The 57,671-nt window shown below is 62.4% G+C and carries 43 protein-coding genes and 2 pseudogenes (2 of these 45 only partly in view); 15 read left to right on the forward strand and 30 right to left on the reverse strand.

Going from position 1 to position 57,671, the window contains the following annotated elements:
* Window positions 1-450, forward strand: partial view of a histidine phosphatase family protein gene (locus I5961_RS18250; RefSeq protein WP_085698923.1) — the 3' portion only. It extends 225 nt beyond the left edge of the window; the window shows 450 of its 675 coding nt (coding positions 226-675); the start codon falls outside the window, past its left edge; the stop codon is at window positions 448-450.
* Window positions 451-476: 26 nt separating this feature from the next.
* On the opposite strand, the gene mnmH is transcribed toward I5961_RS18250, so the two are convergent.
* The 10 genes from mnmH to I5961_RS18300 form a co-directional block, all read right to left on the reverse strand.
* Window positions 477-1,580, reverse strand: a complete 1,104-nt coding sequence (gene mnmH / locus I5961_RS18255) for a tRNA 2-selenouridine(34) synthase MnmH (protein WP_085703305.1) — start codon at window positions 1,578-1,580, stop codon at window positions 477-479.
* The gene (selD, locus tag I5961_RS18260; RefSeq protein ID WP_227232966.1) at window positions 1,580-2,614 is read right to left on the reverse strand and encodes a selenide, water dikinase SelD; all 1,035 of its coding nucleotides are present in this window, start codon (window positions 2,612-2,614) and stop codon (window positions 1,580-1,582) included. Before selD ends, mnmH begins: the two co-directional genes overlap by 1 nt.
* Window positions 2,615-2,701: 87 nt before the next feature.
* Window positions 2,702-3,325 carry a hypothetical protein gene (locus tag I5961_RS18265; protein ID WP_227232967.1) on the reverse strand — a complete coding sequence of 208 codons (624 nt, stop codon included), beginning with the start codon at window positions 3,323-3,325 and terminating at the stop codon, window positions 2,702-2,704.
* 469 nt (window positions 3,326-3,794) lie between these two features.
* A complete protein-coding gene (locus I5961_RS18270) occupies window positions 3,795-4,040 on the reverse strand; it encodes a hypothetical protein (protein ID WP_139834847.1) in 246 nt (81 codons plus the stop codon).
* Window positions 4,037-5,167 carry a hypothetical protein gene (locus I5961_RS18275; RefSeq protein WP_227232968.1) on the reverse strand — a complete coding sequence of 377 codons (1,131 nt, stop codon included), beginning with the start codon at window positions 5,165-5,167 and terminating at the stop codon, window positions 4,037-4,039. The genes I5961_RS18270 and I5961_RS18275 overlap by 4 nt, the downstream gene beginning before the upstream one ends.
* 54 nt (window positions 5,168-5,221) lie before the next feature.
* Window positions 5,222-8,017, reverse strand: a complete 2,796-nt coding sequence (locus tag I5961_RS18280; protein WP_227232969.1) for a hypothetical protein — start codon at window positions 8,015-8,017, stop codon at window positions 5,222-5,224.
* Window positions 7,957-8,709 carry a toxin VasX gene (locus I5961_RS18285; RefSeq protein WP_227232970.1) on the reverse strand — a complete coding sequence of 251 codons (753 nt, stop codon included), beginning with the start codon at window positions 8,707-8,709 and terminating at the stop codon, window positions 7,957-7,959. The genes I5961_RS18280 and I5961_RS18285 overlap by 61 nt, the downstream gene beginning before the upstream one ends.
* Window positions 8,706-9,572, reverse strand: coding sequence for a DUF4123 domain-containing protein (locus tag I5961_RS18290; RefSeq protein WP_227232971.1), 867 nt, complete (start codon window positions 9,570-9,572; stop codon window positions 8,706-8,708). Before I5961_RS18290 ends, I5961_RS18285 begins: the two co-directional genes overlap by 4 nt.
* Window positions 9,569-11,572 (reverse strand): type VI secretion system tip protein TssI/VgrG, encoded by a 2,004-nt coding sequence (gene tssI, locus I5961_RS18295; protein ID WP_227232972.1) that lies wholly within the window; start codon window positions 11,570-11,572, stop codon window positions 9,569-9,571. Before tssI ends, I5961_RS18290 begins: the two co-directional genes overlap by 4 nt.
* A gap of 231 nt (window positions 11,573-11,803) precedes the next feature.
* A complete protein-coding gene (locus I5961_RS18300) occupies window positions 11,804-22,330 on the reverse strand; it encodes an autotransporter-associated beta strand repeat-containing protein (RefSeq protein WP_227232973.1) in 10,527 nt (3,508 codons plus the stop codon).
* Between the two features lie 314 nt (window positions 22,331-22,644).
* Here I5961_RS18300 and I5961_RS18305 point away from each other — a divergent pair, with 314 nt between their 5' ends.
* Window positions 22,645-23,604 (forward strand): nucleoside-specific channel-forming protein Tsx, encoded by a 960-nt coding sequence (locus I5961_RS18305; protein ID WP_227232974.1) that lies wholly within the window; start codon window positions 22,645-22,647, stop codon window positions 23,602-23,604.
* A 14-nt stretch (window positions 23,605-23,618) separates the two neighbouring features.
* On the forward strand, window positions 23,619-24,641 hold the full coding sequence (locus I5961_RS18310) for a purine-nucleoside phosphorylase (protein WP_227232975.1): 1,023 nt from the start codon (window positions 23,619-23,621) through the stop codon (window positions 24,639-24,641).
* A gap of 70 nt (window positions 24,642-24,711) precedes the next feature.
* On the opposite strand, the gene I5961_RS18315 is transcribed toward I5961_RS18310, so the two are convergent.
* The 3 genes from I5961_RS18315 to I5961_RS18325 all read right to left on the reverse strand — a co-directional run bounded on the left by I5961_RS18315 (window position 24,712) and on the right by I5961_RS18325 (window position 26,742).
* Entirely contained in the window at window positions 24,712-25,668 is a 957-nt protein-coding gene (locus I5961_RS18315; protein WP_227232976.1) for a quinone oxidoreductase family protein, read from the reverse strand.
* Between the two features lie 31 nt (window positions 25,669-25,699).
* A complete protein-coding gene (locus I5961_RS18320) occupies window positions 25,700-25,873 on the reverse strand; it encodes a DUF1427 family protein (RefSeq protein ID WP_007958996.1) in 174 nt (57 codons plus the stop codon).
* Between the two features lie 89 nt (window positions 25,874-25,962).
* Complete coding sequence (locus I5961_RS18325; protein WP_170929772.1) at window positions 25,963-26,742, reverse strand: AraC family transcriptional regulator; 780 nt, start codon at window positions 26,740-26,742, stop codon at window positions 25,963-25,965.
* Between the two features lie 146 nt (window positions 26,743-26,888).
* On the opposite strand from I5961_RS18325, the gene I5961_RS18330 reads away from it, so the two are divergent.
* Together I5961_RS18330 and I5961_RS18335 are read left to right on the forward strand one after the other, a co-directional pair.
* A complete protein-coding gene (locus tag I5961_RS18330; RefSeq protein ID WP_065259393.1) occupies window positions 26,889-27,116 on the forward strand; it encodes a DUF6555 family protein in 228 nt (75 codons plus the stop codon).
* Window positions 27,117-27,154: 38 nt separating this feature from the next.
* On the forward strand, window positions 27,155-27,427 hold the full coding sequence (locus I5961_RS18335; RefSeq protein ID WP_085700426.1) for a hypothetical protein: 273 nt from the start codon (window positions 27,155-27,157) through the stop codon (window positions 27,425-27,427).
* Between the two features lie 23 nt (window positions 27,428-27,450).
* Here the strand turns inward: I5961_RS18335 and I5961_RS18340 are convergent, their stop codons facing one another.
* The 3 genes from I5961_RS18340 to I5961_RS18350 form a co-directional block, all read right to left on the reverse strand.
* A complete protein-coding gene (locus I5961_RS18340; RefSeq protein ID WP_085700427.1) occupies window positions 27,451-27,618 on the reverse strand; it encodes a metallothionein in 168 nt (55 codons plus the stop codon).
* A gap of 69 nt (window positions 27,619-27,687) precedes the next feature.
* Window positions 27,688-28,143 carry a DMT family transporter gene (locus I5961_RS18345; protein ID WP_227232977.1) on the reverse strand — a complete coding sequence of 152 codons (456 nt, stop codon included), beginning with the start codon at window positions 28,141-28,143 and terminating at the stop codon, window positions 27,688-27,690.
* Between the two features lie 3 nt (window positions 28,144-28,146).
* Window positions 28,147-28,635, reverse strand: coding sequence for a DMT family transporter (locus tag I5961_RS18350; RefSeq protein WP_085705228.1), 489 nt, complete (start codon window positions 28,633-28,635; stop codon window positions 28,147-28,149).
* A gap of 110 nt (window positions 28,636-28,745) precedes the next feature.
* Between I5961_RS18350 and I5961_RS18355 the strand changes: the two genes are divergently transcribed.
* Window positions 28,746-29,681 (forward strand): LysR family transcriptional regulator, encoded by a 936-nt coding sequence (locus I5961_RS18355; RefSeq protein WP_227232978.1) that lies wholly within the window; start codon window positions 28,746-28,748, stop codon window positions 29,679-29,681.
* Between the two features lie 21 nt (window positions 29,682-29,702).
* On the opposite strand, the gene I5961_RS28840 is transcribed toward I5961_RS18355, so the two are convergent.
* From I5961_RS28840 to I5961_RS18365, 3 genes and pseudogenes are all read right to left on the reverse strand, one after another.
* Entirely contained in the window at window positions 29,703-30,524 is an 822-nt protein-coding gene (locus I5961_RS28840) for a methyl-accepting chemotaxis protein (protein WP_371855536.1), read from the reverse strand.
* Window positions 30,525-30,608: 84 nt separating this feature from the next.
* Window positions 30,609-31,385, reverse strand: a pseudogene (locus I5961_RS28845) (cache domain-containing protein); the annotation flags it as partial.
* Between the two features lie 241 nt (window positions 31,386-31,626).
* Window positions 31,627-32,943, reverse strand: a complete 1,317-nt coding sequence (locus I5961_RS18365) for a Na+/H+ antiporter family protein (RefSeq protein WP_085700431.1) — start codon at window positions 32,941-32,943, stop codon at window positions 31,627-31,629.
* A gap of 1,457 nt (window positions 32,944-34,400) precedes the next feature.
* Between I5961_RS18365 and I5961_RS28850 the strand changes: the two are divergent.
* Together I5961_RS28850 and I5961_RS28855 are read left to right on the forward strand one after the other, a co-directional pair.
* Window positions 34,401-34,547, forward strand: a pseudogene (locus tag I5961_RS28850) (HAMP domain-containing protein); the annotation flags it as partial.
* A gap of 102 nt (window positions 34,548-34,649) precedes the next feature.
* Window positions 34,650-35,405, forward strand: a complete 756-nt coding sequence (locus I5961_RS28855; protein WP_371807414.1) for a methyl-accepting chemotaxis protein — start codon at window positions 34,650-34,652, stop codon at window positions 35,403-35,405.
* 39 nt (window positions 35,406-35,444) lie between these two features.
* Here the strand turns inward: I5961_RS28855 and I5961_RS18375 are convergent, their stop codons facing one another.
* Genes I5961_RS18375 through I5961_RS18390 form a run of 4 tightly spaced genes read right to left on the reverse strand, consistent with a single transcriptional unit; the run spans window position 35,445 to window position 38,064 of the window.
* Entirely contained in the window at window positions 35,445-36,758 is a 1,314-nt protein-coding gene (locus tag I5961_RS18375) for an ATP-binding protein (protein WP_227232979.1), read from the reverse strand.
* The gene (locus I5961_RS18380; RefSeq protein ID WP_085700434.1) at window positions 36,755-37,423 is read right to left on the reverse strand and encodes a response regulator transcription factor; all 669 of its coding nucleotides are present in this window, start codon (window positions 37,421-37,423) and stop codon (window positions 36,755-36,757) included. Before I5961_RS18380 ends, I5961_RS18375 begins: the two co-directional genes overlap by 4 nt.
* A gap of 3 nt (window positions 37,424-37,426) precedes the next feature.
* On the reverse strand, window positions 37,427-37,753 hold the full coding sequence (locus I5961_RS18385; protein ID WP_085700435.1) for a PepSY domain-containing protein: 327 nt from the start codon (window positions 37,751-37,753) through the stop codon (window positions 37,427-37,429).
* The gene (locus I5961_RS18390; RefSeq protein ID WP_085700436.1) at window positions 37,753-38,064 is read right to left on the reverse strand and encodes a PepSY domain-containing protein; all 312 of its coding nucleotides are present in this window, start codon (window positions 38,062-38,064) and stop codon (window positions 37,753-37,755) included. Before I5961_RS18390 ends, I5961_RS18385 begins: the two co-directional genes overlap by 1 nt.
* 149 nt (window positions 38,065-38,213) lie before the next feature.
* Between I5961_RS18390 and I5961_RS18395 the strand changes: the two genes are divergently transcribed.
* The 6 genes from I5961_RS18395 to I5961_RS18420 all read left to right on the forward strand — a co-directional run bounded on the left by I5961_RS18395 (window position 38,214) and on the right by I5961_RS18420 (window position 45,163).
* Window positions 38,214-39,293 carry a patatin-like phospholipase family protein gene (locus I5961_RS18395; protein ID WP_227232980.1) on the forward strand — a complete coding sequence of 360 codons (1,080 nt, stop codon included), beginning with the start codon at window positions 38,214-38,216 and terminating at the stop codon, window positions 39,291-39,293.
* A gap of 86 nt (window positions 39,294-39,379) precedes the next feature.
* Window positions 39,380-39,736 carry a 6-carboxytetrahydropterin synthase QueD gene (queD, locus tag I5961_RS18400; protein WP_085577504.1) on the forward strand — a complete coding sequence of 119 codons (357 nt, stop codon included), beginning with the start codon at window positions 39,380-39,382 and terminating at the stop codon, window positions 39,734-39,736.
* A gap of 210 nt (window positions 39,737-39,946) precedes the next feature.
* Window positions 39,947-40,759, forward strand: a complete 813-nt coding sequence (locus tag I5961_RS18405) for an alpha/beta fold hydrolase (protein WP_227232981.1) — start codon at window positions 39,947-39,949, stop codon at window positions 40,757-40,759.
* A 174-nt stretch (window positions 40,760-40,933) separates the two neighbouring features.
* A complete protein-coding gene (gene codB / locus I5961_RS18410; RefSeq protein ID WP_085700439.1) occupies window positions 40,934-42,205 on the forward strand; it encodes a cytosine permease in 1,272 nt (423 codons plus the stop codon).
* Window positions 42,206-42,218: 13 nt separating this feature from the next.
* Window positions 42,219-43,460 (forward strand): cytosine deaminase, encoded by a 1,242-nt coding sequence (gene codA / locus I5961_RS18415; protein ID WP_085705199.1) that lies wholly within the window; start codon window positions 42,219-42,221, stop codon window positions 43,458-43,460.
* 131 nt (window positions 43,461-43,591) lie between these two features.
* A complete protein-coding gene (locus I5961_RS18420) occupies window positions 43,592-45,163 on the forward strand; it encodes a glucan 1,4-alpha-maltotetraohydrolase domain-containing protein (protein WP_227232982.1) in 1,572 nt (523 codons plus the stop codon).
* Between the two features lie 14 nt (window positions 45,164-45,177).
* Here the strand turns inward: I5961_RS18420 and I5961_RS18425 are convergent, their stop codons facing one another.
* Window positions 45,178-46,170 carry a diaminopimelate epimerase gene (locus I5961_RS18425; protein WP_227232983.1) on the reverse strand — a complete coding sequence of 331 codons (993 nt, stop codon included), beginning with the start codon at window positions 46,168-46,170 and terminating at the stop codon, window positions 45,178-45,180.
* Window positions 46,171-46,365: 195 nt separating this feature from the next.
* Here I5961_RS18425 and I5961_RS18430 point away from each other — a divergent pair, with 195 nt between their 5' ends.
* Window positions 46,366-47,517 carry an MFS transporter gene (locus I5961_RS18430; RefSeq protein WP_227232984.1) on the forward strand — a complete coding sequence of 384 codons (1,152 nt, stop codon included), beginning with the start codon at window positions 46,366-46,368 and terminating at the stop codon, window positions 47,515-47,517.
* Between the two features lie 65 nt (window positions 47,518-47,582).
* Here the strand turns inward: I5961_RS18430 and I5961_RS18435 are convergent, their stop codons facing one another.
* From I5961_RS18435 to I5961_RS18460, 6 genes are all read right to left on the reverse strand, one after another.
* On the reverse strand, window positions 47,583-50,006 hold the full coding sequence (locus tag I5961_RS18435) for a TonB-dependent siderophore receptor (RefSeq protein WP_085700444.1): 2,424 nt from the start codon (window positions 50,004-50,006) through the stop codon (window positions 47,583-47,585).
* Between the two features lie 98 nt (window positions 50,007-50,104).
* A complete protein-coding gene (locus I5961_RS18440; protein ID WP_227232985.1) occupies window positions 50,105-51,088 on the reverse strand; it encodes a FecR family protein in 984 nt (327 codons plus the stop codon).
* A 40-nt stretch (window positions 51,089-51,128) separates the two neighbouring features.
* Window positions 51,129-51,629 (reverse strand): sigma-70 family RNA polymerase sigma factor, encoded by a 501-nt coding sequence (locus tag I5961_RS18445; RefSeq protein WP_011335117.1) that lies wholly within the window; start codon window positions 51,627-51,629, stop codon window positions 51,129-51,131.
* A 108-nt stretch (window positions 51,630-51,737) separates the two neighbouring features.
* Entirely contained in the window at window positions 51,738-52,451 is a 714-nt protein-coding gene (locus tag I5961_RS18450) for a class I SAM-dependent methyltransferase (RefSeq protein ID WP_227232986.1), read from the reverse strand.
* 111 nt (window positions 52,452-52,562) lie between these two features.
* Entirely contained in the window at window positions 52,563-57,032 is a 4,470-nt protein-coding gene (locus tag I5961_RS18455) for a hemagglutinin repeat-containing protein (RefSeq protein ID WP_227232987.1), read from the reverse strand.
* A gap of 94 nt (window positions 57,033-57,126) precedes the next feature.
* Window positions 57,127-57,671, reverse strand: partial view of a ShlB/FhaC/HecB family hemolysin secretion/activation protein gene (locus I5961_RS18460; protein ID WP_413541581.1) — the 3' end only. Its footprint extends 1,183 nt past the window's final position; only the last 545 of its 1,728 coding nucleotides appear in the window; its start codon lies off the right edge, out of view; its stop codon occupies window positions 57,127-57,129.

Genomic DNA, 57,671 nt, shown 5'->3' on the forward strand with positions numbered 1-57,671 from the left:
TCGACCCTGCTGCCGGAAAAATTCGGCAAGGCCGACTATGTGTTCGCCGCCAACCCGACGCGCAATGTCGAGGAAGGCGAACTGGACAACTCCTACAGCTACATCCGCCCGCTGATGACCATCAGCCCCGCCGCGATCAAACTCGGCCTGCCGGTGAACATCGAATTTTCGGCCAACGATACCAGTGACCTCGCCCGCGAGTTGACCAACGACAAGTACCACAACTCGACCATCTACACCGCGTGGTCACACGGCTACCTTCCTGAATTGATCAACAAGGTTGCCGGCAACGCGGTAGGCGGAAAACAGAAAATCACCGATGACTGGGAATCCAGCGATTACGACTCGCTGTATGTGCTGACGCTGACCTGGCACAACGGCAAGGCCAGCCTGCAGAGCCACAGCTACAAACAGGGGCTGGATAACGGCCAGGAAAGCTGTCCGACGTGAGCAGTTGGCAGCCGGGTCGGAGCCCTTCAGGGGTTCCGGCTCATCCGCTGACTCAGATATTCGACGACCGCTCCGCGCTCCCCCACAAACTCGATCCGGCCGCCCTTCTTCTCACGCTGAAATACATACATCGGATCGTAATACTCGCGCAGCAACCCCTCGATCCAGCCCCGATGCAAATCCACCGCACCACTGCGGCCCTGCTCTGCCAGCGCTTCTTCCATCAGGAGCAACATCCGCCGATGCCGCTCGCCGCCCAGGCGCTTCTGCACATTGTCCAGGCTGGCCAGCAATCGCTCGGAAAACAGCGCAAAGCCTTCGTCCCCATGCACAGCGCAGAACTCGGCGGACAAATCCACCACATAGTCACGCAGGATCCGCTCGACACGGTTTTCAAAACTGTCCTCCAGCCAGACCATCGGGTATTGCTGCATGCCCTGATACAGCGGCAACGGCAACGCGCAGCTGCCGACCACCCGGCTTTCATCCTCAAGTACAAACTGATCAATGCCGGCGGCACGTTTTTTCAGAAAGTCGATGGCCAGCCGGTTCTCGAAATCGATGTTTGACGGCTGGCCGGTGGCGCGTTTGCCAAAGCTGGAGCCACGATGATTGGCATGCCCTTCAAGGTCGATGCCGTTGCGCAGTTGCACCAGCACTTCGGTCTTGCCCGTGCCGGTCATGCCGCCCAGCAACACGAAATCACACTGGGCCGTTGCCTGTTCAAGGGTGTCGATCAGGAAGCCGCGCATCGCCTTGTAACCACCACCGATTCGCGGGTAGTCAATGCCGGCCTCGTCCTTGAGCCAACGCTGCACGATCTGCGAACGCAGGCCGCCACGAAAGCAATACAGATAACCCTCCGGATGCGCCCGGGCAAAATCCGCCCATGCCTGAATACGTTCGGCCTTGACCGACCCGGACACCAATTGATGGCCCAGCTCGATGGCGGCTTGCTGACCGTGATGCTTGTAGCAAGTGCCGATTCTCTGCCGCTCGATGTCGTTCATCAGCGGCAGATTGACCGCACCGGGGAACGCGCCCTTGTGAAACTCGACCGGCGCACGGGCATCCATCAGTGGCCGGTCGTTGAGGAAGATGTCGCGGTAGTCGGTGAAGTCGGCGGCCATCAATTCACCTCGACCGCGTGGCTCTGTCGCCCGATCAATTCACCGATCGGCTCAAGCGCGAGGCCGAGTTCGGCAGCGACGGCGAGGAATTCTGCATTGCCTTCGGGGGTGACGGCCACCAGCAGACCGCCGCTGGTCTGCGGATCGCACAGCACCCGTTTGTGCAATTCCTGCACCCGTCCGACCCGGCTCGAATAACTGTCGAAATTGCGCAGAGTGCCGCCGGGCACACAGCCCTGTTCGAGGTAGTACTCGATGCTCGAAAGACGCGGCACCCGATCATAAAAAACCCGCGCTGTCAGGTGACTGCCGTCGGCCATCTCCACCAGATGCCCGAGCAGCCCGAACCCGGTGACGTCAGTCATGGCGGTGACCCCGGCCAGTTTGCCGAAACGGCTGCCGGGCTTGTTCAGCGTACACATCCAGTCCCGGGCCACGCCGATGTCGTCGGGGCGCAGCTTGCCCTTCTTTTCGGCGGTGGTGAGGATGCCGATGCCTAATGGTTTGGTCAGGTACAGCAGGCAACCGGCGGTGGCGGTGTCGTTGCGTTTCATGAAGCGCTTTTCCACCAGCCCCGTGACGGCCAGCCCGAAAATCGGCTCCGGCGCATCGATCGAATGCCCGCCGGCCAACGCAATCCCCGCCGCATCGCACACCGCGCGTCCGCCGCGAATCACGTCTCGCGCGACTTCCGGCGCCAGCACGTTGACCGGCCAGCCGAGGATCGCAATCGCCATCAGCGGATCGCCGCCCATGGCGTAGATGTCGCTGATCGCATTGGTGGCAGCGATGCGGCCGAAATCGAACGGGTCATCGACGATCGGCATGAAGAAATCCGTGGTCGAAACCACCCCGCGCTCGGCATCGATTTCATACACCGCCGCATCATCGCGCGACGCGTTGCCGACCCACAGTTTCGGATCAAGGTTCTGCGCCCCGCTGCCGGCCAGAATCACCTCCAGCGCCTTGGGCGAAATCTTGCAGCCACAACCGGCGCCGTGGCTGTATTGGGTCAGACGGATGGGTTCTGTCATGGGGAGTCTCCGGAAGGCAGTGGGGCGAATACTAGCAGAGAGGGTGGGAAGCACGTCTCGCCAAACTGTCCCTCACTGCTTCCGAGGCTATCGCTGCACCTCGGCAAAGATCTCGGTGATCGGCCGATGCGGCTGGCGCTTTTGCAGTTGGCGTACTTGCTCACTCAGCCGCAGCAGCTCTTCACTCGGTTTGGCCCACTGCTCTTTCGGCAGAGGCTCCGACCATTGGCGCATGGCCTCGGGCAGTGCTTGCTTGCCGATCCTTTCGAGACGGCGCACTTCCCATTCGACGAGGCGGTTGGGAATCGTCCACAAGGTCATGACGTGATAGAGGTACCAGAAGAAACCCGACAGCCGCGAACGAGAGCCGTCGCGGATCTGCTGATGCATGCGCGCTCGGGCGTTGCGGAAGGTGTGCAGGCCTTCGTGGGGTGGGTCGTCGGGGCCTTGCAGGTCTTGCAGATCCTGGATCGATTTGAGGTCGTGGATTTCGTATTCCATGTAGCCGCGAATGGCTTCCCAATGGCTGATGGCGAGGGGCAGGCCAGCGCATTGGAATTCGAGGCTGGTGAGGGTTTCGCCTTCGTAGAAGCCGATTCCCATGCCGTATTGGCGGTGAATCCCGTATTGGGTAGCGCCCTGGGCTTCGATGATCCAGGCGGAGAGGGATTCCCAGGGGACGAAGACCGGTTCGGTGGCGCCTTCGGGCATGAAGCAAACTTCGCGGCGTTGGCGGTTGAAACGGGTTGGGATGATTGAGGCGCGTTTTTTGTGGTTGTGGTGCCAGACTCCCAAGGTTATTGGGAGCATGAGAGGGCCTGTGAACATTATGTTTTCCCATGCCTCTTCAAAGATTGCGGCCATCGAATCCCATATGGCTTCCTGTCCATATCCAAAAATGACCCCAAGAAATCCTGTAATCAGCGGGAAGAGAAATAAAACCGTACAGGTCACGCTGAATGGTCCACCTAAAGTCATTTGCCACATAAATACTTGCGGTGATCCCAAACCAAAATCCAGGAAACCATCATTCATCTCCCCGACATGAGGTCCATAAGCAGGTATAGAGGTTGGCAATGGCAACGGTGCGAGATAAGTGACCTTACCGCTCGGAAATGGCTCGACATCTCCTGCTTTTCGAGGTGTCTCAATTTGCGAGATAACTACAGGTTCAATGTGATTATTCAGCATGATCGGCCTGCTCCAGAAATTGGGTTTCAACCAGTAGAACCGGTGGTTTCTCGTTCACCAGTTGCGGAGCAACCACCGCAAAATGCCCCTCTCCCCTTGGGTCGATATGAATGACACGGGTGCGCGATGTCCATTCACCTTTGTCGTTCAAGTTCTGAATACAAACGGCCAACTCCAGTGTTTCCCTCGCTGGCGTGAATTCGGCCCCCGTTCGCTGTTTGGGAAAACAATTCATGCGCGGCGCTTACCCGTAGATGCCGTGCGCTGCACCTCGGCAAAGATCTCGGTGATCGGCCGATGCGGCTGGCGCTTTTGCAGTTGACGTACCTGCTCGCTCAGCCGCAGCAACTCTTCACTCGGTTTGGCCCACTGCTCTTTCGGCAGAGGCTCCGACCATTGGCGCATGGCCTCGGGCAGCGCTTGCTTGCCGATCCGTTCGAGGCGGCGCACTTCCCATTCGACGAGTCGATTGGGAATCGTCCACAGGGTCATGACGTGATAGAGGTACCAGAAGAAACCCGACAGCCGAGAACGTGAACCGTCGTGGATCTGCTGGTGCATGCGCGCTCGGGCGTTGCGGAAGGTGTGCAGGCCTTCGTGAGGCGGGTCGTCGGGGCCTTGCAAGTCTTGCAGGTCCTGGATCGATTTGAGGTCGTGGATTTCGTATTCCATGTAGCCGCGAATGGCCTCCCAATGGCTGATCGCGAGGGGCAGGCCGGCGCATTGGAATTCGAGGCTGGTGAGGGTTTCGCCGTGGTAGAAGCCGATGCCCATGCCGTACTGGCGGTGAATGCCGTATTGGGTGGCGCCTTGGGCCTCGATGATCCAGGCGGAGAGGGATTCCCAAGGGACAAAGACTGGTTCGGTGGCGCCTTCGGGCATGAAGCAAACTTCGCGGCGTTGGCGGTTGAAGCGGGTTGGGATGATTGAGGCGCGTTTTTTGTGGTTGTGGTGCCAGACAGCTAGACCAATGAGCAGTCCCCAGAAAAGGGCAAGAAATGCTTTTCCATAGGCTTCGTGAAAAATCCCGTTTATGGCATGAGTTATGTCCTCCCATCCCATGCCAAATAAAAAAAACAGGAAGCCACCTATTAAGGGAAATAGAAAGGCAATCATGCATGCAACGCTGAAAGGGCCTCCCAAAATGACTTGCCATGAAAATACCTGTGGAGATCCGAGGCCAAAGTCCATGTATGCGTCATTCAGGCTCCCGATATGAGGTCCATAGGGAGGCATTGGTGTTGGCAAAGGTAGCGGTGCGAGATAGGTGACCTTACCGCCCGGAATCGGCTCAACTTCTCCTGCTTTTCGAGGTGTCTCGACTTGCGGAATAACTCCCGGCTCGACGTGATTATTCAGCATGAGCGGCCTGCTCCAGAAATTGGGTTTCAACTAGCAAAATCGGTGGTTTCTCTTTCACCAGTTGCGGAGTAACCACCGCAAAATGTCCCTCCCCCGTGGATCGATATGAATGACACGGGTGCGAGATATCCACTCACCTTTGTCGTTCAAGTTCTGAACACAAACGGCCAACTCCAGCGTTTCCTTGGCCGGCGTAAATTCGAAATCGGGGTCTACCGGATACTGGAGGCAAAGGACCAAGCCCTCCGCTGATGATTTGACGATGCGCAGACTTCGGAGGACTTCTTCGCTGATGGCTTCTTTACTCTCGCGCGGCGCTCCACGACTGTGAAGGGGCATCGAAATACGGTGAGCGCCGATGCCCAATAGGTGAGTAGCTTTCCCACCTAGAGGCGGCAATAGATCACCCAATGTCAGTCTGGGTAACACGAGGTGGATATCGCTGGGTCTAGCTTTGAACAGCAGGTTCTTCAACCAGGAATCATAAGGATTGGGTCCCAGTTGGGCGTAAGGCGCGTGGATCAGAAAAGCCAGATAACTTTGGTAATCCTGCAGAGAGTAGTCACCCCGTGTTTCGGCATCCCTCCCCCAAGGCGTGATTTTTAGCCACTTGTCATGGGCACTGAGGTTGTAACGGTTGAACAACCAGGTGCCGCTCAGTTCCAGCACGGTGAATAGGGCGCCCGCTAGATTGAAGCGGAAAAACACGGTGGAAAGACGTGTGCCAGCGGCGGCCCAGGCGGCGGTACGTGCTGCACTGTTCGGAGCACTCAAAACAGTGAATGTTGCGTGAACCGTATTGGAGAGCCCATATGCATTAATTGTCACTAGGCCGCCCGCACCCAATGTTGCAAGTGCCGCAGTGTTTTGCGCAGGACGATCCCCTCTTCTCGTTGCCTCCTGCAGCTTCCTCTGTTGGGCATTCAAGCTTGTTGCTGACGAAATGAGGCCTAAGAGGTAAGTGGGTGCGCCTAGCCCAATATGTAATTTCCCCATCTGCACGAACACATTCTGCAGAGCATGCCGCTGGAGATTTGCAACAAGCCCAGCACTTCGAGCTTTCAACGCCATATCACCCAAACTTTGTGCCGCCGTGAACCCAGCAGCACCAGTGGCCATCAAGGCATTCAAAACCGGCCCCCAACTCCGTTCGTTCCTGGACTGCTTTTTCAACTCCTTTGCTGCCCCCACCAAATTCACCACCTGCACCAAAACCACCACCAACCCCATCCCTTCCGTCTTCACCAGACTCCCCGCCGACACCCCGCCCAATCCCGCCCGGATATTCCCCAACAACCCGCGCAGTTCCTGCTGCTGCGCCGGCGGAAACACCACCGTCACCCCTGCCCTTGCAGGCGTCGCGCCGTACAACCGGGCCGAGCGATCCGGCAGTTCTTCAATCGGGCTCAGTGCCCCTGCCAGTTGCGCTTCGATCCGGGTCAACTGCGCCCGCACCCGCACAATTTCTTCCTGCAACTCCATCGCCCGTGGAGTCTTGTGCCCCTGGCGATTCTTGTTGTGGGTGATCTGATTGCGCTCACGGTTGAGGGTCATGAGGTATTCGCGTTCGCGCAGAACTTCCTTGATCGCCGTTTGCAACGCGGACTGCTCGGCCGGGCTGGCGACGGTGAAGGTCACCCCGCTGGTTTTCGCCGCGTCGAACAGGCGCAGGCGCAGGGCTTTGGGCAGGCGCTGGAACAGTTCGTCGAGGTCGGGGATTTTCTCGCCCGACAGGTCGAAGCCTTCCAGCACACGGTTCAGGCCCAGGTTCAGTGCCGGGCTGTAAGTGTCCTGCACCGCCGCCGCGACGACGCGGGTGTGTTCGGGCATGTCGTCGAGGGCCGGCAGTTGCGGTTGTTCGATCATTTTCAGTTTGGCCAGCCAGTCCGGCAGGTTGTTGAACGTGGCCATGAGCGCGTTGAACAGTGTCGAGTATTGCCCGCTCTGCTCCGTTTGCAGGCGCAGCGGCAAGGTGTAGAAGACAGTTCGGGTCAGTTCCGGGTGTTCCTCCAGATAACCGAGCACTTTTTCGCTCGCTTCATCGCTGCGGCACAGGTCCTTGAGGCAGGCGTATTCGGCGCTGAGGGCTTGATGGAGTTGCGCCGCCACTTGCGCGTCGTAGTACCAGGCCGAACGATGGAAGCGTCCGGCGACCAGCAGTTGCGTGCGGTCGGCGGTGATGCGTTCGAGCAGGCGGTTCCAGCGACCGAGGTCGTCACGCAGCAGGTTCAGTCGCTCGTCCATCGCCGGGCGGTCGATCAGGTCGTTGATCCCGCGTTTACCGCTGAGCAGCGGGCCGTCGAGCACGTCCTTGATGCGCCGATCCTGATCCTTGCCGAGGCGGATCAGCGTCTCCAGATGCTGTTCGACAAATTCCTCGGGGGCGACGGCTTCGAAGTACTGGCGGGTATAAAAACGCCGATCCACCTCAGCCGCAGGGGTCAGACGATTCTGTCCCATGCCGTCATCAAAACTCTGAGCGCGCAGTTTTTGCAGTTCGGGCGGCGCCGGCCCATCGGCCTGGACCTCCCCACCCTTGTTCAGGTAATCGAGCAATGCCTTGCGCGTATTCTCGCGATCCGGCTCGGGCAACTGTTCCAGATCGGCAAACAGGGCTTTGGCCTGCGGCTGTTCGCTGGCCTTGGCCAATCCGTCGACATCGGCGCCGCTCAGTTGGCTCAGCGACTCGATGTAACTGGCGAGCAGATAATCGCGCGCGTTGTTGCCGGTGTTGCTCCACTCATCGACCCAGCCGACCACGGTGTCCTGGTACTCGGCCAGATCGCGCATCACCCCCAGATCGTCGTTGACCAGCAGAAACAGCGTGTCGTCCTGATAGGGCCCGCGCACCCGGCCGAGGAATTCGCCGATGTGCGCCTCGCGAAAGCGCCGGGGTTGCTCCCACAGATAAGGTTCACGCTCGTGCTCGGGGCGTCGCTGACCTGCACGGTGGGCATCCGCGTCGCGTCCGCATCGGCAACCGGCCCGGCCCCCGCCGCCACTTCCGCCAGCCACTGCCGGGTCTGCTCGACGGTGAGCAAATGCTCGCCACCGGTCAGGCAATCCACCGGTGCAAGATCGACCGCCTGCATGAAATGGTTGCGCTCTTCGCGGCTGTCCAGCACCTGATGGCATTTGCCCGCCGTCCACTGCACCTCGGCAAAGGTCACGTACAACGTACTTTGCCGGGGAAAGATCAGCGCCGGACGCTCTTCAATCGCTGCGCGCTGATCCTCGCTGACCTGTTTGCCCTGATGCAGCAGCGCCGTGACGATACCGTCGAGCATTCGGTATTCGTACAACTCGCCGCTGAGGCTGTCGATGATGTACAGCCAGCCATCACGCAGACGACGGATGCCCAGCGGGCGCGCGGTCAAGGTGTACGGCAATTTCAATTCGGTGCCCGGATCGAACGATCTTTCCACCAGGCCGTAGCTCAACGGCAACAGTTGCACATGGGTTTGTTGCAGCGGGCAAGCTGCGGGCGCAACGATGGGGGCTTTCGAGGCGGCGGCAGCGTCGAGAATGGCGGGATGGGTCATGGGCGTTGCCTTTGACTGGCCCAACGCTGCGCCACATCAACGGCCAGCGCGACACGCTCGCCCGGTGATTGCAGCGATGGCGTATGGAGCAAGTGGTGGATTTGCGGGTGTTGGGCGATATCGCGGCTGTCGAGCAATGCCAACAGGTTGGCAAAGTTGAACAGCTCGGATCGGCTGCTCAGGCCAAGCGCGCTGGCCTGGGTTTCCATTTGCTGCAGCGTTGGCCAGCGCTGGGTCAGGGTTTCGCCGACATGAAATCGGGAAAAGTGCTTCAACAGATGCGTATCCAGATCCAGCAACGCTCGGCGCCGATCAACCTGATCCAGCGCCGCGTTCTGTTCAGGGTTCAGGCAATAAGGAACAGGAAGCTCCGGACATTCAGCCTGCCGAGGCCGATGGATGTGCCAGGCATCGTTGACGCAGTCCGCCGTCACCACACAGGTCAAAGGCCCGAACAAACGCTGATCGCCACTGGCATACAGCGCATGCACCACCCCGGCATCGGCCAGCCGCAACAGCGCCGGTTGCCCGGCCGGCAATTCGACACTCAGCAGTTTGCGCAAATGCTCGCCAACGCTGTGCATCGGCGCGCAGCTGAACAACAGCACGCCCCACTCTTGCGCCGCGTGTTGCAGGAAGAACCGTGCCAATGGCTCGTCAGCCCGCTCGATGGCCACGAGCAGAGGCGACAGATCGCGCAGTGCCGCGAAGGGTGGCTGGTCATACAGAGCCAATGTGCTGACCGAAGGGCTGATCTGCCTCAACCGCGTTGGCAGATCACTGATCGTCGCCCCGTCCAGCAGCAAAAAAGCCTGTTGTCGGGTCCATGGCAAATCGTCAGGCAAATCAGTCAAAAGGCTCACGCGCTGGCAGCCTCGCAGATCAGGCAACGCGAGGCGCGCGCAGACACCAGGGCGTGGCGTTGCCGAATCGGATCAAATGCCACTTTCAACAACGGCAACGCCCCAGGCACCAACGGTTCCGCCGCCATTCCCGGCGCAGGTGCGCCGCCCTGCAGAATCGGCACGCTGCTGCAAATGCCTTCGGGCCCCAGCGTCAACCAATGCCCGCCGGCCTTGATCGTCACATGGGTGCCGCCGTCGATGACCACTTGCTGACCGGCCCCGAGGTGGATTTGCTGGCCGGCGCTGAGCCGTTGGCTGGCGACACGAACGTGGCGGTCGCCATGCACCCACAGGTGATCTTCCTGTTTGAGTTCAGTCAGGCGATTGCCATGGGTCAGATGGTGTTCGTCGCTGTGCAGCTCATGACTGGCAATGCCGCCAACGACCACGGTGCGTTGATTGTCGACCTGGACTCGCTGGTCATTGAGCACAAGCTGGACAAAGTCACGTTGCGCGCGGATGGCGATCTCTTCGGCGCCTTTTTTGTCCTCGATGCGCAGCTCGTTGTAACCGCCACCACCGGGGGTGCTCTGGCTGCGCCAGATACTGCGAGTCTGCTCTGCCGGCAGATCCAGCGGCACTGGCGTCACGGCGTTGGGCAGGCAACCCAGGACGAACGGTTTGTCCGGGTCCCCCTCGGTGAACCCGACCAGCACTTCCATGCCGACGCGCGGAATCTGCACGCTGCCGTATTGGTCATGAGCCCAACCTGTAGCTACGCGTAACCAGCAACTGGATTGTTCGTTGAGTTGGCCTTCGCGATCCCACAGCAGTTGGACTTTCACCCGACCATAGGCATCGCAGTAAATCTCTTCGCCGGGCGGCCCGGTCACCACGGCATGTTGGTTGCCGTTGATTCGGGGTTTACGGTGCTCGAGGGCGGGGCGAAAAATGACGTCCCAGGGCGTCGCAACGAAGTGGTTGCGATAGCCCTGAGTGAAGTCGTCTTCGGTAGCGAGGTCGGTCGTTGACTCTTCCAGCACTTGCGGTTGCCGGCCAAGATGATCAACGCTGGTCAGCAGCCATAATCCGTTGTAATCGTCGCGTGGGTGTTCCCTCATGTCGACGAAACTGCCACTGCGCAGCAGGCTCTGATCGCTGCGCCCCCGGGCTTGACGGTAATCGGCGCGATGCCGCTCAAGGGCACGCTGACTGAGATGTTTACCCCGGTCACGATGAGTGAACTGACCCGGAAAGCGGTAATCCTCAAGCACTGGAAGCCGTGCCTCTTTGGCTTCGGCGTCCAGTTGCACGGTTGGCTTTTCGAAGTGGTAATCACGGCGGCTGACGTGTGTGGTGCGGGTTTCCAGGCGGACGTTGAAGCGGTCTATGACCGCCGCTTCGGCAACCATGCCGCTGCCTTGTGCATAGGCCGTCGGTGCAGCCGGCGCAGGGAAGGCGCTTTGATCATCACCGAATACCAACAGGTGCCCATCGCGACTGTGCTGAAAATGAAAGTGCAGTCCTTCTTCTTCACACAAGCGCTGGATGAAGAACAAATCCGTCTCGTCAAATTGCACGCAATACAAGCGAGGCCGGTAATCGGCGCTGAGCTGGAAGCGCCAGGCATCCGGCTGCATGCCATGGTCACTCAACACACGAGCGATGATTTGCGGCACGCTCTGATGCTGGAAAATGCGTTGGTTATGACGATGGGCGAGATAGGCCAGATGAGGCACCAGAACAATCTGGTAGCGGGTCAGGCGTGTGCCAGAGTCACCTTGGGCGACCCGATGGATCTGGCCGTGAATGCCAGAGCCGTCCGGGCAGAACGACAAAAAGGCTGGCTGGTGCAGCAGGGATTCGAGATCAAGGTCGCGGCGTTCGCTGACCAGCTCGAGTTCGACCTCGTAGGTCTGGTTGAGCGCTTCCCTGGCCCGGAATTCGAAGACCTGAAGGTCGTGGGGAAAACCCTCTATTTCGAGTGTGAATACAACGGGTGTGCTGGCGCCAAACATCCACATTTCCCTGTACCTTTTTCAGGCTCGGGACTTTGCGTGGGTCTACGGTTCGACGCAGTCAGGACAATCGTTTAATCGTGTAGGACATGTCCGTGATGCCATAAACAGGCCTGCAGTTTCAGCAACTTCCTACAGCAAGTTCCGAGTTCCGGTGAAGGCAACTGCCACTGGCTGTGATCGGGCAAAAAAAGCCGCCCTTGCGGGCGGCTGAAGTGCTTCGCTCCTGAATCAGAACCCAAGGCTGAAGCTGATGGTCATCGCATGGTCGTTGCTCTCGTTCGACAGCTGTCCCGAATAGCCGATGCCGAGTTTGCCGGTCGGACTGATCTGGAAGTCCACGCCTGCTTCGACCACTGCGCTGTCCTTGGCAATCGGCACGCCCTGGGTGTTGAACGAGGCGCCGCCGTCGATGAAGGTCAGGTCGGCGTCAGGCTTGGTGTCGCCGAAGGCATGCCGCCAGCCGAGCGCCGCACGCGGGGTGAATTGCCCGCCGTTGGCCAGGGTGATGACCTTGCCGGCGCGCACGCCCAGGGTCGAGAAGGTGATGTCCTGATCGGACTCGGCGCGCAGACGCCCTGCTCCGCCCTTCTCTTTGGCCTTGTCGCTGTCGTAGTTGACGTACGCCAGACCGGCGAACGGTTCCAGGGCAATTCCGGCCGCTTCGATGGCATAGCCGACTTCACCGAACACCTGAGCGCTGCGCGCGTCGTAATTGGCCTTCAACCGGTCGTTGTAGGCGCCGACGCTGACATCGCGCTTGGTTTCGATGTCGTGCCAGCTGTACGCCGCGCCAAGACGCACTGCCAAAGCGTCGAATTGCGAGTTGAGGTACGCCGCCAGGTGGTAGCTCTCGACCGTGGCATCCGAGCGACGGTCATGGGCATCCAGATCGCTGCGGGTGTAACCGGCGGCCATGCCGACGCGCCACTGGTCGTCGAGCTGCTTGTCGGTGCCGAGCATGAAGCCGCTCAGGTTGCGATCCAGTTTCGCACTGTTGCTGTCGCCGTCCGACTCGCCCCAGGCGCCGAGAGCACGGGCCCAACCGACCATTTCGCCGTGGCAGCCGTTGCTGCTCAGCTGGTTGTCGCTTGGGGCCAGGGCGCGGCGTGGATCGTCCGGCGCGCTGCACGATGGCTGGCGCATACGGTCATTGACCGCGTCGCGCACGTAGCGCGAATCCTCAAGCATGGCGCTGGCGGTGCTGGCATGAATTTCCCCCGACAGGCTGTCGAAGGCGTTGCGTGCCCCGGCCACGCTGAGGTTGACGATTTCGCCCTGCAACGCACTGCCCGCCGCGCCGTTGCGCATCAACGCCGAAGCGGTGTTGCGCTGGTTGCGGGTGGCGGCGACGTCGACGAACGAGTTGCCGTTGCGGCTGACCACCAGATTCACCGCGTTGGCGTCGTACACCAGCGCAGTATTCAGGAACGCGTATTGCGGCAGATCGGCGGCGCTGAAGGTGCCGGTCACCCCGCCACCGGCGGTGATCAGCGAGTACACGGTATTGCCGGTGAACGGTGCCAGACTGTTGACCTGCAGACCGCCGCCCAGGGTGGCACTACCACCGACCGCCAGCGGTGTGGCGGTCGGCGAGCTGACGGTCAGGGCCAGCACACCGTCGGCGGCGTTGCTCAGGTTGCCGGCGACACTCAAGGTGCCGTCCTCGCCACCGGAAGCCACCACGCCATGGTTGACCACCGAACCGACGCTGCCATTCCCGCTCAGGCCTGCGCCATTGGCCACGGTGACCTGCCCGGAGAGAGAGGCTCGCGCCGCGCGGCTGCCGACTTGCAGCACGCCTTGATCCACCGCCACGGTGCCGCTGAAGGGTTGATTACCGGTCAACAGCAAGCGTGCCGCACCGCGTTTGGCCATGGCTCCGACACCGCTCAGGCGTCCGTTGAACTGACCATTGGCGTTCTGCTGGAACACCAGCGAGGCGTTGTTGAGGATGTTGCCTTGCAGGCTGAGGGTATTACCGATCAGCGTACCGCCGCTGACGGTGGTGCCGCCGCTGTAGGTGTTGGCCCCGCTGAGAACCAGAGTGCCGGAATCGAGCTTCTCGATGCCGCCACTGCCCACCAGCGGTACGGAGATTTCCGTGCTGCCACCGGCATTCACTCGCACCGGCGCGAGGCTGCCGCCCGGACCGTTGACCGGGGTCAGCGTACCGCCAGCACCTGGAACCAGGTTGTAACCGCTGGCGAGGAACTGCAACCCGGTGAAGTTCTGATTGCCTTGCACGGTGACCGTCCCGCTCTGCCCGCCGAACACGGCGAACTGACCGTTCGACGCCAGCGCCTGAGTACCGCTCGGATCGGTCCAGTTGGTGCCTGGGCCCCACACGCCACTTCCGCCCCCGATGCTGCCATCCGGGTTGGTGGTGCCGCCGTTCCAGAACTGCACTTCACCCGGCGTGTTCTGCACCAGCAGGTTGACCTGATTGGCCAGCGCGGTCTGCAGGGTCAGGTTGGCCGCCGACACCGGCAGGCTGCCGTAGACCAGACCGTTGTCGGTCAGGCTGCCGCCGTAGCTGAACAGTTGATAGACCCCGGTGCCGAAACCGCCGGCGTTGCTGATGTTCAGCGTGCCGTCGAGGGTCAGGTTGCCGGCGACGTTGACCACCGTGGTGGAACTCGCAGCCGAGCCCAGGGAGAAGTCCAGGTTGGTGCCCGACGACAACACCAGCGAACCGACCGACAACGGCGTTGCAGTGCCGCCGCCCGTCAGCGTCGCACCGTTGGCCAGTTGTACGGCGCCTGCCAATACGCCGCTGCCGCCGATTTTCGCCCCGCTGGCGACATTGACGTTGGCACTGTTGAGCACACCGTTGACGTTCAGCGAACCGGCCTGCACCGAAGTGTTGCCGGTGAAGGTGTTGTTGCCGGTCAGCAGCAAGGCGCCGGTACCGGTTTTATTGAGTGTGCCGGCCCCCGTCAGATTGCCGGTGTAGCTGCCGTCACTGTTCTGCTCGAAGGTCAGCGTCGCGTTGTTGACAATGGCGCCTTGCAGGCTGCTGGTGTCGCCACGGGTGCTGCCGCCGTTCAGCGTCGTACCGCCGCTGTAGGTGTTGGCGCCGCTGAGGACGAGGTCGCCACTGCCGTTTTTCACCAGACTGCCGCTGCCGGTGATCGCGCCGATCAGCGTGGTGTCCTGGTTGCCGGCCAGGGTCAGTTGCGCCCCCAGGTTGATGGCGTTGGCCAGTTGCAGTGCAGAGGTGCTGTCCAGGGTGCCGTTGCCCAGCACGCTGAGGGCGCCGCTGCTGATCGCACTGTTGTTGCCCAGAATCAGCGAGCCGCCGGACAGTTGAGTACCGCCGCTGTAAGTGTTGCTGCCGTTGAGGGTCAGGCTCGATGCGCCGGTCTTGATCAGACTGCCGCTGCCGCTGACCACACCGCCGAGGGTCAATGCGTTGGAGCCGGCGACGGTGAGTCCGCCGTTGAGCACCACGGCGTTGGCCAGGCTGACCGCTGTGTTGCTGTCCAGCGCCGTGCCGTTGGCGGCGGTCAATACGCCGGTGCCAAGGGCCGAGTTATTGCCGACCACGATCTTGCCGCCGTTGAGCGCGGTGCCGCCGGTGTAACCGTTGGCCGCGTTGAGCACCAGGGTGCCGGTGTCGTACTTGCCCAGTGTGCCAGCGCCGTTGAGCGCCACGCCCACGGTGGCGGTGACGTTCGGGTCGACCCGCACGGTCGCGTTACCCAGCGATCCGTTGACCAGATTCAGCGAACCGGCCGTGCCGTTCTGCAGGCTGTAGCCATCGGTGACGAACTGCATGCCGGTGATGGTTTGCGCACCGTTCACCGTGACGGTGCCCGCCGTCCCCTGGAACACCGCGAAGCTGTTGCTCCAGGCCTGGTTGGTGGTGCCGTTGACGTCGGTCCAGTTGGTGGTGCCGGTGCCCCAGGTGCCGCTGCCGCCATCCACCGAACCGTTGGCGACAAGTTGGTTGCCGTCCCAGAACTGCACGGTAACGCCCGGTGCGGTAACCAGCAGGTTGATCTGGTTGGCCAGCGCGGTTTGCAGGGTCAGGTCGCCCGGCGTGACGCTGCCCGGCACGGTGCCGATCAGCATGCCGTTGTCGGTCAGGCCGCCGGTGTAGTTGATCAGGCGATACACGCCGCTGCCGAATCCGCCGATATCGCTGACGTTGAGGGTACCGTCGAGGGTCAGATTGCCGCCGACGTTGACCAGCGCGTTGCCGCCACCGGACACCGGTGTGCCGAGGCCGACATCGAAGTTGGAGTTGGCGTTGAACACCAGCGAATTCACCGACAGCGTGCTGCCGGTAGCGCCGGCCAGATGGCCGCCGTCCGCCACGGTCACGGCCCCGCCGAGCGAGCCGCTGCCGGTCAGGGTGCCGCCGCTGTTGACCAGCACACTGGCGCTGTCCAGCGAACCGCTGACGTTCAAAGTACCGGCGTTGACCGTGGTGTTACCGGTCAGGCTGTTGAGGCCGGTCAGGGTCAGCGTGCCGGTGCCGAGTTTGCTCAGTTCGCCGGTGCCGGTGAGCACGCCGTCGAAAATACTGCTGGCGTTGTTACCGCCGATGCTCAGTGTGTTGCCGCCGCCGATCAGTGCGGTGCCGCTGCCGGTCAGGCTGGCGAGGCTGCCGGAGCCGCCGAGGTTGAGGGTCGCCGCAGCGCCGAGATTGACCCCGGCGTTGCTGCCCAGCGCCGAGTTGCCCAGCGTGGTCAGGCTGCCGGCCTGCACGTCGAAGGTACCGCTGAAGGTGTTGTTGCCGGTCAGCGTCAGGTCGGCCAGACCGTTCTTGGTCAGTGTGCCCGCGCCGGCGATCACGCCACCAAGCGTCAGGTTGTTGTTGCCGGCCACGCTCAGGTTGGCATTGACGTTGAGGTTGTTGGCCAGCACCAGCGGCGCCGTGCTGTCGAGAGTCGAGGCGCCCGCCACGGTCACCGCGCCGGAACCCAGGCCCGCCGAGGTGCCAAGGGTCACGGTGCCGGCGTTCAGCGTGGTGCCGCCGCTGTAGGTGTTGATGCCGTTTAGGGTCAGGTTGGAGGCCCCGTTTTTGATCAGTGCCCCGCTGCCGCTGACCACGCCGCCGAGGGTCACGTCGCTGCTGCCGGTGTTGGTCAGATTGGCGTTGAGTACCACGTTGTTGCCCAGCGACACCGAGGTGTTGCTGTCCAGCGCCGAGGCACCGGCCACGGTCAGGTTGCCCAGACCGAGGGCGCCGTTGCTGCCGGCGGTCAGGGTGCCGGCATTGAGGGTGATGCCACCGAGGAAGTTGTTGGCACCGCTGAGGATCAGATTGGCTGCGCCGTTCTTGGTCAGGCTGCCGGCGCCATTGATGGCTCCGCTGAGTGTCAGATCGTTGCTGCCGACCACGCCAAGGTTGCCTGCCAGGTTGATCGCATTACCCGCCGTGACGGCGCCGCTGGCATCCAGGGTGGTACCGTTCGCCGCGTTCAGGGTGGCGGAGCCCAGCGCCGCGTTCGACGCCAGGATCAGACCGCCCGCATTCAGTGCCACCGGGCCGAGGAAAGCGTTGTTGCCGCCGAGCGTCAGGCTGGCCGATCCGTTCTTGATCAAGCCACCGGTACCGGAAATGACACCGTTGAGGGTCAGCGCATTGCTGCCCAGCACGGTGAGGTTACCGTTCAGCGTGGTCGCATTAGTCAGGGTCACGGCGGTGTTGCTGTCGAGTTGCGTGCCGGCGTTGGCGATCAGCGCGCCGCTGCCCAGTGCGGTATTGCTGCCGACCACCAGGGTGCCGCCATCGAGTTGCGTGCCGCCGGTGTAGCTGTTGGCGCCGTTGAGCACCAGGGTGCCGCTGTCGAGCTTGTTGAGAATCCCGCTGCCGTCAATGTTCACGCCGACCGTGGCAGTCACGCCCGGATCGACCCGCATCGCCGTGGTGCCACCGCTGCCGTTGACGGCGGTCAGCAGTCCCGACGTACCGTTGACCACGTTGTAGCCGTCCGTGAGGAACTGCATCCCGGTGAACAGCTGCGTGCCGTTGACCGACACCGTGCCCGCCGTGCCCTGGAACACCGCGAAGTCGCCGGCCCAGGTCTGGTTGAGCGTCCCGTTGACGTTGGTCCAGTTGGTGTTGACGGCATCCCATGCTCCGCTGCCGCCATCGACCGTACCGTTCGGGATCGTCTGGCTGCCGTCCCAGAAGCGAATATTGGCGTTCGGCGCGGACACCAACAGGTTGATCTGGTTACCGACCGAGGTCTGCACCACCAGATCGCCCAGGCCAAACCCCACAGGTACACCGGCCACGGTCAGGCCGTTGTCGGTCAGTGCCCCCGTGTAGTTGAACAAACGATAGACCCCGACACCGAACCCGCCGGCATCGGTAACGTTGAGATTGCCGTCGAGGGTCAGGTTGCCGCCGATGTTCATCAGCGAGGTGGTCGATGGCGTTGCGAGGTTCGCATCGATATTGCTGTTGGCAGCCAGAACCAGTGACGCGGCAGACAGGGTATTGCCCGAAGACAACGCCAGGTGGCCGCCATTGTTGACGTTGAGGGTTCCGAGGATCGAACCGCTGCCGGTGACGCTCGCGCCGGTATTGACGCTGACCTGGGCGCTGGCCAGCGAACCGCTGAGGTTCAGGGTGCCGCCGTTGACGGCAGTGTTGCCGACGAGGCCATTGATCCCGGTCAGGTTCAGTGTGCCGGTGCCGACTTTGGTCAAACCGCCATTGCCGCTGAGATCGCCGTCGAAGGTGCTGGTGCTGCTGACCCCGCCCACGGTCAAAGTGTTACCGCCACCGATCTGCACGCCGCCACTGCCGCTCAGGCCATTGAGGCTGGCGTTGCTGCCGAGGTTGAGGCTGGCGCCGGCGCTGACATTGGCGCCGGAGGTATTGCCGAGTGCGCCGCTGGTCAGGGTGCTGACGCTGCCGGAGAGGATGTTCAGCGCACCGGTGAAGGTGTTGGTGCCGCTGAGGGCGAGGTCATCCAGGCCGGTTTTGATCAGGTTGCCCGCACCGTCGATCACCCCGCTGAGGTTCAGACCGTTGTTGCCGGCCACGGTCAGGTCGGCATTGAGCGTGATGTTGTTGCCGACGCTGAGCGCACTGCTGTTATCCAGCGTTGCTGCGCCACCGACGGTCAGGCCGCCACTGCCCAGGGCACCGGCCGAGCCCAGCGTCAGCGTGCCCGCATTGAGCGTGGTGCCGCCGCCGAAGGTGTTGCTGCCATTGAGCGTCAGGTTGGCCGCGCCGTTCTTGATCAACTGGCCGGCGCCGCTGACGACACCGCCGAGGGCCAGGTTCTGGGTACCGCCGACACTGAGCGCTGCGTTAAGGACAACCGCGTTGGCCAGGCTGGCCAGCGAGGAACTGCTGTCGAGCGTCGCGGCACCGCCGACGGTCAAGGCCCCCGTGCCCAGTGCCGAGCTGTTGCCGACGGTCACGGTACCGGCGTTCAAGGTAGTGCCGCCGATGTAGGTATTGGTGCCGTTCAGATTCAGGTTGGCCGCACCGTTTTTCACCAGACTGCCGGCCCCGGCAACGGTGCCCGTGAGGGTCAGGTCGGCGCTGCCACCGACATTCAGCGCGCCGGCAAGGTTGACCTGGTTGCCCAGGCTGACGGCGGCGTTGGTATCCAGCGTGGTGCCGGCGGCCGCATTCAGCGCACCACTGCCCAGCGCGGTGTTGCTGCCGACGATCAGTTTGCCGACGTTCAACGCGGTGTTGCCGAAGTAGGTGTTGGCGCCGTTGAGGACCAGATCGGCCGGACCGTTTTTGATCAGGCCGCCGACACCGGCGACGACACCGTTGAGCGTCAGGGCATTGCTGCCGCCGAGGGTCACGTTGCCGCCGAGGTTGACGTTGTTCGCCAGGCTGGTCGCGGTGCTGGCGTCCAGCGTGGTGTTGTTGCCGGCGTTGAGGATGCCGGTGCCGAGGGCGGTGTTGGAGCCGACGATCAGTGTCCCGGCGTTCAGCGACGTAGAGCCGGTGTAGGTGTTGTTGCCGGTCAGGCTCAGCGTCGAGGCGCCGGTCTTGATCAGGTTGCTGCCGCCACTGATGACGCCGCCGAGGGTCAGCGGGTTGGCGCCACCGGCGGTAAGGTTGGCGTTGAGGGCAATCGCATTGTTCAGCGTGACGTTGGCGCTGCTGTTGAGCGAGCCGCCCGAGCCACCGACGGTGAGCGTGCCGGTGCCGAGAGCCGCCGCGTTGCCGACGGTCAGGCTGCCGGCGTTGAGCGCCGTGCCACCGGTGAAGGTGTTGACGCCGTTGAGGGTCAGGTTGGCGGTGCCGTTCTTGATCAATTGACTGGCGCCGCTGATGACACCGCCCAAGGTCAGGCCATTGCTGCCGCCGATGCTCAGATTGCCGTTGAGCGCTACGTCGTTGCCCAGGCTGACGGCGGCGCTGCTGTCCAGGGTCGCCGCGCCGGCGACGGTCAGGCTGCCGCTGCCCAGTGCGCCGGCATTGCCGACAGTCAGAGTACCGGCATTCAACGTGGTGCCGCCGAGGAAGGTGTTGGCGCCGCTGAGAATCAGGTTGGCCGCGCCATTCTTGGTCAGCCCGCCGTTGCCGCTGACCACGCCACCCAGGGTCAGGTTGGCGTTGCCGGCAATGTTCAGATTGCCGCCGAGTGCGACGGCGTTGCCCAGCGCCACGGTGGTGCTGGCATCGAGCGTAGTGCCCGCCGCCGTGGTCAGTGCGCCCGTGCCCAGCGCGGTATTGGAACCGACAATCAGCGTCCCGGCATTCAGCGTCGTACCGCCGGAAAACGTGTTATTGCCGCTGAGGGTCAGGTTCGCGGTGCCGTTCTTGATCAGGTTGCCGGCACCGCTGATGACCCCGCTCAGGCCCAGTGCCTGTGTTCCGCCGATGGTCAGGTCCGCCGCCAGCGCCACCGCGTTGGCCAGGGTCACCGCCGTGGTCGCATCCAGCGTGGTACCCGCCGCCGCATTCAGCGCGCCGGTGCCGAGGGCGGTGTTGCTGCCGACCAGCAAGGTACCGCCGTTGAGCGCGGTGGTGCCGCTGTTGGTGTTGTTGCCGGTCAGGGTCAGGCTGGCCGTGCCACTCTTGGTAATCGCGCCGGTGCCGGAGAGAATGCCGGACAGGGTCAGGGCATTGCTGCCGAGCACGTTCAACGTGCCAGTGATGCCGATGTTGTTGGCCAACGTCACGTTGGCGGTGCTGTCCAGGCTGGTGCCGGTGGCGGTGTTGAGCACCCCGGTGCCCAAGGCATTGTTGTTGCCGACGCGCAAGGTGCCGGCACTCAAGGTCGTGGTGCCGCTGTAACCGGTGTTGGCGCCGCTGAGCGTCAGGCTGCCGCTGCCGGTCTTGGTCAGGCCGCTGGCGCCGCTGATCAGCCCGCCCAGGGTCAGGGCCCCGGTGCCGGTCGCCGTCAGTGTGCTGTTGAGGGTGAGCGCGTTGTTCAACGAAATCGGGCCGGAGGCCGAAATGCTCGACGCGCCGCCAACGGTAATGCCGCCGGTACTGAAGGCCTGATTGTTCCCCACCTGCACCACGCCACCATTGAGCACGGTACTGCCGGTGTAGGTATTGACCCCGTTGAGGTTGAGCTGGCCGCTGCCGATCTTGGTCAGGCCGCCGCTGCCGGACAGCACGCCGCTGAGCGTTGTGGCGTTGGTCCCCTGCACCGTCAGGCCGCCGGCACCCAGCGAGATCAGGTTGCTGATGTTCAGTCCGGCAGTGCTGGCCTGCAGGATGCCGCCATTGGACGTCAATACACCGCTGCCGAACGCGCCATTGTCATTGAACAGCGCGACACCGCCATTGAGGGTCGTCGCCCCGCTGACCAACGGTCCCTGCAGGGTCCAGGTGCCGCTGTTGAGGGTCAGGTTGTTGAAGTTGACATAGGTGGCGCTGGACGCCGTGCCTGAACCGGTGGTGCCGCCGCCGACACCGATGGGGTTTTGCAGAATCAGGGTATTGGTGCCACCTGCACCGCCATCGATCGTACCGGTCGGGGCGAAGGTCAGGTTGATGCCGATCAGGCCGCCAAGGCCGACGGTAACTTGCACGCCGTCACCGACGTTTACGCTCGAACCGGTGATCGCGTAGAACGTGTTGGTGCTGCCCGCCCCCATCGACACGCTGCCGGTGATGTTACCGGCGTTGGTGAAGGTATTGCCCGCCGCCGATGTCTCGAAGGCCACCCGGCCGTTGATCGTGCCGGTGCTGCTGTTGGTCATGACGACCTGGGAACCGCCATACACACCCACCACCGGCGTATCGGCCAGGGTGATCCCGCCCACCGACAGACCGGTCGAGGTGATCGTCCCGTTGTTGGTGATGGTGGTGGTGCCGGCCGCCGCATTGTTGACCCCTATCCCCAGGCCATCGATGCTGGTCAGGTTGAGGCCGAGCAACATGCCGGTGCCACGAATGAGGCCGCTGGCGTTGTTGAGCACGCTGACCGTGCTGGAGGCGCCCGTTCCGATGAACGCGCCGCCGCTGAGCACGGACACCAGGCCCAGCAATGCAGGGTCGATGGTGCCGGAGTTGTTCAGGCTGATGTTGACGCCCGTCAGGTTGAGCACCTTGCCGCCGAGCGTCGCGTTCATCTGCGCGCCCGAGTTGACGTTGACCGTCAGGCCGTTGCTGGCACTGCTGAAGTCATTGAGAAACAGCGGCAGGCTCGGCACCCCGGTGCAGGTCACCGTGGATCCGGCAGTGGAACAGGTTGCAAGCGCCGGTGCACTGACACCGCCGAACAGAAATCCGGCAACGCTCAGGTGCACAGCAAGGGAAAGCGGGGAAAAACGCGAAACGAGGGCGACACCAAACCTTGCTTCCACGGGATACTCCTTTCGTGGTCAATTTCATCCTTGAAAGCGCGCAACGGCAGGCAAATCGAACACGCGCATCAAGAGCGCGACGGTCTTCCAACCGTCTCATTCCCCAAAGACGCTAGTTGATGCCCTGCAATGGAACATTGGTTAAATGGCATTAATACTTTTGTGATAGAGCCTTCAGGAATAAGGATCCATCAGGTGCGCGCGCAAAACTGGTATGACTTGTGCAAACGTTTGCGAAGCGTCAATCCCGACACTTTGCCTCCACAATCGCACCACCCCGCCGTTACGGGGCCGATCCACAAAAAGGACTTTGAATGCACATTTCTTCCAGCCACCGCCGTCGCGGTATGCGTACCTTTGCTGTTTCCCTCCTACTGGCCGGCGTTACCGGAGTTCTCAGCCAGACAGCACTGGCACAACCTGCCTTGCCCGAAGAATCCGCCCAGGGCGAAGCCCTCAGCCCCGAAGTCAGCCCACCGAAAAAAGGCGAATACCTGTCGGACTGGTACAACCAGGACCTGACCCTGATCGGCAGCAAGGACATCAGCTTCGGCCCGCAACCGGCCGACGATATCTACCTGGAATATGAATACTTCGGGCGTAAAGGGCCGTTCGAGCTGTACGGCTACATCGACATCCCGAAAATCTTCAACATCGGCAACAGCCACGACAAAGGTGTGTGGGACCACGGTTCGCCGGTGTTCATGGAGCACGAACCGCGCATCTCCATCGACTACCTCGCCGGCCGCAGCCTGGCCATCGGGCCGTTCAAGGAATGGTACGTGGCGTTCGACTGGATCTACGATCACGGCAGCCGCAAAGAGAATCGCGCCAACACGCTGTACAGCGGTTTCGGCACCGACATCGACACCCATTCGCGGGTCAATCTGTCGGCCAACCTGTACGGGCGCTACCAGTGGGAAAACTACGGCGCCAGCAATGAATACTCGTGGGACGGCTACCGCGCACAGCTCAAGTACATCGTGCCGATCGACAAATTCAGCAACGGTGCGTCGCTGACCTACATCGGCTTTACCAACTTCGATTTCGGCTCGGACCTGCACAAGGACAACCCGGCGCGCACCGCCAATGCCACGGTGGCGACCAACGTGTTGCTGTACTCGTTCACCCACTTGCGCTTCACCCTGGTCGGCCGTTACTTCCACAACGGCGGCAACTGGGAGGACGGCAGCGAGCTGAACTTCGGCGACGGCAACTTCCGCGCACGTTCCAATGGCTGGGGTTATTACGCCGGCATCGGTTATCAGTTCTGAATCAAGGAGCAAACATGAAAGCAATGACGCGTGTATCACTGGCCGCTGCCACCCTGCTCTCGTCCCACGCGTGGGCGACCGAGGCACCGATTCAACCGAAAGTGGTGCTGATCACCATGTTCGCCCCGGAGGCACAGCACTGGATCGATCGCCTCGAACTCAAGCAGGAAATCCGCGTACCGGGCCTGTCGGCCGAGTACCCGACCGTTCGCTGCAACACGCAGCAGGTGTGCCTGATGACGACCGGCATGGGCCAGACCAACGCCGCCGCCTCAACCCTGGCACTGGCGCTGTCGCCGAAATTCGACCTGCGCAAAAGCTACTTCCTGATTGCCGGGATTGCCGGCATCAGCCCGAAACACGGGACCATCGGTACCGCTGCGTGGGCGCATTATCTGGTCGAATTCGGCACCCAGTGGGAACTGGACTCGCGCGATGCACCCTCGAGCTGGCCGACCGGTTACCTCGGCATCAACACCAAAGGCCCGAACGAAAAACCACCGCTGGACTACAAGACCGAAGTCTTCGAACTCAACCCGAAACTGCAAGCCAAGGCCTTCGCCCTGAGCCACAAGGTCAAACTGAGCGAAAGCAAGGAGTCGGCCGAATGGCGCCTGAAATACCCGGCAGCACCGGCCAATCAGCCGCCGGTGGTCACCCGTTGCGACACGCTGGCGGGCAACACCTGGTTCTCCGGCACACGCCTGAGCGAACGCGCCGAGGTCTGGACCAAACTGCTGACCGACAACCAGGGCGAATACTGCACCACCCAACAGGAAGACAACTCCACCTACGAAGCCTTGCTGCGTGCCAGTCGCGAGGGCCTGGTGGACGTGCAGCGCCTCGCCGTGGTGCGCGCCGGCTCCGACTTCGACCGCCCGGCGCCGGGCGGCAGCGAAGTGGACAACCTGCTCAAGTACGCCGATCAGGGCGGATTTGTGCCGGCCCTGGAAAACCTCTATCGCACGGGTAATCCGCTGGTGCAGGACATCCTGAAAAACTGGTCGGCGTGGGAGAACGGCGTCCCGCAGTCCTGAAACCCACAAAGCCCTGTGGGTGCGAACGTGCTCCCACAGGGCTGTGTGATGACATGAACAACAGCGACGATCAGGGGATAAGAATCACTTTGTCACCGCTGCCCTGATTCACATCCGCATAGCGCGCGAGCCCTTCGACCAGAGGCGCTTCGACCAGCCCTTGCGGCAGTGGCAGCAGGTCTTCGTCGAAGAACCGGCCGAACTGCTCGAGCATCGCCGCGCAGGCTTCAACGCCGTACAGCAACGAGTTGATACCGACTACCGAACCGCCCTTGCGATACAGCGCCAGTGCCGGCAGTTGCACATGCCCGTCCACCGGCGCAGCGATGATCGCGATCCGCCCGAAGGGCGCCAATGCCGCGACAGAGGCCGGCAGCCAGAAACCGGTGGTGTCGAAGATCACATCGGCGCCACCGCGATACACCGCGTTGACCTGTGCACCCAGATCCTCGGGTTTATCCAGCTGAATCGTCTGATAACCCTGAGCCTGCAAGTCCTTGACCTGCTCCGGACGCCGCGCTGCCGCCAGCAACTGCGCGCCGCGCACCTTGGCCAACGCCAGCGCCGCCGTCGCCACCGCCCCGCCGCCAATCACCAGCAAACGGGTTTCGGCACTGACCAGACTGCGCTCCAGCGCATCCCACGCCGTGGTGTAAGGCACGCCGAGGCTGGCAGCCTGGGTGAAGCTCAAATGCGAAGGCTTGTGCGCCACGCCATTGGCCGGCAGTTTGACGAACTGCGCATGGGAGCCATCGGCAAAAAAGCCCAGCTCACGCCCGGTGCCCCAGACTTCCTGACCGATCAACGCCTGCGGCCCTTCGACCACCACACCGGCAAAGTCCCGACCGGGAATACGTGGCAGCGTGGTGTACGGGAAGCGCCCGAGCACGTTTTTCACGTCGCTGGGATTGAGGCCCGCCGCCTTGATCTGCACCAGCACATCGTCAGCCCCCGGCACCGGCGTCGGCACCTCGACGAAGCGCAGGGACGACAGCTCGCCGGTTTTATCGAATTGCAGTGCTTTCATGGAAATCTCCACCGAAGGAAAAAGACAGGATTCAGGACAGCCAGCCACTGACCAGTTGCCGGCCCATCGGCCACAACTGCTCGCCCGCCAGCATGCCCAGCAGGCCCACCAGCGCGATGGTCGGCGGCGCCGGAGAACGGACATCCAGCGCGCCATACAGCAGGCCGACACCCAGACCGACGCCCAGTGAAATCAGGTAATTCATGGGATCACTCCGCCACACAAAGGGAATGGGCAAAGTCTAGGGAAAGGCTGCGACCGGCATCGGCCAAGGACTTCTGAATTTCGGCCAAATCAGCCGGCGAGCGGCCCGCCATCGAACTGCGAAGGCGCGACACCCAGCTCCCGGCGGAACATGTCGCTGAAACTGCTCGGCGAATAACCCAGCTCACGGGCGATCGCGCTGACCGGCACGCCCTGGATCAACTCCGCCACCGCCGTCGCCAACTGCACCTGACGCCGCCACTCGGCGAAGCCCATGCCCAGCCCTTCCTTGAACAACCGCGCCAGGGTGCGCACGCTGGCCCCGGCGTTCTCGGCATGTTGCTCAAAAGGAATGTCCAGCGACGGCGCGGCCATCACCGCCTGACACAGACTCATCAACCGCCGGTCTGCATCGTCCGGCAACGGGATCTTCAGCTGTGAACGCCTTGCACGTTTCAGCTCCAGCAGCGCCAGCCCGACCAGCGCCTCGTAATACTCGGCATCTCCGCTGTCACCTTGCGCCACCAGCCCGACGATCAACTCGCGCAGCAAACCGCCGACCTCAATCACCTGCACCGTCTCATCCAGCGTCGCCGCCAGCGCCGGACGCAGATAGATATTGCGCATCTGCAAATCCGACACCACGCGAATCCCGTGCGGCACCCCCGGCGGCAACCACACCGCCCGCTGCGGCGGCACCACCAGCGCCTCGTGCGGCGTCTCGACCCACATCACCCCGCTCATCGCATACAGCAACTGGCCCCAGACATGCTCGTGCGGCTCGATGAACAACCCGCGCGGATAGGTGCGCGCCAGCGGCTGTACGGGCACATCGGTGTCAGTGAGGTCAGGAGGTGCGGCGAGGGCCATGTGGAACATTCATCGGGATTGGCGAAGGCGTCATGGTAACCAGTCAGCCCGGTCCCTCGCCATTGATAGATACCGTCGGACAATCCGAGTGAATTTTCCCGATGCCCAGCGATCCTTCTATTACCACAGGGAGGAAGACCGGCTTTATGAACAACGCAAAACTGTTTGTCATCGAATACACCCTTCACGGCGCGCCCAAGTCGTTCATTATCCGCTCGGACAGAATGGACAACACCGAGGCGTGGCACTGGGCAAGCTGCGACGCAGGGGTCGGCCGCATCCCGCGTTTCGGCCGGGAGAAAGTGCAAAAGACCAGCAAGCCGATGGCAGAAAAATTCGGCGTGGAAAACGTGACGTGGCGTCCGGCAAGCTAAGCTTGCGCGCAGCTGGGGATTATTTCGGGGGAACATACATGACAACCATCAACAGCCCGGCGCACCTGGACTATGGTCTGGACACGCTGTTTGGCCGCATGACCCGAAGCGTCGACTGTCCGGTGGGTCTGGAGCCCGTCGAAAATGATCCCTTCCGCTTCTCCCTGCGCGTGCCGGCGCCCTTGCCGCAAGACCTCGAAAAAGCCAAAACCGTCGTTGTCAGCGTTGAAGGCCGTCGGCTGCAAGGGACTGTCCGCCATGTCGAACGGCTGGACGATGACAGCCTGAAACTGGAAGTGGAGCCTGACTAGGCTCCACGTTTTCATGGCTTGCGTTATTTAGGATGCGCGCAGTGGCATCCCTTGCCGGTACATGCTTCGCCGCCCTTATGGTGATGCGCGCAGGCTTCACAGCAATAGTGTTTACCGTGCGCCACATAAGCGTGGTCGCCTTCCTTGATCTTGCAATTACAGCCCGGGCAATCGCATTTTCTATCTGGCATGGGACAGACTCCTTCGGTGGTGGTTGTCTGAGACCTGAAGAACAGGTCGTACCACCAGTGTAGAAGCTGTCAGTCCGCCTGCCGCACACTGCTGCGATACATGAACACCAGCGCCAGCCCCAGGCAGACCATCGCCAGAATCCGCGCGCCCGACAGCTCGATGGCGGGGTTGCCCAGCCAACCGAAATTGTCGATCAACATCCCCATTCCCAACTGCCCGACAATCACCGCCACCGTCGCCACCGCAGTACCGACGCGCGACACCGCACCCACCATGACCATCATGTACACCACGCCGAACAGTGCACCGCTAAGCTGCCATTTCGGTACGTCCAGCAGGCTGATCGCCTGGGCCGGTTCGAAAAACAGGATGAGCAGCCCCGTACTCACGGCGCCGACCGCAAACGTCAACAGGCTACTGCGCAGCACCCCAACGGTCTCCCCCAGCCGCCCGTTGATCGCTGCCTGCACACTCAACACCGCACCGGCCAACACCACCACCGCCAACAAAATAACCAGACTCATCACTCACCCCCGCGCAATCAAAACCAAAGCCGCCACAATCAACCCCAACGCCAGCCACCGTTCACCGTTGACCTTCTTGCGCGTGGCGCCAAACCAGCCGAAATGGTCGATCAGCACACTCTTGCCGACCTGCCCGGACAGAATCGCGATCATGGTCATGGCGATGCCGATATGCGGCGTGGCCAGCGTCAACACCACCACGTACATCGGCCCCAGAAATCCGCCGATCAACTGCCAGCGCGGCAAGTCGGTCAGCGCCGGCCCCTTCTGTGGCCCCGCAAACAGCAACAACAAAAACAGAATCGCCGTCCCGACCCCGAAGATGCTCAAGGTCGCCCACAAATGCCCGACCTGCTCACCCAAGGGCCCGAGCAATCCGGCCTCCACTGACAACCCCATGCCGGCCATGATCACCAGCGGCAACAGCAACAAACGCAAACCAGGCCGGGCGACCGGGGCCGGCGCGGCACTCACTTCATCAAACGACTGCATCGGAAAACCTCTGAGGAAAACGATGGCGCGGATTATCGGCTGGCACAGCTGTGCGATAAATGGGAGCATCCGGACAACACTTTTGCGCAACTCGCACAGCAGGACAGACGATGCACGGGCTCAACGAACTGGGATTCAAGGCGCTAAGGCTGTTTGTGGCGGTGCTCGACCACGGCAGTTTTTCCGAAGTCGCCCGCCGCGAGGGTGTGGCGCCCTCGTCGATTTCCCGGCAGATCCAGTTGATGGAACAGGCGCTGAACCAGCAATTGCTCTACCGTCACACCCGCGCGGTCACGCCGACCGAAGCCGGGCGCATGCTCGGCCATCACGCGCGGCTGGTGCTGGTGCAACTGGAGGAGGCCGAACAGGCCTTGCAGGAACAGCAAAGCGAACCGACCGGCCTGGTACGGATCAACGCCCCGGTGGTGTTCGGCCAGCGTCACCTCACGCCATGGCTCGGGCGATTGTGCGAGCGCTATCCGAAGCTGCAACTGGACATCCAGCAGACCGACCACTACATCGATCCGCTGCAGGAAGGCGCCGACCTGCTGTTCCGCATCGGCCCGCTGCACGACTCGAGCATGCAGGCGCGGATTTTGGCGCCGCACCGTTTTCAGGTCGCGGCCAGCCCGGCGTATCTCAAGCGTTTCGGCGCGCCCCGGCATCCCGACGACCTCGCCCGCCACCAGTGTCTGGCCTACAAGGGTGCGACCGGCCAGCAACGCTGGTTCTTCCGTCAGGATCAGGGCGAGTGGACGCCGTATGCAGTCAAGGGCCCGATCACCGGTAACCACGCGGACACGCTGACCCAGGCCGCTGTGCAGGGGCTGGGGCTGGTGATGTTTCCGTCATGGCTGATCGGTGAAGCGGTGCGTGAGGGCACGCTGGTGCCGGTGCTGGGGGAGTATCAGGTGTCGAACAGCGTGGAGCCGCAGCAGATTGCGGTGCTGTGGCCGGGGAGCCGGCGGTTGTCGGTGAAGGTGCGGACGGTGATTGATTTCTTTGTCGAGTGTTTTGGCGAGGTGCCGTATTGGGACAGACCCTGACGATCTGTCCCGACAACGCCATCAGATACGGAACTGCCCCACCAACTTCCCAAGTCGCTGCCCCAGATCCGCCAGACTGCGCGAAGTCTGCGCCCCCAACTGCGTCTCATCCGCCACGTTATCCACCGCCACCGCAATCTGATGCACGCTGCGGTTGATCTCCTCCGCCACCGCCGTCTGCTCTTCAGCGGCGCTGGCAATCTGAGCATTCATCGAGTTGATCGTCGCAATCAGATCCGCCATCGCATCCAGCGACGCCCCCGCCTGATTGGCCTGGGCCGACGTACCGTCACCCGCCTCGCTGGAACGGCGCATCGCTTCAACCGCCGACTGCGTCCCCGCTTGCAAGCGATCGATCATCCCCTGGATTTCCTGAGTGCTGATCTGTGTGCGCGACGCCAGCGCCCGCACCTCGTCCGCCACCACCGCAAACCCGCGTCCGGCCTCACCGGCCCGAGCCGCTTCGATCGCGGCGTTGAGCGCCAGCAGGTTGGTCTGTTCGGCAATCGAGCGGATCACCCCGAGCACGCCGACAATCGACGACACGTCCTGTTGCAGGCTGTCGAGGGACACGCCGCTGCTGCGGATGTCGTCCACCAGCGCATGAATCTGTTTGATGCTACCGGCCACCACGCGTTTGGCGGTCTGACCTTCTTCGTCGGTCTGCTGCGCGGCAACGGCAGCGTTCTGCGCGCTCTTGGCGACTTCCTGGGCGGCGGCGGACATTTCGTTGATCGCCGTGGCCACCTGATCGGTTTCGTGGCGTTGACGCTCCATGGCCTGATCGGAGCGCTGGGCCTGATCCGAGACTTGCGTCACCAGCCCGGTCAGTTGCGAGGTCATCTCGGTGATCTGCCGCACCAGGCCGTGGATTTTGTCGACAAAGCGGTTGAACGAGCCGGCCAGTTCGCCGAGTTCGTCCTGGCTGGTGATGGTCAGGCGCCGCGTCAGGTCGCCCTCGCCCGCCGCGATGTCATCGAGGTTGGCTTTCATCAGGGTCAGCGGTCGCAGGATGGTATTGGCCAGCAGCATTCCCGCCGCCGCGATCACCAGCAGCACCACCACCGCCACGCCGACGATGCTCAGCACCACGCCCTGCATGCGTTCCTGCACCTTGGCCTCGACCACCGCCACTTGCGCTTCGATGCCATCGAGGTTGACCGACGTACCGACCGCCATGTCCCACTTCGCCAGGTATTCGGTGTAGCCGAGTTTCGGCACCAGCACTTGCGCGTTGCCCGGCAGCGGCGAGCTGTATTGCAGGTAGTGGGTGCCGTCCTTCGCGACTTTCACCAGGTCGCGATTGACGTAGACGCCGTTCGGGTCGCGGTTGTCCTTGAAGCTTTTGCCCACGCCTTCGGGATCGTTGGCCTTGAACAGGCGCACGGTCTCGGAGTCGTAGCCGAAAAAGTAGCCGTCCTTGCCGTACTTGATGCTCGACAACAGTTTGATGACCTGCGCCCGCGCCTCGGCGTCACCGGGAGCGGCAGCGTCGTACAACGGTTTGATGGTGGTCATGGCCACCGCGACATAGCTGGCCAGGGTGGCCTTGGCGTCGCCAAGCAGGCGTTCGCGAGTCTGTTCGACTTCCTTGCGCGCCTGTTCCTGAAGGATGAACAGCGTGGTCAGGCTGATCACCAGCGCAAAGAGCAAGACCGGAAGGACGGCAAGGGACAGGACTTTAGCCTTGAGACTCAGGCGCATAGGGAACTCACTTTTTTGGTTTTGTTGGCGTGGTTACAGGCTATAACGGCACGCGAAACCAAAAGTTGAGCTGGGGCTTGAGATCGTTCCCACGCGGACGCTCGACGCAGATCATTCCCACGCTCTGCGTGGGAATGCCTCTTGTGACGCTCTGCGTCACGCTTTGGAACGCGGAGCGTCCCGGGCTGCATTCCCACGCGGACGGTTCGACGCCTCGACGTGGGAACGATCAACAATCAAGTCAGAGGACCATTGCGGCCACCCAGCCGAACGCCAGCAGCGGCAAGTTGTAGTGCAGGAAGGTCGGGACCACGGTGTCCCAGATGTGATGGTGCTGGCCGTCGATGTTCAGACCGGAGGTCGGGCCAAGGGTCGAGTCGGACGCGGGCGAACCGGCATCGCCCAAGGCACCGGCCGTGCCGACGATGCAAACGATGGCGATCGGACTGAAGCCCAGTTGCACGCACAGCGGCACGAAAATCGCCGCCAGGATCGGCACCGTCGAAAACGACGAGCCGATGCCCATGGTCACCAGCAGCCCGACCAGCAGCATCAGCAAGGCACCGATGCCCTTGCTGTGATTGATCCACGACGCCGAAGACTCGACCAGCGTCTGCACCTCGCCAGTGGCCTTCATCACTTCGGCGAATCCGGATGCGGCGATCATGATGAAGCCGATCATCGCCATCATCTTCATGCCTTCGGTGAACAGATCATCCGTCTCGCGCCATTTGACGATGCCCGATGCCGAAAAGATCAGGAAACCGGACAGCGCCCCGATAATCATCGAGTCCAGCAGCAGCTGAATAATGAAGGCCGCCGCAATGGCGACACCGGCGATCAACAGGCTTCGCGGGTTGTATTGCACCGCCACCTGCTCGACCTGCTCGATTTTCCCCAGGTCGTAGACGCGCTTCTTGCGATAGCTGATGAACGCCATGCCCAGGCCGGCCAGCATGCCCAGTGCCGGAATGCCCATGGCATGCGTGACGTTGATGCCGCTGATGTCCACGCCGCTGCGGGCAACGTTGGCCAACAGGATCTCGTTGAGAAAAATGTTGCCGAAGCCCACTGGCAAGAACATGTACGGCGTGATCAGGCCGAAAGTCATGACGCAGGCGATCAGCCGGCGATCCAGTTGCAACTTGGTCAGGACATAGAGAAGCGGCGGCACCAGCAGCGGAATGAACGCGATGTGAATCGGCAGGATGTTCTGCGAAGCGATCGCCACCACCCACAGCAGGCCGATCAGCAGCCATTTGACGCTGCCACCACCGCTCGCATGCTGGCGGTCGACCATCGCCAGGGCCTTGTCGGCCAGCGCATGGGCCAGGCCGGACTTGGCAATCGCCACGGCGAAAGCGCCGAGCAACGCGTAGGACAACGCCACCGTCGCCCCGCCACCCAGGCCACTGTTGAACGCCTTGAGCGTGGCGTCGATGCCCAGACCACCGGTCAGGCCACCGACCAGCGCACCGACGATCAACGCGATCACTACATGCACCCGGGACAGGCTGAGGATCAGCATGACGCCGACCGCAGCAATCACTGCATTCATTTCACTACCTCAAAAACACGACGGTGAAACCATCCACCGCCAGACAGGATGAGTCCGGCCGGCAAGCCACGCGGCTCGCCAGCGGATTTGCATAGAGGGTCTTATTAGAAGGGCGCGCACTGTGCCGCAGAGCGGGCGCAGTGTCAAAGCGAGCGGTCGCGGCACTGTGTAACTTTCCATGATCAGACTGCTGAAGGTGGCATATCGGCCACAACATGCGTCAATTCGCCGTATTGCATTTACGCCATAAAGAAACTCGAAACGCGGCCGTTACAGTGCAAAGTCTCAGATATTTATCGAATAAGGACGTCTCCATGTCGCTCAGACAACTTTCCATCCAATGGAAAATCACCCTGCTCGCCGGGCTCTGCCTGGCCGGTATCGTGACCCTGTTGGTGGGTCTTTCGCTGTATCGCATGGAGCACAGTTCCGAACTGGTAAAGGCTTCGAGCATGGAAATGCTCACCGAGTCGGCCCAGGCCCGCATTGAATCCCAGGGCGAAGTCCAGGCGGCGGGCATTCGCCAGCAGTTCATGGACGCTTATCAATATGGCCACGGCTTTTCGCGTCAGGTGCTGTTCCTGCGCGAACAGGCCGAGAAGCGCTTCCTGGACGCTTTCGACCTGCGCGAGGACATGACCCGTCAGGTGAAATCGGCGCTGCAGGCCAACCCGGATCTGCTCGGTCTGTCGCTGGTGTTCGAAGCCAACGCGCTGGACGGCAAAGACGAGCTATTTGCCGGGCAAGCCGAATTAGGCAGCAACGACAAGGGCCGCTTCGCCCTGTACTGGTCGCAACCGACACCGGGCAAAGTAACCTCCATGGCCCTGCCGGAAAGCGATATGGCCGACACCAGCACCGGCCCCAGCGGCCAGGCGGCCAACGCCTGGTTCACCTGCCCGCGCACCACGCTCAAGCCGTGCGTGATCGAACCCTACTTTTATGTGATCGACGGGCAAAAGGTGCTGATGACCAGCATCGTGTTCCCGCTGATGGTCAACGGCAAAGTCATCGCCTCGCTGTCGGTGGACATCAACCTCAACAGCCTGCAAGCAATCAGCCAGAGCGCCAGCAAAAAGCTCTACGACGGCCAGACTGCCGTGAGCATCATCAGCCCCGCCGGCCTGCTTGCCGGTTACAGCCCGGACGCCAACAAACTCAGCCAGCGTCTCGATGCCGTGGACACCGCCAGCGGCGCCGAACTGCTGCGTCTGCTTGCGTCGAGCCAAACCGTCAGCAGCCTGCACAGCAACGCGCAGTTGAAAGTGCTGTCGCCGTTCCAGCCGATTCCTGGCGGCCCGTCGTGGGGCGTGCTGCTCGATGTGCCGGAAAAAGTCTTGGTAGAACGCGCCGAAGCGCTCAAGCAACAGCTGGATGCCAGCAACACCTCGGGCACCCTGATCGAACTGAGCCTGGGCGTACTCGCCGCGCTGATCGGCCTGTTGCTGGTGTGGCTGATGGCACGCAGCGTGACCAGGCCGATCCTTGGCGTAGCGCACATGCTGGAAGACATCGCCAGCGGTGAAGGCGACCTGACCCGGCGTCTGGCCTACGACAAGAAAGACGAACTCGGCCAGTTGGCCGGTTGGTTCAACCGCTTCCTCGACAAGCTGCAACCGATCATCGCCGAGGTGAAACGCTCGGTGCAGGATGCGCGCAACACCGCCGACCAGTCTTCGGCGATTGCGACCCAGACCAGCGCCGGCATGGAGCAGCAATACCGTCAGGTCGATCAGGTCGCCACCGCGTCCCACGAAATGAGCGCCACCGCCCAGGACGTGGCCCGCAGTGCGGCACAAGCCGCCGAAGCCGCCAAGGATGCCGACCGCGCCACGCGTCAGGGCCTGACCGTGATCGACCGCACCACCGCCAGCATCGACACCCTCGCCGCCGACATGAGCGCCGCCATGGTGCAGGTCGAAGGCCTGGCCGCCAACAGCGAGAAGATCGGCACGGTACTGGAAACCATCCGCGCCATTGCCGAGCAGACCAACCTGCTGGCCCTGAACGCCGCCATCGAAGCCGCCCGCGCCGGTGAAGCCGGCCGCGGTTTTGCGGTGGTCGCCGACGAAGTGCGCAACCTCGCCCGCCGCACCCAGGAATCGGTGGAAGAAACCCGCCAGGTCATCGAGCAATTGCAGAACGGTACCCAGGACGTGGTCGGTTCGATGGGCAACAGCCATCGTCAGGCCCAGGGCAGCGTCGAACAGGTCGGCCAGGCCGTCACCGCACTGCGCCAGATCGGCGATGCGGTGACAGTAATCAGCGACATGAACCTGCAGATCGCCAGCGCTGCCGAAGAGCAGAGCGCGGTGGCCGAAGAGATCAACAACAACGTGGCGACGATTCGTGATGTGACGGAGTCGCTGTCGGGGCAGGCGAATGAATCGGCTCGGGTGAGTCAGTCACTCAATAGTCTGGCGAATCAGCAGCAGAGTTTGATGGATCAGTTTCGCGTGTGACGCTCAGGCCCGCTCACCACAAGCCTTGTGGGGGCGGGCTCACCGCCGAGGCAACTGAATCTGCACCTTCAACCCGCTCCACTCGCTTTCGCCCAGCACCAGCACCCCGCCCCACGTCTCGACAATATCCCGCACAATCCCCAGCCCCAAGCCATGCCCATGGGTCTGTTCATCCAGCCGCGTCCCCCGGCTGAACACCTGGGCCCGCTGCGCCTCGGGAATCCCCGGCCCGTCATCTTCCACGTTCAACACAAAACCTTCAGCCGTCTCGACCACACTCAACCGCACCTCGGCATCCGCCCATTTGCAGGCGTTGTCCAGCAGGTTGCCCAGCAGTTCCAGCAAATCTTCACGATCCCACGGCAATTGCAGGCCCGAAGGAGCCACGTAACTCAAATCCAGATGTTCGCCATGAATCATGTTCAACGTCGACAGCAGCCCCGGCAGCTCGGCGTCGCAATCGAACAACGCCCCCGGCAGCGCATCGCCGGCCAAGCGCGCGCGGTTGAGCTCGCGATTCAGCCGTTGCTGAACCTGTTCCAGTTGTTCCTTGAGGATCTTGCGCAATTGCGGATGTGCATCGAGCTGTTCACTCGACGCCAGACTGAGCAGCACCGCCAGCGGAGTTTTCAGCGCATGCCCAAGATTGCCCAAGGCATTGCGCGAACGCTTGAGGCTGTCTTCAGTGTGCGCCAGCAAATGGTTGATCTGCGCCACCAGGGGCTCCAGTTCCGCCGGCACTTGCTCATCGAGTTGTGAACGTTGGCCCTGCTGCAACTGAGCGATCTGTTCACGAGCCTTCTCCAGCGGCCGCAATGCGCGGCGCACGGTCAGGCGTTGCAACAGCAGAATCAGCAACAACCCGGCCAGCCCGAGGCCGAGACCGATCTGCCGCATGCGCTGGAAGCTCTCGCGCACCGGCGTGTAATCCTGGGCCACGCTGATGGAAATCGACTGACCGAGCCGTCGATAGTCCGAACGCAGCACCAATAATTGCTGACCGTCCGGCCCCAATTGCAGGTTGCTGTGCAGACCAGGGTGTTCAAGCATCGGCAGTTCCTGATCCCACAGCGAGCGGGAACGCCAGTGGCTGTCGGCGAAATCGATACGGAAGTAGTGCCCGGAAAACGGCCGCTGATACGCCGGCGACAAGTGCCGCTCATCCAGTTGCAGCCCCTGCGGGCCACGCACCAGCGCCACCAGCAGGTTTTCACTGTCGTTGCGCAGACCCGCTTCGAGGTAACGCTGCAAGCCCACTTCGAACAACCACAGGCTGGTTTGCACCAGCACCAGGCCGACGATCACCATCACGCTGATCAGCCCCAGGCTCAAACGGCGCTGGATCGATCTCACGAAGCCTGTCCGCCAAACAGATAACCCTGACCACGACGGGTTTCGATCACGCTTTTGCCGAGTTTGCGCCGCAGGTGATTGACGTGGACTTCAAGCACGTTGGAATCGCGCTCGGTCTCACCGTCGTAGAGGTGTTCGGCGAGGTGGCTTTTGGAAAGAATTTGCTCGGGATGCAGCATGAAGTAGCGCAGCAGACGGAATTCGGCAGCGGTCAGCTGAATGTCGGCACCGTCGCGCACGACACACTGGCGGCCCTCGTCCAGGTGCAGACCGGCGGCCTTGAGCGTCGGCTGGTTGGCCTGCCCCTTGGAGCGACGCAGCAGCGACTGGATGCGCAGATACAGTTCTTCGGGGTGGAAGGGTTTGGTCAGGTAATCGTCGGCACCGGCCTTCAGGCCTTCAATACGCTCGGCCCAGGAATCGCGGGCGGTGAGAATAAGCACCGGAATCGTCAGACCGCCGGCGCGCCATTGCGTCAGCACCTCGAGCCCCGGCACGCCGGGCAGACCGAGGTCGAGGACGATCAGGTCGTAGGGCTCGCTGCTGCCCTGATAGACCGCATCGCGCCCGTCCGCCAGCCAGTCCACCGCATAGCCTTGACGTTGCAGGCCGGCGAGCAGTTCGTCAGCCAGCGGTACGTGGTCTTCCACCAGAAGCAAGCGCATCGGTCAATCTTCCTTGTCTTTGATCAGGTTGCCGGTGGCGGCCTCGAAATGCAGCTCGCGAGCCACACCTTCGACGGTCAGCAGCTCGACTTCATAAATGTAGACGTCGTGCTTCTCTTCAAGCTCGGCTTCCAGCAGTTTCGCTTCGGGGTAGCGCTCCATTGCCTTATGCAGCACTTGCTCCAGCGGCAGAATCACGCCCTGCTGACGCAGGCGCAGGGCTTCGTCCTGATTGAGGTCGCGCGCCAGCGTCACCGAGCAGAATGCAACGAGCGCCAGGGCCAGAAGGCCCGTGGCGCGCGTCGATGAATCAGGTAAAAACGATTTCATTAAGTGTCCTGATGGTCCTTGCGCAGCAGCCCGTCGCTTGCGTCCAGTTCCAGCTCCCATTCCACACCTTGCGAGTCTTTCAGCTCGATCTGGTACAGGTAAATGCCATAGCGCTTTTCCAGTTCGATATCGATCAGGGTCGAACCCGGATGGCGCGCCCTGGCCGTGGCCATGACGGTTTCAATCGGCACAATGGTACCAGCGTCGATCAGTTTCCGGGCTTCATCTGCGAGCAGGTCGCGGGTATGAGCACGGTTGGCGGTGAGACCAAACAGCAGGAACGCGATGAACAGGCTCGCGAGAATTTTCATGGGGATCTCCGTCTGTGAGGTGGTGCTTCCTTTGTGGCCACCTTAGCGCCGGGAACTTAACTGAAACTGAATGGCCATCATCGGGCCTGCTCCTGCAGAGCTGGCAACATGTGCTTATAATCTTTCGCTTGCTAACGATCGAGACCGGTATGACCGCCATTCACATCAAGTTCCCGTCCCTCACCCTCAAGGCCGGCTCCCGGGCCATGGCGCGCATTCGTGCCCAAGGCCTGAACGCCGCCGACGTCGGCACCCTGCCCGGCGCTGCCGGCGGGCCCAAGGCGCTGGGAATTCAGGGGCTGGATCTGGCGCTGTTTGGCGAGTGGTTGCCAGCCGCGCCGCGTGAGCGTTCGCTGATCGGTGCATCGGTCGGTTCCTGGCGGTTCGCCAGCGCCTGTCTGCCGGACGCCGCCGAAGGCATCCGTCGCCTCGGTCAGTTGTACACCGAGCAGAACTTCAACAAAGGCGTGACCATCAGCGACGTCAGCCGCAGTTCGCAGCGCATGCTCGATGACCTGCTCGACGGGCGCGACGCCAGCCTTCTGACCAACGCCCATTACCGCTTGAACATCATGGTGGTCAAAAGCCACGGCGGGCTGGCGGACGACCATCGCGGCCGGCTCGGGCTGGCGCTGGGCTCGGTGATCGCCGACAACCTGCGGGGCCGCGCGCGATTGTCGCGGCACTTCGAACGGCTGATCATCCACGACCCGCGCCTGGCGCCGCCGGTGCATGCGCTGAATGACTTCCCGTCGCGTTTCGTCGCCCTCGATGCCACAAACCTGCGTCAGGCGCTGCTGGCGTCGGGTTCGATCCCGATGGTCATGGAGGGCGTGCGCGACCTGCCGGGCGCCGGAGCCGGCACCTTCCGCGACGGCGGCTTGCTGGACTATCACCTTGACCTGCCCTACAGCGGCGACGGCATCGTGCTCTATCCGCATTTCACAGACCGGGTGATTCCGGGCTGGTTCGACAAGACCCTGCCGTGGCGCAAAGCCTCGGTGGAGCGCCTGCAGGACGTGCTGTTGCTCGCGCCCTCCAAGGAATACCTGGCGCGCCTGCCCTACGGCAAACTTCCCGACCGTAACGACTTCAAGCGCTTCATGGGCGACGCGCCGAGCCGGCAGAAATACTGGCGCGCGGCGATGGACGAGAGCCGCCGGCTGGGCGACGAATTCCTTGAACTGACTGCCAATGGTCGCCTCGCCGAGCGCTTGCTGACCCTTTAGTCAGCACAGCCCTGGACAAGCTGGTAAACTCGCCGCCTGCCCGAATTCGCTGCGGCGAACGCCATCTGAACAGAGCTGAAATCACTGTGGAAATTTTCAAAGAGTTCACTTTCGAATCCGCCCACCGCCTGCCCCACGTACCGGACGGCCACAAGTGCGGACGCCTGCATGGTCACTCGTTCAAAGTGGCGATTCACCTGAGCGGCGACATCGACCCGCACACCGGCTGGATCCGTGATTTCTCCGAGATCAAGGCGATTTTCAAGCCGCTGTACGAGCGACTGGATCACAACTACCTGAACGACATTCCGGGTCTCGAGAACCCGACCAGCGAGGTGCTGGCCAAATTCATCTGGAATGAATTGAAGCCCCTGCTGCCGGAACTCAGTGCGATCCGCATCCACGAGACCTGCACCAGCGGCTGCATCTATCGCGGCGAGTAACCGATCCTGAAGTCGCCGAAAAGCCCTGTGGGAGCGAGCTTGCTCGCGATAGCGGTTTGCCAGTGAAGCAAGTGTTGCCTGACACGGCGCCTTCGCGAGCAAGCTCGCTCCCACAGGGATAGAAGGCGCCTCAGTGTTTGAATAACAGCCCCCGAGGCTGTTTTTTTACGCCTATGCTTTTTGGCTCGAAACCGCCAAGAGGACAGGCCCATGACGGACTGGCTGCTGGATCAGGTCTTTGACTTCAACGGGCGACAGATTCGCCACGGGGTGCGCGGCGACGGCCCGCCGCTGGTGTTCGTGCACGGCACGCCCTTCTCTTCTTACGTGTGGCACCGCATCGCGCCGCACTTTTTCGCCACGCACCGCGTGCACTACTTCGACCTGCTGGGCTACGGGCAATCCGAGCAACCGGACGCCGATGTCTCCCTCGGCGTGCAGAACGAATTGCTCGTGCGGTTACTGGATCACTGGAATCTGCAACGCCCGGACGTGGTCGCCCACGACTTCGGCGGCGCCACCGTGCTGCGCGCGCATCTGCTCAACGGCAAGGATTTCCGCAGCCTGACCCTGATCGACCCGGTGGCGCTGACGCCGTGGGGTTCGCCGTTCGTACAGCACGTGCGCCAGCATGAAGCGGCATTCAGTGGCCTGCCGGATTACATCCAGCGCGCCATTGTCCCGACCTATATTCGCGGGGCGATTCACCGGGACATTCCGGATGATGAACTGGCGCCCTACGTACAACCGTGGCTGGGCGATCCGGGGCAAGCGGCGTTCTACCGGCAGATCGCGCAGATGGATCAGCGCTACACGCTGGAAGCGCAGCCGCTGTACCCGACGATCCGCTGCCCGGTGCAGATTCTCTGGGGTGAAGAGGATCAGTGGATTCCCATCGAACGCGGGCGCGAGTTGCACAAGCTGATTCCCGGATCGCAGTTTCACCCGATCCCGAATGCCGGGCACCTGGTGCAGGAGGATGCGCCTGAAGCCATTGTTGCCGCCCTGCTGCGGTTCCTCTGACCCCATTGCGCGCGCCTGTGGGAACAGCCCTGCTCCCACATGGTTCGGCAGGACGCCCCATGCACTGCTTTCGCGCCGATCACCCGTGTCTCGTCTATAAATACCCGCAACATCGCGTATGGCACGACCGCTGCAACCTCTTCGCGTCCTCCCCTTTCCAGCAAGGAACGCCCCATGACGCAAAACGATCCCGGCAACGATTACCCCCTCAGCGAAGTGCCGATGCACGCGCGCAAAGGCCTGGCCTCCACGGCGATGGTGCTGCTCGGCTTCACCTTTTTCACCGCGACCATGTTTGCCGGCGGCAAGCTCGGCGTGGCGTTCAACTTCGGCGAGATGCTCGCCGTCATCGTCATCGGCAACCTGCTGCTCGGCGTGTACGCCGCAGGCCTCGGATACATCGCCTTCAAGAGCGGCCTGAATTCGGTGCTGATGGGACGCTTCTGCTTTGGCGAAGTCGGCAGCAAGCTCAGCGACCTGATCCTCGGGTTCACCCAGATCGGCTGGTACGCCTGGGGCACCGCGACAGCCGCCGTGGTGCTCGGCAAATATTTTGATCTGAACGAAGGTACGGTGCTGGGGCTGATGGTGCTGTTCGGTCTGGTGTTCTGCGCCACGGCGTATGTCGGTTATCGCGGGCTGGAGATCCTGTCGTACATCGCGGTGCCGGCGATGATGTTGCTGCTGATGCTGTCGATGTGGGTCGCCACGGTGAAAGTCGGTGGCCTCGACGGATTGCTCAGCGTCGTACCCAGCGGTTCGCTGGACTGGTCGACCGCCATCACGCTGGTGTTCGGCACCTTCGTCAGCGGTGCGACCCAGGCCACCAACTGGACGCGTTTTTCCCGTTCGGCGCGGGTCGCGGTGCTGGCCAGCCTGATCGGTTTTTTCATCGGTAACGGCCTGATGGTGCTGATCGGTGCCTATGGCGCAATCGTCTATCAACAACCCGACGTGGTCGAAGTGCTGCTGTTGCAGGGCTTCGCCATGGCGGCGATGGCAATGCTGTTGCTGAACATCTGGAGCACCCAGGACAACACCATCTACAACTTCGCCGTCGCCGGTTGCAACCTGCTGCGCACCGGTCGCCGCAAGACCGTGACCCTGGCCGGCGCGGTGATTGGCACGGTGCTCGCGCTGCTGGGCATGTACGACATGCTGGTGCCTTATCTGATCCTGCTCGGCACGGTGATCCCGCCGATTGGCGGCGTGATCATGGCCGACTTTTTCTTCCGCTGGCGCGGACGTTATCCGCGTCTGGCCGACGCACGGTTACCGGCGTTCAACTGGCCGGGGCTCGCGGCTTACGCGGCCGGAACCGTCGCGGCGTTCGGCTCGCCGTGGGTCGCGCCGCTGGTCGGGATCGCCGTTGCCGCGTTAACGTATATCGCAGTGACCGGCCTGCTCGGCGCCCGCAACGCGGCCGCCCCTCTACAAGATCTATAAAAGGATTCGCCCGATGCACATCATCAACGCCCGACTGCGCAACCAGGAAGGTCTGCACGAATTGCACCTTGAAGACGGCCTGATCCGCAGCATCGCGCGCCAGACCGAAGCGCCGACCCTGGGCCCCGACGACCTCGACGCCGGCGGCAATCTGGTGGTGCCGCCCTTCGTCGAGCCGCACATCCACCTCGACGCCACCCTGACCGCCGGCGAGCCGCGCTGGAACATGAGCGGCACGCTGTTCGAAGGCATCGAATGCTGGGGCGAACGCAAGGTCACCATCACCCAGGAAGACACCAAAACCCGCGCCAGGAAAACCATTCAGACGTTGGCCGCCCACGGCATCCAGCACGTGCGCACCCACGTCGACGTCACCGACCCGCAACTCACCGCACTCAAGGCGATGCTCGAAGTGCGCGAGGAAAGTCGTCATCTGATCGACCTGCAAATCGTCGCGTTCCCACAGGAAGGCATCGAGTCGTTCAGCAATGGCCGCGAACTGATGGAAGAAGCGATCCGCATGGGCGCGGACGTGGTCGGCGGGATTCCGCATTTCGAGTACACCCGCGATCAGGGCGTCAGCTCGGTGAAATTCCTGATGGACCTGGCCGAGCGCACCGGCTGTCTGGTGGACGTGCACTGCGACGAAACCGACGACCCGCATTCGCGCTTCCTCGAGGTGCTGGCCGAAGAAGCTCGCAGCCGCGACATGGGCGCGCTCGTGACCGCCAGCCACACCACCGCGATGGGCTCCTACGACAACGCCTACTGCGCCAAACTGTTCCGCCTGCTCGGGCATTCGGGGATCAGTTTTGTCTCCTGCCCGACCGAAAGCATTCACCTGCAAGGGCGCTTCGACAACTTCCCGAAACGCCGGGGCGTGACTCGCGTCAACGAACTGCTCGAAGCCGGGATGAACGTCTGCTTCGGTCAGGACTCGATCGTCGATCCGTGGTATCCGCTGGGCAACGGCAACATCCTGCGGGTGCTCGAAGCCGGCCTGCACATCTGCCACATGCTCGGCTACCGCAACCTGCAAAGCGCGCTGGATCTGGTCACCGACAACAGCGCCAAAGCCATGCACCTCGGTGAACGCTACGGTCTGGAACAGGGCCGCCCGGCCAACCTGCTGATCCTCTCGGCGGACAGTGACTACGAAGTGATCCGCAGTCAGGGCCTGCCGCTGTATTCGATCCGCAACGGCAAGGTGCTGATGAAACGGCAGATGCCGGTGGTGGAGTTCATGGAGGGTTGAGCAGCGGTTATGGTTCGCAGCGGTTTTATCGCGAAAGGTTAGCGCCAGCCTGTCAGATCTGACAGGCGACAACTGCTGCGAGCCGGCTCACAGTAAGCCCCAAGGGATCCATCGTTCCCGGGGGGACGACTATGAAAGGGACTTCACCATTTCGCCTGAGCTTCGCTGTCTGCCTGATGATCGCCACAACGGCAGCGGCGATGGCTGGCGTTCGCAACGGCAGCGGTGAAGAAATCCTGTTGCAGGGCTTTCACTGGAACTCAAGCCGCAATCAAACACCTTGGTATTCGGTACTTGCGCAACAGGCGACGACCATTGGCAAAGATGGATTCACCCTTGTCTGGTTCCCGCCACCCTGGATGGATAAATCAAGCTGGTCCAACAGCCAGGCTCAGACTTCCGGTGGTGGCGAAGGCTATTTCTGGAGCAACTTCGACAAGAACAGCGAATATGGCAGCGATCAGCAACTCAAGGCGGCGGCGTCAGCTCTGAAGAATGCCGGAGTAAAAGTCGTCTACGACGTGGTGCCCAATCACATGAGCGACCAAGCGGCCTATTCCATGTTCCCCCGTGGGAGCAATGAGTGGCGGCATGACTGCGCGCAATGTGACGAAGGCGACGCGTTCATGGATGGCGCCGCGGATCTGAACACCGCTCACCCAACAGTCTTCGACGCCTTCAAAAAAGAATTCAGCAACTTGCGCGATAACTATGGTGCTGAAGGCCTGCGCTTTGACTTCGTCCGTGGTTATGCACCGGAAACGGTGGATCGCTGGATGAACGCCTTCGGCAACCAGCAGTTCTGCGTCGGCGAAAACTGGAAAGGCCCCGACGAATACCTGCAGGGCGATTGGCGACGCAGTGCAAGCTGGCAGGATGTGCTCAAGGACTGGTCGGATCGCTCGCATTGCACAGTGTTCGATTTTGCCCTGAAGGAGCGCATGCAGAACGGCTCACTCGCCGATTGGCGCCACGGTTTGAATGGCAATCCGGATCCCGCCTGGCGCGCAATCGCAGTAACCTTCGTCGACAACCACGATACCGGTTACTCACCTGGCGCCTACGGCGGCCAGCATCATTGGGCGTTGCCCGATCCTCAGGTCAATCTTGCTTACGCCTACATCCTCAGCAGTCCCGGCACACCGACCGTGTACTGGCCGCACATGTACGACTGGCAGCGCGATCAACTGATCCGGGAATTGATCAAACTGCGCAAGGCCGCCGGTGTCCGCGCGGATTCGCCGGTTCGCTTCAACACCGCCTATAAGGGGCTGGTCGCCACCACACAGGGCGTGCGCGGCACATTGGTGATCGCCCTGAAATCCGATCTGCAGCAGCTGCCACAGGGCCTGGGCACGCCGACATTGAGCTGGGATAACGGCGATATCCGGATCTGGACCGGCCCTGTCGAACCTGCGACGGTGGCAGTCAACGTGCATTGCGACAACGCCAATCCGCAACCGGGCGAAAGCGTCTATGCAGCGGGTTCATCGCTGGAGTTCGGGGCATGGGACCCGCAGCATGCGCTAGCACTGACATTGGCCAATAACCGCTGGAGCGCCAGGGTTGAGGTGCCGGGTCAGCAAAAACTCGAGTGGAAGTGCATCGTGCGTGGCCAGACTCAGGCGGCGGTGTATTGGCAGGCCGGCGCGAATAACGCATTCACCAGCGGTGCCGTGAACGACACCGTCGGGCGCTTCTGATCTTGAGGTTGCAGCTATTTTTCGTCGCGCACTGCGGTGCCGAACAGACGCACGCCGGTCAGTTCTCCGTCGCGCTCCTCCAGCAGGATTGGCGCCGTACCGCCCGGCATCACCACCTGAACTTCTCCCGCCGACACCCAGCCCACCCGCCACGCCGCGCTCGCCACCGCACTGGCGCTGGTGCCTGAGGAAGCGGTCGGGCCTTCGCCCCGTTCGAACACCCGCGCCACAATGCGTTGATCCCCGGCGCGCATCGCCCATTGCAGGTTGACCCCGGCCGGGCACGGCTGGCCGGCGCCGGTGGGCATGGCGTAGGCGATGGCGGTCAGGCTGTCCGTCAGCGGCGATTCAAGCATCTGTGCGTTGCTCGGCAATGCGGCTTCGTCCTGCACCAGCGTCACGCAATGCGGATTGCCGATGCGTACGAACTGGCTGTGTGCCCAGGCAGGATCGAGTTGCGCCAACGGTCGAACACGGCTGACCTGCGCACCGTTGAACGGAACCGGTTCAACGCCGAGCGCACCAACCGCCGCCGGGCCGAAATCGGGCTGCCCGAGATCAAGCCAGAAGCCTTGCACGCCCGCCACTTGCGCCGGTTTCACCGAGGTCGACACGGGCGACTGCGCATCCTGTTTGTCGTGATGCACCCGCATCGTCGCGCCCTCCTGCGGCATCTGCCCCTGCTCAAGCAGTGCCTGAGAAAAAATCGTCAGGCCGTTGCCGCTGCGCTCGGCCAGCGTGCCGTCGGTGTTGACGATCAGCAGATCAAAGGGTGGCGAGGACTGGAACGGACCGATCAGTAAACCATCGCTGCGGTGGGACTTGCTGCCGGCAGGTTGCTGACCGTCGGGCCAGTCACAACACAGAGCGATCGCGGCTCGGCTCCACGCCTGTCGAGACAAGGCACATTGCGTGGCACTGGCGGGCAGATCGATTCCCGAGTCTCTCAGCGCCTTCGGTGAAATCACTCCGTAGATATTGCCCCGTGCATCGTAGAACTGCGTCATGAACCGCCCCTCGGTTTCAAGTTGTCAAAGGCGTCACTGTAAAACGCAATTCCCTGTGGGAGCGAGCTTGCTCGCGATGGCGGTGTATCCGTCAATGAGCGTCGACTGACACGACACTATCGCGAGCAAGCTCGCTCCCACAGAAGAGCTGTGCAAGGATGTCCGCTGCTGAAACGTTTTTTGCCAAGGATCGTTATGACCAGCCTCACCCCTCAAGACACGTTCGTTCCCGGACGCCTCGAACAGATGTCCACGCGCATCGCCTTCTTCATTGCCGGACTCGGCATCGCCGCGTGGGCGCCGCTGGTGCCGTATGCCAAGGCGCGGGCCGGGCTCGATGAAGGCACGCTGGGGTTGTTGCTGCTGTGCCTGGGCGTCGGTTCGATTCTGGCGATGCCGCTGGCGGGGATTCTGGCCACGCGGTTTGGCTGCAAAAAAGTGGCCACCGGCGGCACACTGCTGATCTGTGCGGCGTTGCCGTTGCTGGCGACGGTGTCGTCGATTCCGGCGCTGATCGCCACGTTGTTCATGTTCGGTGCCGGGCTCGGCACGGTGGATTCGACGGTAAACCTGCAAGCAGTGATCGTTGAGCGGGCCAGCGGCAAGAACATGATGTCGGGGTTCCACGGCCTGTTCAGCCTCGGCGGGATCGTCGGTGCAGCGGGCGTGAGCGCCCTGCTCGGCATGGGGCTGTCGCCACTGGCGGCGATGCTGGTGGTGGTCCTGGTGCTGATCGCGGCGCTGTTCAAAGCCGTCCCGCACATGTTGCCTTACGGCAGTGAAAGCTCGGGGCCGGCGTTCGCGGTGCCCCACGGAATCGTGCTGTTCATCGGCGGCATGTGTTTCATCGTGTTCCTCACCGAAGGCGCGGCGCTGGACTGGAGCGCAGTGTTTCTGGCCCAGGAACGCGGGATCGATACTGCCTATGCGGGGTTGGGTTATGCAGCGTTCGCGCTGACCATGACGGCCGGCCGTTTGACCGGTGACAGGATCGTCCGGGCATTGGGTGCGACGCGGATCATTCTGTTTGGCGGTCTGCTGGCGGCGGCGGGATTGTTTCTGGCGACGTTCGCCCCGGGCTGGCAAGCCGCACTGCTCGGTTATGCGCTGGTCGGTGCCGGCTGTTCGAACATCGTGCCGGTGCTGTACACGGCGGTGGGCAAACAGACGGTGATGCCGGAAAGCATCGCCGTGCCGGCAATCACCACACTGGGTTATGCAGGGATTCTGGCAGGGCCGGCGGTGATCGGGTTTGTCGCCCACGCCAGCAGCCTGAGTTTTGCCTTCGGGTTGATGGCGACGTTGCTGGTGGCGGTGGCGATTGGCGGGAAAGCGCTGAAGGTCTGAGCCTGATCTGATCTGTTCAGATCGTTCCCACGCAGACGGTTCGACGTGGGAACAATCGATGCAGATCAGAAGCCTACGCTGGCCTGCACGAAGAACGTCCGCGGCGTGCCCACATAGATCCCCGAGTTGTTGTCGCTGGAACGGGTGAAGTACTGCTTGTCGAAGATGTTCTTCACACCGGCGCCGAGCTTCAGGTTCGACAGCTGCGAACCGAAGTCATAGCCGCCGCGCACGTTCCAGGTCACGTAGCCCGGAATATCGCCGTACTGTCCATCCGCCGTGCCTTCGGTGATGTAGTTGCCATTGAAGCTGCCGTCAGCATTCACGCCGGTGCCGGGCGAGCGCTGTTTGGACTGGGCAAAACCGTCGATGTTGTAGGTCCAGCGGTTGATGTCGTAACGCAGGCCGACGGTGGCGACCTGACGCGAGTAGAACGGCAGATCGCGGCCCTTGAAGCCCGGAATCTCACCTTCGTACGTGGCGCGGGTGTAGGTGAAGCCGGCGTTGGCGGTCAGGCCGTCGAGGCGCGGATCGAGCGCCGCCATGTCGTAGTGCACCGAAGCTTCGATACCCTGGTGCTTGGTCGCGCCGAGGTTGGTCCAGCCCACGTCATTGCTGATGTATTGCAGTTCGTCATCGAAGTCGATGTAGAACAGCGTCACTTCCCCGCCCCACACGTCATCGTTGTAGCGCGTACCGATTTCGTAGGTCTTGGCTTTTTCCGGTTCCAGACCATTGGCGGTCTGGTCACCCGAACCGCCCTGGCCGAGCTGGAAGTATTGCAGGCTGCCGAACGACGTCTCGTAGTTGGCGAACAGCTTCCACGCATCGGACAGGTGATACATCACGCTCAGAGCCGGCAACGGCTCGTTGCTCTCGATGCTGCGGTTTTTCTCCGGCACGCGTTTGCCGGCGGTGTCGAGCACGGCGCGATCATGCCAGTCGGTGCTGATGTGCTCGAAGCGAATGCCCGGGGTCACGGTCCAGTTGCCGACGTCGATCTTGTTGTCGATGTAGACCGAGTTGGCCTCGGTGCCGCCGGTGCGGTCCTGGAATACGTGACCATCGGAAGTTTTGGTGACCACCGGCACATTGTTGACCAGCGCCAGACGGCTCGATTGCTCGTGCATCGCCTCTTTCAAATAACGGTAACCGACGCTGACTTCCTGGGTGGTCGGGCCGACATCAAACACACGGGACACACGCGGCTCGATCCCCAGCGTGTAGTAGGAACGCGGGAACGAGCTGAGGGTTTTCTGATCGCGGGCGGCGATGGTGCTGCCGCGAAAACTGTCGGAATAGTAAGTCAGCACCTCCGCCTGGGTGCGCTCGTCGATCTGCCGGATCCACTTGAACGACACGTCCTTGCGGCGGCCGCTGAACCCATCGTAGTCGCGGTCGGACTGGAACGGTTTGTCGTCGTACTGCTTCTGCGTCAGGCCGCCGGGCATGTCGGCGCTGGCGTCGTAGTAGTGGAAGTTGAGGCTGAAATCGTCCTGCTCGGTCGGTGCCCAATGGGTCTTGAGGATCACGTCGTCGATGTCGTTGCCGTTGTTGCGCTCGCGGTAACCGTTGCCGTTGACGCCCGAGTACAACAGCGCCATGCCGATGCCGTTGTCGGCGGTGCCGCCAAGGAACGCGGTGTCGATGTGTTTCCAGCCACCGTGCTGCGAGGTTTCCAGGGTGGTGCCGATTTCACCGGTGGTTTTTTCCGGGATCGCGCGGGTCACGAAGTTGATCACGCCGCCGACGTTCTGCGGCCCGTAACGCACCGAGCCGGCACCTCGGACCACGTCGATGCTGTCGAGGTTGCCGGAAGAAATCGGCGCCATCGAGAGTTGTGGCTGGCCATACGGCGCAAATGCAGCCGGCACGCCGTCGATCAATACGGTGGAGCGTGGCGACAGACGCGACGTCAAACCCCGCACGCCGACGTTCAGCGAAATATCGCTGCCGCCAGTGCCGTTGGCTTCCTGCACCTGCACGCCCGGTACGCGGCGCAGCACGTCGCCGACGTTCATCGCGCCCTGCTCGACCATCGCTTCACGACGGATCACCGTACGCGCGCCGGGGTGGTTCTGCACCACGGCGGCGTCGGCGTCGCCGAGCCAGTCGCCGACCACTTTGATGTCGGTCACGCCCAGCTCCAGCGGGCCGCTGTCGGCGGAAGTCGGGGCCGGCGACAAGGTCACCGAGCCTTCATTGATCTGGTAATCCAGACCGCTGCCTTGCAGCAATTGGCGCAGGGCCTGCTCCGGAGAAAGATTGCCGTCCACCGCCGGCGCCTGTTTGCCGGCGACCAGGTCCGGGCTGAAAAACACCTGCAACGACGTTTGCTGACCGAGTTCGCTCAAGGCCTGCCCCAGCGGCTGTGCACGGATGTGAATGGCTTCGGCGGCGAAAGCCATCGGCACGGCGGCGTTGACCGCCAGCGCGAGCGCCAGCGGCAACCAGGAGGATTTTTTGTTTTTGGTGGTGGAGTTTTTCACGTCGAACGGAGTCCTGTGGATCGCAAAAGTGTGCGGCTGTTAATGCAAACCAGTTGCAGTTAAACAGGAAGACGACGAACTCGAAAAAAACCTGAATTTTATTTTGAAATTATTTCCTGGCTGCCGTCGGCAAGGGTGCGCACGGCCACCGGAAGGATGCTCGGCAAGGCCTTGAGCAAGGCATCGGTGTTGTCGGATTTGAACACGCTGGTCAGGCGCAGACTGGCCACGGCGGGGTTGGAGACTTTCAGCGGCTTGTCACGATAACGCGACACTTCCTCGGCGACTTCGCTGAGGCTGGCGTTGTTGAACACCAGTTTGCCGCTGCGCCAGGCCGTCAGTTCCGCCGGGTTGACCGCGTAAGCTGGCGCCACTTTGCCCCGGGCATCGATCCGCGTGCCGAGGCCGGCGGTCAGGCTGATGAAATCGGCATCCGCCGCATCACGACCCTGCACCTTGACCGTGCCCTGTTCCACCGCGACTCGGGTCTGGGTCACGTCACGCCGCACGTCGAAGCGGGTGCCGGTGACCGTGACCTTGCCGCTGCCGGCCTCGACCACGAACGGGCGGGAAATGTCGTGCTCGACGCTGAACATCGCTTCGCCTTCGGTCAGCTCGATGAGCCGGCGATCCTTCTCGAAACGCACCTGCAGACGGCTGCGGCTGTTGAGGTCGATCACTGAACCGTCCGGCAACGCCACATGCTTGCGCTCGCCGAGCGCGGTGGCGAATTCAGCGCTGTAACCCGACGGATGATTCAAACCGCTGAACAGACCGAGCCCGAGCGCCACCGCGACCACGCTGGCCGCCACGGCATAACGCAACAACGGACGGCGTTCGCGCCGCGCTGGTGGGGTTTCGCACAAAGCTTTAAGCCGTGGCGCCGGCAGCAGATCCGCCGCCGTCCACAAGCCTTGCAGCAACTGGAATTCGTCACGGTGCTGCGGATGCTGGTTCAGCCACGCGTCGAAGCGCTGCTGTTCGTCGACACTGATGGCCGGCTCCTGCAAACGCACAAACCAGCGTGCCGCGTCATCACGCACCGTTGTTTGCCCGCACGCGCAATCACGAGTATCCGTCATGGAATGTCCTGTTTGGCTGGGGATGAAAAGACGCCACGGCTCATGATTGCGCCCCGTCCAGGCGATCACGCAGATGCCGCAGGGTGCGGATCATATACTTTTCCACCATGTTCCTGGACAGGCCCAGGCGTTCGGCGATTTCCGCCTGGGTCAGGCCCTCGATCTTCTGCCAGACGAAAATCCGTCGGCAGTTGACCGGAAGCTCCGTGAGCGCGCGTTCGATGGAATCGGCCAGCTGGATCGCATGCATGTAATGCTCCGGATCGCCGGTCGGCGACTCACTGAGATCGATCGCCTCCGACTCCATGGCGCCCCGCCGGTCCTCCCGCCGATAGCCATCCACCGCGATGTTGCGCGCCGTCTGGTGCAAATACGCCCGGGGTTGCTGCACCGCCGACGAATCGGATTCGAGCACCCGCACAAAGGTGTCGTGCGCCAGATCCTCGGCCTGCGAGCGATTGCGCAGGCGACGGGTCCAGGTGCCGATCAACTCTTCGTAATGCTCGAGAAAGCCGGGTCTGCGGGGCAGCATGGGGATCATTGCGGCGCGCTGAGGAAAGGGGCGTGAATAGTAATGCTTCCTATTAAGCCGAAGCAACGTATTCCTCGGGAATGCCGACGAAGCTGTTTTCCCCACCCCTCCAGCGCTCTAACCCGCGTTAATCTCTGCCTTGCGCGAGCAGAACCACCCGTGCATCAAACCCGCCTGAAAGAACTGGACCGGCGCCTCGAACCCGGCCGACTCGATCAGACCGGCGACTTGCGGCGCCGGCAGGATCGCCACATCCCGGGCATAGGCCAGACGCGCTCGCTCGAGCATTTGCGCCGGCACCTGGGCCGATGCCATCAGCGTCATCCAGTGACGCAGCAATGCTTCATAGGCCGGCGATGCGGTGTCAGAGGCAAGATCAGCATTCGCCAGAACCCCGCCCGGCAGCAGACGACGGGCAATCTCATGGAAAAAGTCGATACGGGCCTGGGGCTCGAGCAAAAACTGCGATACCAGAAAACAGGTCGCACCGTCGTAACCGGATTCATCCGTCAGCGTATCGAGATAGCCTTCATGAAACCGGCAACGGGCGAGAAAACCGCCCTCTTTCGCTCGCTGACGGCACACGTCGAGCATGGCGCCCGAAGGGTCGACTGCGGTGAATTCCCAGCCGGGAAACTGCTGCGCCAGATGCGCCATTTCCACACCGGTGCCCACGCCGACGCAGAGTATCCGGGCATTCGCCGGCAGGCCCGCGAACACGGAATCCAGCAGTAAATACAGGGCATCACGCAAGGGCGCCATGCCGCTCCACTGTTTGTCGTATACAGCTGACTGCTGGTCGAACAAGGCCTTGAGTGCTTGATTGTCCATGGAAACCTTCCTCTGCATCGTGATCAAGTGCACCGCGCAGATCGCGGTGCACATTCCATTATTGCAGGGCTGTCAAGCCCCCCGGCTGAGCAGCCCTGAACGCAGGGTGGCTCAGCCTTTTTCGTCAATACCTGCCGGGAGTGACTGACTGTCCAGATGACCGCTAAGCGTCACCGGGCCGACTTTCAGGTTGCCGTTTTCAAGAGAAACCTTCGGTGCGTTTTCTTCGGTTTTGTGTGGCAGGTCAAGGCCAGCTTTCACACCGTAGTCGAGATTGCTCAAGTCGGTGCTGCTGACCTTCGAATCGCCCAGATCGACCTTGCCTTCGGTGGCAGAAATCCGCGCGCCGGTCAGCTGCGTAGCGCCACCGACAGTGAGGTTCACACCCTGGCTACCGCTAATACCGGAAGCCTGTTTGACGCTGTCCTTGTGCGCGTATTCGCCTTCGACTTTCAGCGTTGGCTTGTAGTCGGTGCCCGCGAGTTTTCCGTTGTCGTCGGCTGGAGTCTTTTTGGCGGTCAGGCCCAGATCCACATCAACCTTGGCATGATTGCTGGAGTCCTGACGGCTTTCGAGCGACAGATCACCGACCACTTTGCCACTGACGTTGCGCGCATCGATCCGCGCACCGTTCAGGCTCGTGTCGCCCGCGCTGTTCAGCACCACCGTGTCCGCCTTGATCTGACCGTTCTGCTGGGTGGTGCCTTGCAGGTAATCCACGCCGACTTTGGCTCCGGCATTGAAGCCGTGGTCGCTGCTGACTTTTTCATCGGCGGCGGTTGGTGTGCTTTGGCTCAGATTGCCGCCGGCGCTCAACGCCACATTCCAGTTGTTGCGGTGGTCGGTGGACTGCGCGGATTCCTGAACGAAGCCGCCCTTCTGCGCGTCGATGCTGACGTTTGGCGAAGTGACCTGAGTGCCTTGCAAGTGCACCGAATCACCGCTCAGCGCGATGCCGTTCTGGCTGTTGAGCTGACCACCATTGAGAGTCTGGGTGTTCTCGTTGACCCGGCCGATGTTGAAGTTGCCGCTGAGGTTGCCGCCCTGATCGTGGCTCTTCTCGCTGCTGCTCTTGCTGCCGCCCGCCTTCAGCCCACCGCCAAGATTGCTGCCGTTGGCGACGTGGGTGTCGGTGGCCGCTTGCAGATCGAGCTTGCCGCCGGCCTTCAGGTCGATAGCGCCAGCGCTGTCGATCCTGGTGCCTTGTTGCACCTGATTGCCACCGCTGCTCAGTTGCACCGGGCCGTTGCCGCTGAGGCTGGCGACGTGCGCCTGGCTGTCGGTGGTCTGGTTGCCTTGGTGATCGAGCTGGAACCCGGCGCCAAAATCGACGTTGGTGCCGTCGGTGCCCGGCAAGGTGCCGACGGTCAGCGAGCCATTGCCACGCAGGCTGGCGCTGTCGCTGCTCTGACGGTCATTGGCCTGATTCAGGGCCAGATCACCGCCGGTCTTGACGCTGACACCACCCTGCCCGCCATCGAAACGACTGCCTTCGAACTGTGCATCGCCGCCGACATTGATGTGCACGCCCTGATTGCCAGCGTAACCGCCGACTACTGCGGTGGTGCTGTTCTTGCTCGACTGGCTGCTGCCACCCGCACCGCTGCCGGCCACGTTCACGTCTTCACCGGTCTTGGTGTAGACGCGCACATCGACCTTGGCATCCACCTCGTTGTCGGTGCTGCTGCGGGTGTTGCTGGCCGCGTCGGCCACCAGTTTATCGGCGCTGATGTTTACTTTGCCGGCGCTGGCGTTGTACTGCGAGCCCTGGTCGTGCAGCGTGCCGCCGACCTTCACATCCACGGTCTGGCCGTCGAACCGGCTGACCACGGCGTTGCTGCTCTGCCCGGTTTTATCGGCGCTGGCGTGACCGATTGCCAGGTCGATACCGACGTTCGGCTGACCGAGATTGGCCAGTGCGTCCTTGTCCGGCACCTTGCCGTCGAGCACGTCTTTCACGGCGCCGGCAATCGGCCGGGCGATGTCTTTGTACTCGACGTTGGCGCCGATGTCCGCCGACCAGTTGCTCTCTTTGTGGGTGCTGCTCGCGGTGTTGTGGGCGACACGGTTGTCGACTTCGTTAGCGGCGACGTTCAGACCGTTGCCGGCCTTCAGTTGCGCACCTTCGGTGACGAGTTTGTCAGCGCTGATGTTCAGGCTGCCGCTGCCCTGCACGCCGGTGGTTTGCGCGGTGGTTTTGCCGGTGGTGTCTTGCGAGGTGCTGTGCGAGAAATCCACACCGCTGCCCGCGCGGTCGAGGCCGCCGGTGTAATAGAAACCGCCACCGGTGCTGCGGGTTTCGGTTGAGGTGCCGTGGCTGTCCTGCTCGGCCAGCAACGAGACGTTCTTGCCGCTCAGGGTGGTGTCGCCGGCGGTGGATTTGACCTCGGCGCCCTTGAGCGTCACGTCACCGCCCGCCTTCACTTGCACGCTGCCGCCGCTGAGGCTGGAACCTTGCTGGGTGACGTCGTTGGTGGTGACGGTTTGCGCTTTATCTTCGTAATGCACGCCGGCGCGATATTGCTCCGCCGTCTGCTCCCTGGCGTAGGCGTCAAAGCCACGGGTTTGCGTGCTGTTGCTGCTGTCACGGGTGTTCTGCGTCGAATGCACATTCACGTCACCGACCGCATCCGCCGTCAGCGAACCGCCAGCCTTGACCGTGGAGCCGGCGACTTCGATGTCCCTGGCGCTTTTCAGCTTGAGATTGCTGTCAGACGCCAGCTCGCTGCGCACCGTGGTGCTGTCCTTGCTGGTCTGACGGGACTCGTTCTTGGTGATGCCGAAGAACTTGCTGTCCTTGTCGTGGTTGTTGCTGTGCGAGGTGTCCTGCACGCCGTCGATGGTCAGCGAACCGTTGTCGCTGATCACGCTGGCGTCCATGGCGCCACGCACCTGGCTGCCGCTGATGCGCACGTCGTCCGCCTTGACCAGCAGTTTGCCGGCGGCGTTGATCTTGCTGCCCTGATGCCGGGTCTCGCCCTTGTCGGCGTCGCCGGTCTTGCCGAAGAAACCGCCGCCGACCAGGTCACCGGAATAGCGATTGTCGCTGCTGCGATGGGTGTGGGTCGCGGTGGTGATTTCCACCTGTTTGCCGGCCAGTTGCAGATCACCGGCGCTGTCGACTTCGGCGCCTTCGGAGCGCAACAGTGCGGCGGTTTGCAGGGCGATGTTGCCGGCCTTCAATTGGCTGGTGACGCTGCGCTGCTCTTCGCTGCTGCTGTCCCAATCGGCTTTCCACAGGTGTTTGCGGTGCTTGCCCTGATCGGTCCGGATGTGGCTTTCAGTGGCGGCGGTCAGGCGCAGGTCACCGCCGCTTTGCACGCTGAGGTTGTTCTTCGCGTCGACCTTGGCGGCTTTCAGTTCGGTGTCTTTGACGGACGACAATTGCGCGTCGCGGCTGGCGATGATCTGGCTGCCGTGCTGGCGCGAATCGCTGTCGGTTTTGCTGCGCTCGTAGGTTTCCCAGATGATGCCGATGGTGCTGTTGTTCCAGTTTTCGCGCTGCTCCTTGAGCTTGCGGCTTTCGACAGTGGTCAAGGTCAGGTTGCGTTTGGCCTCGACCTTCACGTCGCGGCCGCTGACATCAGTGGCGGCCAGGCTCAGGTCCTTGCCGCTGTGCAAGCCGACGTCGCCCTGGCCGCTGCGAATGCCGGCGCGGGTCAGGTCGAGGCTGTCCGCGATCGCCTGACCGCTGACGCTCAAGTCGCCCGCCGAACGAATCTGCACACCGTCACGCCCGGCGACTTGCACAGCGCCGACCTTCACGCCCGCGCCTTCGGCGGTGCTGACGATGTTGATGCGCCCGGCCTGCATCGCGCCGAACAGGCTGGCGTCGATGCGTTGATCGGTGGTGTTGCCCGCCGGGTCCACGGCTTTCACCTGGCCGCTGGCGTAGTCGATCTCATTGCGCCCGACGGTGAGGTTCAGTTGATCGCGAGCGCTGATTGCACCCTGGCTGTCGATGCGCGGTGCGATCAGGTTGATCGAGCCTTCGCCATTGCGCAGGCCGCCGCTCTGAATCTGCAACTGGCCGGTGGCGTCGCGGGTGCTCAGCGCTTGCAGTTTGCCGTCGTTCAGCTCGGGACGGCCGACCACCAGATTGGCGTTCGGCGTGTTGATGAAGCTGCCGCCGTTCACCGAAATGCCGTTCGGGTTGGCGAGCACGTAGTCGGCAGCGCGACCGAAGATTTCCTGGGCGCCGTTGATGGCCGACGGGTTGCGGCTGATCACTTCGTTGAGGATCACGCTCGCGGCCTGACCCTGCAATTGCGGGTTGGCCGCCAGTTGCCCGGCGAGCTGCGATTGCCCGGCCTGCAAGGCGTTGTTCAGGACGAGGCCCTGACGGTCGACGTTGTAGTCGAGGAACTGGTTGTGCGACAGGCCCGATCCGTTCGGTGCGACGATGTTGACGATCGGCACGCCGCCCTGGGTCTGCAATTGCGCGGTGCCGCCGGGGCCGGGTGCGACCACCACACCGCCGGCCATGGCGCCCGGCAGATGAGCGACCAGGAACAGGCTGGCGATGGCCCAGCGCAGTTTGCCCCGTGGGGAAAGATGAAACGCAAAGGTGTTCATTGGCATAAAAAACTCTCCATGTAGTGCGGCATCACGTTGCGCGTTGAGTTAAAGGCCTCGGCTGTCGCGCTCAGGTCCGATGGCTGTTGTTCACTGACGTTCATATCTGTAATCCGACCCGCATCAGCCAGGTTTCGGGCTCGTGGTGCAGGCCGGTCGGGGTTTGAAGGCTGCGTTGGTAATCGACATCCACTTGCAGGTTTTTCCAGCCCAGGTTGAGGCCGATGCTGGCACCGCTCAGGCGTTGGCCCGAAGCGCCGTGATCGGCCTTGATCCAGCCGTGGTCGAGGCCGACGCGCGGGGTGAGCTGCACCGGCAAATCGCTGCGTAGCGGCAGCCGCAGAGTGTTGCGCCAGATCGCGCCACTGGCGCCGGACGCGCTGCTGACCCGGTAACCGCGCACGGCGGAATCATCGGTGCCGAGCAGTTGTTCGATCGCCGGCAACGGATCCGGGCTGTACTGCAAATTGAGTTGGCTCTGCCATTGCCAGGCTTGCGCACCGAGCTGGCCGTTGCGCCACTGGCTGAGGCCGGCGCGGTACTTGCGAAACTGTGCCTTGGGCAGGTTTTTGACCTGGCGATCGGCATCGTCGTCGGCGCCGAACCAACGCGTACCCTGGGCGTAATTGACGTCGAGGTTCCACA

Source organism: Pseudomonas sp. IAC-BECa141 (assembly GCF_020544405.1).
GTDB lineage: Bacteria > Pseudomonadota > Gammaproteobacteria > Pseudomonadales > Pseudomonadaceae > Aquipseudomonas.

Bases quoted from the DNA above. Each gene is read 5' to 3' on its own strand.
- I5961_RS18340 (WP_085700427.1), bottom strand. From the start codon at position 27,618: ATGCCAGATAGAAAATGCGATTGCCCGGGCTGTAATTGCAAGATCAAG.
- I5961_RS18275 (WP_227232968.1), bottom strand. From the start codon at position 5,167: ATGCTGAATAATCACGTCGAGCCGGGAGTTATTCCGCAAGTCGAGACA.
- I5961_RS18325 (WP_170929772.1), bottom strand. From the start codon at position 26,742: ATGGCCCTCGCCGCACCTCCTGACCTCACTGACACCGATGTGCCCGTA.
- I5961_RS18355 (WP_227232978.1), top strand. From the start codon at position 28,746: ATGCACGGGCTCAACGAACTGGGATTCAAGGCGCTAAGGCTGTTTGTG.
- mnmH (WP_085703305.1), bottom strand. From the start codon at position 1,580: ATGGCCGCCGACTTCACCGACTACCGCGACATCTTCCTCAACGACCGG.
- I5961_RS18420 (WP_227232982.1), top strand. From the start codon at position 43,592: ATGAAAGGGACTTCACCATTTCGCCTGAGCTTCGCTGTCTGCCTGATG.
- I5961_RS18445 (WP_011335117.1), bottom strand. From the start codon at position 51,629: ATGATCCCCATGCTGCCCCGCAGACCCGGCTTTCTCGAGCATTACGAA.
- I5961_RS18405 (WP_227232981.1), top strand. From the start codon at position 39,947: ATGACGGACTGGCTGCTGGATCAGGTCTTTGACTTCAACGGGCGACAG.
- I5961_RS18390 (WP_085700436.1), bottom strand. From the start codon at position 38,064: ATGAAAATTCTCGCGAGCCTGTTCATCGCGTTCCTGCTGTTTGGTCTC.
- codA (WP_085705199.1), top strand. From the start codon at position 42,219: ATGCACATCATCAACGCCCGACTGCGCAACCAGGAAGGTCTGCACGAA.
- I5961_RS18440 (WP_227232985.1), bottom strand. From the start codon at position 51,088: ATGACGGATACTCGTGATTGCGCGTGCGGGCAAACAACGGTGCGTGAT.
- tssI (WP_227232972.1), bottom strand. From the start codon at position 11,572: ATGTTTGGCGCCAGCACACCCGTTGTATTCACACTCGAAATAGAGGGT.
- I5961_RS18335 (WP_085700426.1), top strand. From the start codon at position 27,155: ATGACAACCATCAACAGCCCGGCGCACCTGGACTATGGTCTGGACACG.
- I5961_RS18380 (WP_085700434.1), bottom strand. From the start codon at position 37,423: ATGCGCTTGCTTCTGGTGGAAGACCACGTACCGCTGGCTGACGAACTG.
- I5961_RS18385 (WP_085700435.1), bottom strand. From the start codon at position 37,753: ATGAAATCGTTTTTACCTGATTCATCGACGCGCGCCACGGGCCTTCTG.
- I5961_RS18455 (WP_227232987.1), bottom strand. From the start codon at position 57,032: ATGCCAATGAACACCTTTGCGTTTCATCTTTCCCCACGGGGCAAACTG.
- I5961_RS18395 (WP_227232980.1), top strand. From the start codon at position 38,214: ATGACCGCCATTCACATCAAGTTCCCGTCCCTCACCCTCAAGGCCGGC.
- I5961_RS18330 (WP_065259393.1), top strand. From the start codon at position 26,889: ATGAACAACGCAAAACTGTTTGTCATCGAATACACCCTTCACGGCGCG.
- I5961_RS18430 (WP_227232984.1), top strand. From the start codon at position 46,366: ATGACCAGCCTCACCCCTCAAGACACGTTCGTTCCCGGACGCCTCGAA.
- I5961_RS18270 (WP_139834847.1), bottom strand. From the start codon at position 4,040: ATGAATTGTTTTCCCAAACAGCGAACGGGGGCCGAATTCACGCCAGCG.
- I5961_RS28840 (WP_371855536.1), bottom strand. From the start codon at position 30,524: ATGACCTCGCAACTGACCGGGCTGGTGACGCAAGTCTCGGATCAGGCC.
- I5961_RS18265 (WP_227232967.1), bottom strand. From the start codon at position 3,325: ATGCCCGAAGGCGCCACCGAACCGGTCTTCGTCCCCTGGGAATCCCTC.
- selD (WP_227232966.1), bottom strand. From the start codon at position 2,614: ATGACAGAACCCATCCGTCTGACCCAATACAGCCACGGCGCCGGTTGT.
- I5961_RS28855 (WP_371807414.1), top strand. From the start codon at position 34,650: ATGGAGCAGCAATACCGTCAGGTCGATCAGGTCGCCACCGCGTCCCAC.
- I5961_RS18315 (WP_227232976.1), bottom strand. From the start codon at position 25,668: ATGAAAGCACTGCAATTCGATAAAACCGGCGAGCTGTCGTCCCTGCGC.
- I5961_RS18350 (WP_085705228.1), bottom strand. From the start codon at position 28,635: ATGCAGTCGTTTGATGAAGTGAGTGCCGCGCCGGCCCCGGTCGCCCGG.
- codB (WP_085700439.1), top strand. From the start codon at position 40,934: ATGACGCAAAACGATCCCGGCAACGATTACCCCCTCAGCGAAGTGCCG.
- I5961_RS18365 (WP_085700431.1), bottom strand. From the start codon at position 32,943: ATGAATGCAGTGATTGCTGCGGTCGGCGTCATGCTGATCCTCAGCCTG.
- I5961_RS18310 (WP_227232975.1), top strand. From the start codon at position 23,619: ATGAAAGCAATGACGCGTGTATCACTGGCCGCTGCCACCCTGCTCTCG.
- I5961_RS18345 (WP_227232977.1), bottom strand. From the start codon at position 28,143: ATGAGTCTGGTTATTTTGTTGGCGGTGGTGGTGTTGGCCGGTGCGGTG.
- I5961_RS18285 (WP_227232970.1), bottom strand. From the start codon at position 8,709: ATGACCCATCCCGCCATTCTCGACGCTGCCGCCGCCTCGAAAGCCCCC.
- I5961_RS18305 (WP_227232974.1), top strand. From the start codon at position 22,645: ATGCACATTTCTTCCAGCCACCGCCGTCGCGGTATGCGTACCTTTGCT.
- I5961_RS18425 (WP_227232983.1), bottom strand. From the start codon at position 46,170: ATGACGCAGTTCTACGATGCACGGGGCAATATCTACGGAGTGATTTCA.
- I5961_RS18320 (WP_007958996.1), bottom strand. From the start codon at position 25,873: ATGAATTACCTGATTTCACTGGGCGTCGGTCTGGGTGTCGGCCTGCTG.
- I5961_RS18450 (WP_227232986.1), bottom strand. From the start codon at position 52,451: ATGGACAATCAAGCACTCAAGGCCTTGTTCGACCAGCAGTCAGCTGTA.